This window comes from Streptomyces botrytidirepellens (assembly GCF_003721215.1).
Taxonomy (GTDB): domain Bacteria; phylum Actinomycetota; class Actinomycetes; order Streptomycetales; family Streptomycetaceae; genus Streptomyces; species Streptomyces himastatinicus.
Genome location: NZ_RIBZ01000025.1, coordinates 1 through 44875, shown reverse-complemented (window position 1 = coordinate 44875; position 44875 = coordinate 1). Strand labels below are relative to the sequence as shown.

At 74.1% G+C, this 44875-nt stretch carries 4 protein-coding genes and 2 pseudogenes; all 6 read right to left on the bottom strand.

Annotated elements, in window-relative coordinates:
• Positions 1-49: 49 nt before the first annotated feature.
• Positions 50-607: pseudogene (locus EEJ42_RS54415) on the bottom strand (alpha/beta fold hydrolase); the annotation flags it as partial.
• 315 nt (positions 608-922) lie between these two features.
• Positions 923-7369, bottom strand: a pseudogene (locus tag EEJ42_RS52195) (type I polyketide synthase); the annotation flags it as partial.
• On the bottom strand, positions 7354-11790 hold the full coding sequence (locus EEJ42_RS52190; RefSeq protein WP_246095949.1) for a type I polyketide synthase: 4437 nt from the start codon (positions 11788-11790) through the stop codon (positions 7354-7356). The pseudogene EEJ42_RS52195 and the gene EEJ42_RS52190, both read right to left, overlap by 16 nt.
• A 61-nt stretch (positions 11791-11851) precedes the next feature.
• Positions 11852-29188 carry a type I polyketide synthase gene (locus tag EEJ42_RS01365; protein ID WP_123098209.1) on the bottom strand — a complete coding sequence of 5779 codons (17337 nt, stop codon included), beginning with the start codon at positions 29186-29188 and terminating at the stop codon, positions 11852-11854.
• A 56-nt stretch (positions 29189-29244) separates the two neighbouring features.
• Complete coding sequence (locus tag EEJ42_RS01360) at positions 29245-38868, bottom strand: type I polyketide synthase (RefSeq protein WP_123098208.1); 9624 nt, start codon at positions 38866-38868, stop codon at positions 29245-29247.
• A 56-nt stretch (positions 38869-38924) separates the two neighbouring features.
• Positions 38925-44875: type I polyketide synthase (locus EEJ42_RS01355; protein WP_123098207.1), on the bottom strand; the 5951-nt coding region annotated here is incomplete at its 5' end.

The window sequence follows — 44875 nt, the reverse complement described above, 5'->3', positions numbered from 1 at the left end:
CCGCACCCCTTCAGGGTGCGGGGCCCGGCCCCTTTGTCGTACGCGCCCGTCAGCCGGACAGCCAGTCCCGGACGGCCCGCGCCGTCGTACCGGCGTGCTCCTCCATCATCGTGAAGTGGTTGCCCGGCACGTCGACCGCGGTGTGCGGCAGCTCCCAGTACGACCGCCAGTCGCCGCCGCGGGACCAGTCGAAGAGCCGCTCCCCGGCCCGGACCAGCAGCGTCGGCGTCTTGACCTCGGTGGGCCGCCACTCGCCGAACAGCCGGAAGTACGCGCCCATGGCCAGCAGCCGGGTGTCGTCCACCGGCACATGGCTCGCGCTCCGCTCGTCCACCCCGGCGCTCAGCCCCGGCTGGAGGCCCACGGCCGCGTCCCGGTCGTGCGAGTAGATGTCCAGCAGGACGATCCCCTCCGGGAAGACCCCGTTGCTCTCCAGCCGCGCGGCCACCTCGTGCGCCAGCACGCCGCCCGAGGAGTGCCCCAGGAGTACGAACGGCTCCCCGTCGGTCTGCCGCAGCACCGCGGCGGCCTGTGCCTCGATCACCGCCTCCGGGTGCGCCGGAAGCTGCTCCCCGGCGACGAAACCGGGGTTGCCCATCGCCCAGACGTCCTGCTCGCCGCGGAAGCCGGCGGCGAACCGCGCGTACTGGTGCGGGCCGCCGATCGACAGGATCGAGGAGAAGCACACCACGGCGGGCCGTGTCCCACCGCGCGACAGCCGCACCAGCGCGGGCGCCTTGCGCAGCTCCTCGGCGCTGCCGAACGAGGGCCGGAACCGGGAGACGTCCATCAGCAGCCGCGTGAACTCCTCCTGCCTGCCCAGCTGTCCGGCCTCCCGCATCATCGCGCCGAACACGTCCGACGGCTCGGCGCTCGCCGCGTTGTCGCCCGGGGTGCCGGGCTCCGTACCGTCCACGTCATGCGCCAGCGCCTCCAGCAGCTGCCGGGCGACCTGCGCGGGCGTCGGGTGGTCGAACAGCAGCGTCGGCGGCAGCCGCAGCCCGGTGACGGCGTTGACGCGGTTGCGCAGCTCGACCGCGGTGAGCGAGTCGAAGCCCAGCTCCAGGAAGCCCCGGGTGGCGCCCACGGCGTCCGCGTCCGCGAAGCCGAGGACGGCGGCGGCCTGCGTACGGACCACGTCCAGCAGGACGTTCTCCCGCTCCGCCGCGTCCAGCCCGGCCAGCCGCCGCGCCAGCGACGGACCACCGGCGTCGGCCGGTGCGCCGGAGGCCGTACGCCGCCGGGCCGGGGCCCGGACCAGTCCGCGGAACACGGCGGGCAGCGCCCCCTCGGCGGCCTGCTCGCGCAGCGGCGCGAGGTCCAGGTGGAGCGGTACGAGCACCGTCTCACCGCCGACCGCGCACGCCGTGTCGAACAGCTCGAGACCGTCCCGCGAGGACAGCGGCGCCATCCCGGAGCGGGCCATGCGCTCCACATCCGCGTCCGCCATGTCGCCGGTCATCGCGCTGCGCTGCTCCCACAGGCCCCAGGCGAGCGAGAGCGCGGGCAGCCCGGTGGCGCGGCGGTGCGCGGCGAGGGCGTCCAGGAAGGCGTTGGCGGCGGCGTAGTTGGCCTGCCCCGGCGCGCCGAAGGTGCCGGCGGCGGAGGAGAACAGCACGAACGCCCCGAGGTCGAGATCGCGGGTCAGCTCGTGCAGATGGAGCGCCGCGTCCATCTTCGGCCGGGACACCGTGTCGATCCGGTCCGGGGTGAGCGCGGACAGCAGCCCGTCGTCCAGCACACCGGCGGTGTGCACGACGGCGGTCAGCGGATGCTCCGGATCCACCTCGGCCAGCAGCTGCGACAGCGCCTCGCGGTCGGCCACATCGCACGCCGCGACGCACACCTGCGCGCCCAGCGCGGTCAGTTCGTCGACCAGCTCCGGCATGCCGGCGGCCCGCTGCCCGCGACGGCTGCCCAGCAGCAGATGCCGTACGCCGCGCTCGGTCACCAGATGGCGGGCGAGCTGCCCGCCGAGGACACCGGTGGCCCCGGTGATCAGGACCGTGCCGTCCGGGTCGAACTCCGCCTCCGGCGCCGGGTCCTCGCTCTCCTGGGTGGCACCCTCCTGGGTCGCGACCCTGGCCAGGCGGGGCGCGTGGAGCGCGCCCTCGCGGACGGCGAGCTGCGGCTCGCCCCCGGCCACGGCCGCCACGAGCGCGTCGGCCGTGGTCCCCTCATGGTCCAGGTCGAGCAGCAGGAACCGGTCCGGGTTCTCGGTCTGAGCGGTGCGGATCAGCCCCCATACGGGCGCGTGCAGCAGGTCGGACACCTCGGCGTCCGGGGACGTGGCGACCGCCCGCCGGGTGACGAACGCCAGCCGCGCCCCGGCGAAAGCCTCCTCCGTGAGCCACGCCTGCGCGCTCTCCAGCGCGGCGTGCGTGGCCAGCCGGGCGCCCTCCGCCAGATGGCGGCCACCGCCCCCGGCGGGGCCGGTCAGCGGGAGGAGGACGACATCCGGCCGGGGGCTGCCGGACGCCACCACGGCCGCCAGCTCGGCCAGATCGGGGAAGACGGCGCACTCGGCACCGGTGGCCTCCAGCGCGTCGACCAGCCCGAAGGCGTCCGTGCCGTTGTCCACGGCGCCCTGGCCGACCAGGGCCCAGCGGACGGCCGCCGGGGCCGCCGAGGGGGTCGGCACCGGCGCCCACTCCAGCCGGAACAGCGAGTCGTGGTACGTCACCTGGGCCGCGCGCAGCTGCTCCGGCGCGATGTGCCGCAGCACCAGGGAGTCCACCGACGCGACCGCGCCGCCGTTCTCGTCCGCGACGGTCAGGGCCACCGCGTCCGACCCGGCCGGTGCGATCCGTACGCGCAGCGCCGTGGCGCCCGCCGCGTGGAGGGTGACACCGCTCCAGGAGAACGGCAGCCGTACGCCCGCTTCGGCGCCCAGGAAGTCGCCGAGCGCCACGCCGTGCAGCGCGGAGTCCAGCAGCGCCGGGTGGAGCCCGAACAGCGCGGCGTCGGCGTGCTGCTTGCCCGGCAGGCGGAGTTCGGCGAAGACCTCCTCGCCGCGCCGCCAGGCGGCGGTCAGCCCCTGGAACGCCGGGCCGTAGCCGAAGCCGCCCGCCGCGAACCGCTCGTACAGGTCGTCCACGTCGAGCGCCACGGCATCGGCGGGCGGCCAGACGGACAGGCCCTCTTCGCTGTCCGCGGTGTCACCGGAGGCCAGCACACCGCCCGCGTTACGGATCCAGGGCTCCGAGGCGTCGCCCTGGTCGGTGCCGGGCTCCGGGCGGGAGTAGACCTCCAGCGTCCGGCGCCCTTCCGCGTCGGGAGCGCCGACGGTCAGCCGCAGCTGGACCCCGCCGCGCTCGGGCAGGATCAGCGGCGCCTCAAGGGTCAGCTCCTCCAGCACACCACAGCCGACCTGGTCACCGGCCCGGATCGCCAGCTCCACGAAGGCCGTCCCCGGCAGCAGCACCGTGCCGGACACGGCGTGGTCGGCGAGCCAGGGGTGGGTCTGGAGGGAGAGCCGCCCGGTGAGCAGGAAGCCGTCGGAGTCCGGGAGTTCGACGGCCGCGCCCAGCAGCGGATGCCCGGCGGCGCCGAGCCCGGCGGACGCGACGTCGCCCACCGACAGGGGCACCTCGATCCAGTAGCGCTCGTGCTGGAAGGCGTACGTGGGCAGCTCGACGCGGGTCGCGCCGGTGCCCTCGAACACCGCCTCCCAGTCGACCTGGACGCCACGGGTCCATGCCTCGCCGAGGGACGCCCAGAAGCGGTCCAGACCGCCCTCGTCGCGGCGCAGCGAGCCGATGGCGGCCGCTGCGCGGCCCGCGTCCTCGGCCGTCTCCTGGACGCCCATCGCCAGCACCGGGTGGGCGCTGGACTCGATGAAGGCCCCGAAACCCTCGTCGAGGAGACGGCGGATCGCGTCTTCGAGTTCGACGGTGCGACGGAGGTTGGTGAACCAGTACTCGGCGTCCAGCTCCGGGCCCTCGACCCACTCCCCCGTCACGGTGGAGAGGAACGGCACCTGGGCGGGCTGCGGTTGCACGGGGGCGAGGAGCGTGAGGAGTTCGTCGCGCAGCAGCTCGACCTGGGCGGAGTGCGAGGCGTAGTCCACCGGGACGCGGCGGGCCCGCACCTCGTCCGCCTCGCACGAGGCCAGCAGCTCATCCAGCGCGGTCGGCTCGCCGGAGACCACCACGGCCGACGGGCCGTTAACGGCCGCCACCGAGATGCGCTCCTCGCCCCACGCCGCGATCCGCTCCCGTACCTCCGACACCGGCAGCGCCACCGACACCATGCCGCCCTTGCCCGCCAGCACCCGGCCGATCGCCTGACTGCGCAGTGTCACCACGCGCGCCGCGTCCTGGAGGGTCAGAATGCCGGCCACGCACGCGGCCGCGATCTCGCCCTGCGAGTGGCCGACCACGGCGGAGGGACGCACGCCCAGCGAACGCCACAGCTCGGCGAGGGACACCATCACCGAGAACAGCACCGGCTGGACCACGTCGACGCGCTCCAGCGACGGCGCGCCCTCGGCGCCTCGCAGCACATCGACCAGCGACCAGTCGGTGAACTCGGCGAGCGCGGCGGCACATTCGTGGATGCGGGCGGCGAACACCGGCGAGGCGTCCATCAGCCCCACCGCCATGCCCGCCCACTGCGAGCCCTGCCCCGGGAAGACGAACGCCGTCTTCTCGGCCGTTCCGGTGCCCTGGATCAGCTGCGGCGCCGCCTCGCCCCGGGCCAGCGCCGTCAGGGTGGCGGTGAAGTCGTCGCGGTCCGTGCCCACCAGCACGGCGCGCTGGTCCAGGGGTGCGCGGGTGGTGGCCAGGGAGTAGCCGATGTCGGCGGGGCGCGGCCCGTCGTCGGCGGCGAGGAGTGTCAGCAGCCGCTCGGCCTGGGCGCGCAGCGCCGTCTCGCTCTTCGCCGACACCACCCACGGCACCGGGCTCGGCTGCCGCGTCTGTGCGGGCTTCGCCGGTTCCTCGGTGGGCGCCTGCTCGATGATGGTGTGCGCGTTGGTGCCGCTGATGCCGAACGAGGAGATGGCGGCGCGGCGCGGGCGGCCGGTGTCCGGCCATGCCCGCTGATCGGTCAGCAGCGACACCGCGCCCGCCGTCCAGTCCACGTGCGCGGACGGCTCGTCCACGTGCAGTGTCTTCGGCAGGACACCGTGCTCGATGGCCTTGACCATCTTGATGATGCCCGCCACGCCTGCGGCGGCCTGGGTGTGGCCGAAGTTGGACTTCACCGAGCCCAGCCACAGCGGCTCGTCCTCGGTGTGCTCCTGGCCGTAGGTGGCGAGCAGCGCCTGCGCCTCGATCGGGTCGCCCAGCGTCGTCCCCGTGCCGTGCGCCTCGACGACGTCGACCTCGGCGGCGGACAGCCGGGCCCCGGCCAGGGCCTGGCGGATGACACGCTGCTGCGACGGGCCGTTGGGGGCGGTGAGGCCGTTGGACGCGCCGTCCTGGTTGATGGCCGAGCCGCGGACGACCGCGAGGACCGGGTGGCCGTTCTTACGGGCGTCCGACAGCCGCTCCACGAGCAGCATGCCGACGCCCTCGCCCCAGGCGGTGCCGTCCGCGGCGGCCGCGAACGGCTTGCAGCGGCCGTCGGTCGCGAGGCCGCGCTGCTTGCTGAACGCCACGAAGGTGCCGGGGGTCGCCATGACGGTCACACCGCCCGCGAGCGCGAGCGAGCATTCGCCGTTGCGCAGCGCCTGCACCGCCATGTGCAGGGTGACCAGCGACGATGAGCAGGCCGTGTCGACGGTGACGGCCGGACCCTCCAGGCCGAAGGTGTACGACACCCGGCCGGAGGCGACGCTACCGGAGCTGGCGGTGCCCATGTAGCCCTCGAGGCCGTCGGGCGCGCGGTGCAGCAGCGTGCCGTAGTCGTTGTACATCACGCCGGTGTAGACACCGGTCCGGCTGCCGCGCACGGTCGCCGGGTCGATGCCCGCACGTTCGAACGCCTCCCAGGTGGTCTCCAGCAGCAGCCGCTGCTGCGGGTCCATGGCGAGGGCCTCGCGCGGCGAGATCCCGAAGAACACCGGGTCGAAGTGGTGGGCGTCGTGGAGGAAGCCGCCGTTGCGGGCGTAGCTGGTGCCCTGCTGGTCGGGGTCGTCGTCGTACAGCGCCTCGATGTCCCAGCCGCGGTCGGTGGGCATGTCGGTGATGGCGTCCGTGCCCTCGGTGACCAGCTTCCACAGGTCGTCGGGCGAGGTCACCCCGCCGGGGAACCGGCAGCTCATCGCGACGATCGCGATCGGGTCGTCGTCGTGGGGGGTGGCGGTGGCTACGGAGGTGGTTTCGTCGGCCCCGGTGCTGCCCTGCGCCTCGGACCGCAGATAGGTGGCGAGGGCGGCGGGGGTCGGGTAGTCGAAGATCAGCGTGGCCGGGAGCCGGACGCCGGTCACCGCGGTGAGGCGGTTGCGCAGCTCGACGGCGGTGAGCGAGTCGAAGCCGACCTCGCTGAACGCGCGCTGCGGTTCCACCGCTTCGGGCCCGGCGTAGCCGAGTACGGCCGCCACCTGCGTACGGACCAGCGCGAGGACGATCGCCTCGGCCTCCGCGTCCGCCACCCCGGCCAGCTGCTGGGCGAGCGCGCCGGACTGCGCGGATGCGGCTGCCTGCGCGGCGCGGCGGGCGGGGGCCCTTACCAGGCCGCGGAACAGGGGCGGCAGCATGCCGACGCCTGCCTGGGTGCGGAGGGCCGCCATGTCGAGCGGCATCGGGACCAGGAGTGCGTCGCTTGTGGTGTTCGTCGCGGCGTCGAAGAGTTCGCGGCCCTGGGCTGCGGTGATGGCGGCGATGCCGCCGCGCTGGAGGCGGGCGAGTTCCGCCTCGTCCAGGTCTCCGGCCATGCCGCCGGACTCGGCCCACAGGCCCCAGGCGAGGGAGGTCGCGGGCAGGCCATGGGCTGCGCGGTGCTGGGCGAGGGCGTCCAGGAAGGCGTTCGCCGCCGCGTAGTTGCCTTGTCCGGCACCGCCGAAGACTCCGGCGGCGGAGGAGAAGACGATGAACGCCGCCAGGTTCTGGTGCTGGGTCAGGTCGTGGAGGTTCCAGGCCGCGTCCGCCTTCGGGCGCAGGACGGTGGACAGCCGGTCCGGGGTGAGGGATCCGATCACGCCGTCGTCCAACACGCCTGCCGTGTGGACCACGGCGGTGAGGGGGTTGGTGGTGGGGACGGTCGCCAGGGTTTCGGCCAGGGCGGTGCGGTCTGCCACGTCGCAGGCCGACCAGTGGACGGTGGCGCCCAGCTCGGTGAGGTCGGCGGTGAGATCGGCGGCGCCGGGGGCCTGGTCGCCTCGGCGGCTCACCAGGAGGAGGTGGCGTACGCCGCGCTCCGCCACCAGGTGGCGGGCGAAGAGGGCGCCCAGGGTGCCGGATGCGCCGGTCAGCAGGACCGTGCCCTCCGGGTTCCACTCGGGGGCTTCGTCCTGCGGTGCCGTTGCGGCNGGTTCCACTCGGGGGCTTCGTCCTGCGGTGCCGTTGCGGCGCGGGCCAGGCGCGGGGCCAGGACCTCGCCGTTGCGCACGGCCACCTGCGGCTCGCCGGTTGCGACGGCCGTCGCCAGGGCCTTCAGCGAAGCGTCCCAGCCGTCGACGTCGACAAGCTGGAGGCGGTCCGGGTTCTCCGACTGGGCGGAGCGGATCAGGCCGTGGACGGCGGCGTGGGGCAGGTCGGCGACGGGGTCGTTGGGGGTGGTGCTTGCGGCGCCCGACGTCAGCAGGACGAGGCGGGATGCCGCGAAGCGGTCGTCGGCCAGCCACGTTTGGAGGAGGTGGAGGGCTTGGGTGGTGGCGTCGTGTGCGGCTTGCGGGGGGTTTTCCCCTAGCCCGCCCCTTCCCGAAACGATGGGCTCCGCCCCTCGACCCCGGTCCTCAAGCGCCGGACGGGCTGGAGATGCCCTACCTGGGCCTTCGAGTGCCGCGCCGTCCGTGGAACGGCCCGGACGCCCTTCGGGCGTGTCCTCAAGCGCCGGACGGGCTTGATGTGCCAGGGACACCACTACGTACTCCGGCAGTGGCGTTCCGGAATCGGCCGCTTCGGCCAGTGCCGCCAGGTCCGGGTAGGTGGGGAGGCCCAGAGGGGTGGGGCCCACGGACACCCAAGCGTCCTTGGACACCGGCTCGGCAGGGGGCGGGACCTGGGTCCAGTCCACTCGGAACAGGGCGTCGGACGCGCCGCCCGGGCGGGGGGCCAGCTGGTCCGGAGATACCGTGCGCAGCGCCAAGCGGTCCACCGAGGCCACCGGGGCGCCCGTCACGTCGGCCAGTTGGAGCGACACCGTGCCGTTTCCGGCCGACGACAGGCGGACCCGTACGGTGTCCGCGCCCACCGAGTGGACGCGGACGCCGGTCCAGGAGAAGGGCAGTCCGCCCTGGCCCGGGTTCTCGGTCAGGTCGCTGAGGCCGATGGTGTGCAGCACGGCGTCCAGCAGCGCCGGGTGTACGCCGAAGAGCGCGGCAGCCGGTTCGGTGCCCTCGGGGAGCGCGACCTCGGCGTACACCTCGCCGTCGCCGCGCCAGGCGGCGCGCAGGCCCTGGAAGGCCGGGCCGTAGGCGAAGCCCGCCTCGGCCAGGGTCTCGTAGAGGCCATCGGTCTCGATGCGCTCCGCGCCCGCGGGCGGCCAGGCGGCCAGGTCGAACGGCGCCGTCGGGGCACTCTGCGCGAGCAGGCCCGTGGCGTGGCGTACCCACGGCTCTTCGTCGGTGGCCGCGTCGGGGCGGGAGTGGAGCGCGAGGGTGCGGCGGCCGGTGTCGTCCTGGGCGCCCACGGCGATCTGGAGCCGGACCCCGCCCTGCTCGGGCAGGATCAGCGGGGCTTCCAGGGTGAGTTCTTCGACCAGGTCGCATCCGGCCTGCTCACCGGCACGTACGGCCAGCTCGACGAACGCGGTGCCGGGCAGCAGCACCGTGCCCATCACGGCGTGATCGGCCAGCCACGGGTGGGTGTCCAGCGCGAGCCGCCCGGTGAACAGGAAGCCCTCCGCGTCGGCCAGCGAGACAACCGTGCCGAGCAGCGGGTGGTCGGCGGTGCCGAGGCCGACCGAGGAGACGTCGCCGTAGGCGGTGCCCGCGTCCAGCCAGTAATGCTCGCGCTGGAACGCGTACGTGGGCAGCTCGACGCGCTCGGCGCCCGTGCCCGCGTAGTACGCCTCCCAGTCGGGGGCGGTGCCCCGGGTGTGCAGGGTGGCCAGGGCGGTGGTCAGGGTCTCGGCCTCGGGGCGGCCGGAGCGCAGCGCGGCGACGAAGGCCACGTGGTCGGTCTCGTCACCCGCCAGGCAGTCCTGACCGAGCGCGGACAGGACACCGTCCGGGCCGAGTTCGAGGTACGTGGTGACGCCCTGGGCCTCCAGGGTGCGGATGCCGTCGAGGAAGCGGACCGCCTCGCGGACGTGGCGCACCCAGAAGTCGGCGGTGGCGATCTCCGCGGCGGGCGCGATGCCACCGGTGAGGTGGGAGACCACCGGGATCTTCGGGGTGTCGTACGTCAGGCTCTCGGCGACCTTGCGGAACGCCTCCAGCATCGGATCCATCAGCGGCGAGTGGAAGGCGTGGCTGACCGTGAGCCGCTTGGTCTTGCGGCCCTGTGCCTCGAAGCCCGCCGCGATCTCGACGGCGGCGTCCTCGTCGCCCGCGATGACCACCGAGGTCGGGCCGTTGAGGGCGGCTATGCTGACGCGCTCGGTCAGCAGCGGCGCCACCTCGTCCTCCGACGCCTGGACGGCGATCATCGCGCCGCCGCCCGGAAGCCGCTGCATCAGCCGGCCGCGCGCGGCCACCAGCAGCGCGGCGTCGGCGAGCGACAGCACGCCCGCGACGTGTGCGGCGGCGATCTCGCCGATGGAGTGGCCGGAGACGAAGTCCGGCTTCAGGCCCCACGATTCGACCAGGCGGAACAGGGCCACCTCGATGGCGAACAGCGCGGGCTGGGTGAAGCCGGTGCGGTCCAGCGCGGCGGCGTCGTCCCCGAAGAGGACGTCCTTCAGGGGCCGTTCGAGCCGCGGATCGAGCGCCGCGCACACGGCGTCGAACGCCTCGGCGAAGGCCGGGTACGTCGCGTACAGCTCGCGGCCCATGCCGAGCCGCTGGCTGCCCTGACCGGTGAAGAGGAACGCCAGCTTGCCCCGGGTGTCCGCGCCCTGGACCAGCCCGGCGGCGGGTTCGCCCGCGGCGAGCGCGGCGAGCCGGTCGAGGAAGGTGTCGCGGTCCCCGGCGACCACGGCCGCGCGGTCCTGGAGGGCGGCGCGGGTGGTGGCGAGGGCGTAGCCGACGGACACCGGGTCCAGGTCGGGGCGTTCGGTGACGTACGTGTGCAGCCGGGCGGCCTGGGCGCGCAGCGCGTCCTCGCCCTTGCCGGACAGCAGCCATGGGAGGAGGGGGAGGGTGCGGGGCGGCACCTCGGCCACCGCCACCTCGTCGGTGGCGTCGTCGGTAGCCTCCGGTGCCGGGGGCTGCTCGATGATCAGGTGGGCGTTGGTGCCGCTGATGCCGAACGACGACACGGCGGCGCGGCGCGGGCGGCCGGTCTCCGGCCACGGGCGGCCCTCGGTGAGCAGCGAGACGGCCCCGGCCGACCAGTCGATGTGCGGTGACGGCTCGTCCACGTGCAGCGTCTTCGGCACATAGCCGTGTTCGATGGCCTTGACCATCTTGATGATGCCCGCCACGCCTGCGGCGGCCTGGGTGTGGCCGACGTTGGACTTGATGGAGCCGAGCAGCAGCGGCCGTTCGGCGGGCTTCTCCTTGCCGTACGTGGCGAGGAGCGCCTGCGCCTCGATGGGGTCGCCCAGCGTCGTCCCCGTGCCGTGCGCCTCGACGACGTCGATCTGGTCGGCCGTCAGCCGGGCGCTGGCCAGCGCCTGGCGGATGACGCGCTGCTGGGACGGGCCGTTGGGCGCGGTGAGGCCGTTGCTCGCGCCGTCCTGGTTGGTGGCGGAGCCGCGGACGACGGCCAGCACCCGGTGGCCGTTCTTCCGGGCGTCCGACAGCTTCTCCACGAGCAGCATGCCCGCGCCCTCGGACCATCCGGTGCCGTCGGCGGCCGCCGCGAAGGACTTGCAGCGGCCGTCGAAGGACAGTCCGCGCTGGCGGCTGAACTCGGTGAAGGTGCCGGGCGTCGACATCACGGTGACGCCACCGGCCAGGGCCAGCGAGCATTCGCCGTTGCGCAGCGCCTGCATGGCCAGGTGCAGGGTCACCAGCGACGACGAGCAGGCCGTGTCGACGGTGAGCGCCGGGCCCTCCAGGCCGAAGGTGTACGCCACCCGGCCCGAGGCGATGCTGCTGGAGCCGCCGGTGCCGAGATAGCCCTCGACACCGGGCGGCACGGCGCGCAGCCGCGAGGCGTAGTCGTGGTACATGACGCCCGCGAAGACACCGGTCTTGCTGCCGCGTACGGACGTGGCGTCGATGCCCGCGCGCTCGAACGCCTCCCAGGTGGTCTCCAGCAGCAGTCGCTGCTGCGGGTCCATCGCGAGGGCCTCGCGCGGGCTGATGCCGAAGAACGCCGGGTCGAAGTAGTTGGCGTCGTGGAGGAAACCGCCCTCCCGGACGTAGCTCGTGCCCGCGCCGTCCGGGTCGTCGTCGAAGAGCCGCCCCATGTCCCAGCCGCGGTCCGTGGGGAACTCGGAAATGCCGTCCCCGCCGCCGGACACCAGCCGCCACAGATCCTCGGGCGACTCGACGCCGCCCGGGTAGCGGCAGCTCATCCCGACGATCGCGATGGGCTCCTGGTCCTCCGACTCCACCTCCTGGAGGCGGCGTCGGGTCTCATGCAGGTCGGCGGTGACCCGCTTGAGAAAGTAACGGAGCTTTTCCTCATTCATACGTGCGTTCCCTCTCGAGGAATCCGGAAGGTCGGGTCACTTCGCGTCGGCCGCGGTCACTTCAGGAGATCCCGAATTCCTTGCCGATGAAGTCGAAGAGGTCGTCGTCCGTGGCGGACTCGATCTCGTCGGCGACACCGGCGCCGTCTTCCGGTCCTCGGTCGTCATTCCATTGCGCGAGCAGTGCCTGGAGCCGCGCGGTGATCCTGCCCCGGTCCTCGTCGTCCGGGGCGGCCTCGGCGGCCCCGGCCAGGGACTTTTCGAGCCCGTCGAGTTCGGCGAGCAGCGAGGTGACCCCCGTCGCGTCGTCCGGCAGGATCTCGCCCCGCAGGTATTGGACCAGTGCGTTCGGTGTGGGGTAGTCGAAGACCAGCGTCGCCGGGAGCCGGACTCCGGTGGTCGCGTTCAGACGGTTGCGCAGCTCCACCGCGGTGAGCGAGTCGAAGCCGACCTCGCTGAACGAGCGGGCCGGGTCGACCGTCTCCGGGCCCGGGTAGCCGAGTACGGCCGCCACCTGGGTGCACACCAGCTCCAGCACCACCTCGTCCCGCTCGGGCTCGGACAGCCCGGCGAGGCGGGCCCGCAGCTCGTCGGCCCCACCGGCGCCTGCGGTGGCCGCCGACTCCGCTGCCCGGCGGGCGGGGGCCGCCCGCACCAGGCCGCGGAAGAGTGGCGGCAGCATGCCGACGCCTGCCTGGGCGCGGAGGGCCGCCATGTCGAGGGGCATCGGGACGAGGAGTGCGTCGCCGCTCGTGGTGTTCGCGGCGTCGAACAGCTCCAGGCCGGTGTCGGCCGTGAGCACGCCGATGCCGCCGCGGCGGATGCGGGCGATCTCCGTCTCGTCCAGCTCACCGCCCATGCCTCCGGCCACCGACCACAGGCCCCAGGCGAGGGAGGTGGCGGGCAGACCGTTGGCTGCGCGGTGCTGGGCCAGGGCGTCCAGGAAGGCGTTCGCCGCCGCGTAGTTGCCCTGTCCGGCACCGCCGAAGACTCCGGCGGCGGAGGAAAAGACGATGAATGCCTTCAGGTCCGCGGTCTGGGTGAGGTGGTGGAGGTTCCAGGCTGCGTCCGCCTTCGGACGCAGGACCTTGGCCAGCCGCTCCGGGGTGAGGGATCCGATCACGCCGTCGTCCAGCACGCCTGCCGTGTGGATGACGGCCGTCAGGGGGTGCGTGGTCGGGATCGCTGCCAGGGTTTCGGCCAGGGCGGCGCGGTCTGCCACGTCGCAGGCCGACCAGTGGACGGTGGCGCCCAGCTCGGTCAGCTCCGTTGTCAGCTCGGCCGCGCCGGGGGCCTGGTCGCCGCGACGGCTCACCAGGAGGAGGTGGCGTACGCCGCGCTCCGCCACCAAGTGGCGGGCGAACAGGGCGCCCAGGGTGCCGGACGCGCCGGTCAGCAGGACCGTGCCCTCCGGGTTCCACTCGGGGGCTTCACCCTGCGGTGCCGCTGTGGTGCGGGCCAGGCGCGGGGCCAGGACCTCGCCGTTGCGCACGGCCACCTGCGGCTCGCCGGTTGCGACGGCCGTCGCCAGGGCCTTCAGCGAGGTGTCCTGGGTGTCGGCGTCGACCAGGTGGAGGCGGTCCGGGTTTTCTGCCTGGGCGGAGCGGACCAGGCCGTGGACGGCGGCGTTTGCCAGGTCGGTGACGGGGTCGGCTGGGGTGGTGCTTACGGCGCCGGAGGTGAGGACGACCAGGCGGGAGTCCGCGAAGCGGTCGTCGGCCAACCACTGTTGCAGCAGCCCCAGCACCTGGGTGGTGGCCTGATGCGCCGTGGTGGCGGGCGAGCTTTCCTCTACCCCGCCCCTTCCCGCAGCATCGATATGCGGCTCCGCCGCGTGGTGGGGCTCCGCCCCAAGGCCCCGGTCCTCAAACGCCGGACGGGCTGGAGATGCCGCACCCGGGCGTTCAAAGGCCGCGCCGTCCGTGGAACGGCCCGGACGCCCTTCGGGCGTGTCCTCAATCGCCGGGCGGACTTGATGTGCCGCACCTGGCCCTTCGGGTGCCGCGCCATCCGATGTCAGGGAAACCACGACGTGCTCCGGCAGAGCCGTTCCGGAAGCTACGGCCTCGGCGAGCGCGTTCAGATCCGCGTACGCCGCGACCTCACCGCCAGCCGTTCCGAGACCGGGGACGTCCGAGCCCACTACCGCCCAGCGGTCAAGGGACACCTCGGCGGACGGGGTCGGGAGCGGGGCCCAGGCCAGGCTGAACAGGGCGTCGGACGTGGCGCTCGGGCGGGCGGCGTTCAGTTGGTCCGGGGACACCGTGCGCAGGGCCAGGCCCTCCACGGAGGCCACCGGGGCACCCGTTACGTCCGCGAGCTGGAGCGACACCGTGCCTGTCGTGGCGCCCGCGAGCCGCACCCGCAGCGCGGAGGCGCCGACGGCGTGCAGGCTCACGCCCGTCCACGAGAACGGCAGTCGGCCCTGGCCGCCGCCCTCTTCGGCGGCCGCCAGACCGAGGGCGTGCAGCGCCGCGTCCAGCAGCGCCGGGTGCAGGCCGAAGGTCTTGGCGTCGGCCTCGGTACCCTCGGGCAGCCGGATCTCGGCGAACACCTCGTCGTCGCGCCGCCAGGCCGCCTCGAGGCCCTGGAAGACCGGGCCGTACGCGAAGCCCGAATCGGCCAGGCCCTCGTACAGGCCCTCGACGGCAATCTGCTCGGCGTCGGCGGGGGGCCATGCGGCCAGGTCGAACGCACCCTCCGCAGCGTCGGCCGCAAGGGCGCCCGTCGCGTGGCGCAGCCACGGCTCGTCGGCCGGGGCGTCCTCGGCGCGGGAGTGCATCGTCAGGGCGCGGCGGCCGGTGTCGTCGGGGGCCGCGAGCGAGAGGCGGAGCTGGACGGCGCCCCGCTCGGGCACGATCAGCGGTGCTTCCAGGGTGAGTTCGTCCAGCCGGTCGCACCCCGCGTGTTCCCCGGCGCGCAGCGCCAGCTCCACGAAGGCGGTGCCGGGCAGCAGCACCGTACCCATCACGGCGTGGTCGGCCAGCCACGGCTGGGCCTGGAGCGACAGCCGTCCGGTGAAGGCGAAACCGTCCGCGTCGGGCAGCTCCACGGCGGCGCCGAGCAGCGGGTGGCCCGCCGCGTGCAGGCCGATCGCGGTGGCGTCGCCGCCGGAGGGCCCGGCGTCCAGCCAGAACCGGCGGCGCTGGAACGCGTACGTCGGCAGCTCCACCCGGTGCGCGCCGTACGGGGCGTACAGCGCCTCGAAGTCCACGGCGGCCCCCCGGACATGGGCCCGGCCGAGGGCGGTGAGCAGTGTCTCGGGCTCCGGGCGGCCGCCGCGCAGAGCGGCGGCGAAGGCGTGGCGCCCGTCCGTGACGCAGTCCTGCGCCATGGCGGTGAGCACCCCTTCCGGGCCCAGCTCCACGTACGTGGTGACGCCCTGGGCCTCCAGGGTGCGTACGCCGTCGAGGAAGCGGACCGCCTCGCGGACGTGGCGTACCCAGAAGTCGGGGGTCGTGATGTCGTCGGCGGAGACGACATCACCGGTCAGGTTGGACACGATCGGGATGCGCGGCGCCTCGTACGTCAGCTCCTCCGCGACCTGGCGGAACGCGTCCAGCATCCCGTCCATGTGCGGCGAGTGGAACGCGTGGCTCACGGTGAGCCGCTTGGTCTTGCGGCCCTGCGCCTCGAAGCCCGCAGCGATCTCGACGGCTGCGTCCTCGTCACCGGCGACCACGACCGCGGTCGGGCCGTTGACGGCCGCGAGGCTCACCCGCTTGCTCACGTGCGGTGTCACCTCGTCCTCGGACGCCTGGACGGCGATCATCGCGCCACCGGCGGGCAGTCGCTGCATCAGCGTGCCGCGCGCGGCCACCAAACGGCTCGCGTCCGCGAGGGAGAGCACACCGGCCACGTGCGCGGCGGCCAGTTCGCCGATGGAGTGGCCGGAGAGGACATCGGGCTTCACGCCCCACGCCTCGACCAGGCGGAACAGCGCCACCTCGACCGCGAACAGCGCGGGCTGGGTGTAACCCGTCTGGTCCAGCACCGCGGCGTCGTCGCCGAACAGGACGGTCTTCAACGGCTGTTCGAGGTGCGGGTCCAGCGCATCGCATACGGCGTCCAGCGCCTCCGCGAACACCGGGTACGCGTCGTACAGCTCACGGCCCATGCCGAGCCGCTGGCTGCCCTGACCCGTGAACAGGAACGCCACCTTGCCTCCGTCGGCCACCGCGTCCGCCACGAGCCCGGGCGCGGTGCGGCCCTCGGCAAGGGCGTCCAGACCGGCCAGGAGCGCATCCCGGTCCCGGGCGACGAGCGCCGCCCGGTGATCGAAGGTGGCGCGGCCGGTGGCCAGGGAGTAGCCGAGGTCGGCGAGGGCGACGTCGGGGTGGTCCGCCACATGGCTACGGAGCCGGGCACCCTGGGCGCGCAGCGCCTCCGGGGACTTGGCGGAGAGCACCCACGGCAGCGCCGTTGTGCCGTCCTCGAACCCGGGCTCGCCCGACGGACGCGGGTCCGGCTCCGGGGCCTGCTCGATGATGGCGTGGGCGTTGGTGCCGCTCATGCCGAAGGAGGAGATACCCGCGCGCCGGGGGCGGCCCGTCTCCGGCCACTCCCTCGCCTCCGCGAGCAGCGACACCGCGCCCGCCTCCCAGTCCACGTGCGGCGACGGCTCGTCGATGTGCAGGGACTGCGGAAGCACACCGTGCCGCATCGCCAGCACCATCTTGATGATGCCCGCGACACCCGCGGCCGCCTGCGTGTGGCCGAAGTTGGACTTGATGGAGCCCAGCCACAGCGGCTGCCCCTCCGGTCGCTCCCGGCCGTACGTGGCCAGCAACGCCTGCGCCTCGATCGGGTCGCCCAGCGTGGTCCCCGTACCGTGCGCCTCCACCGCGTCCACCTCGGCGGCGGACAGACCGGCGTTCGCCAGGGCCTGGCGGATGACGCGCTGCTGGGACGGGCCGTTGGGCGCCGTCAGACCATTGGACGCACCGTCCTGGTTGACCGCGGTACCCCGCACCACGGCCAGCACCTGGTGGCCGTTCTTACGGGCATCCGACAGCCGCTCCACGAGCACCATGCCGACGCCCTCGCCCCAGGCCGTGCCGTCGGCCGCCGCCGCGAACGGCTTGCAGCGGCCGTCGGTGGCCAGGCCGCGCTGACGGCTGAACTCGGTGAACACCGCGGGCGTGGTGATGATGGTGACACCACCCGCCAGCGCCAGCGTGCACTCGCCGTTGCGCAGCGCCTGCGCCGCGAGGTGCAGGGCCACCAGCGACGACGAGCACGCCGTGTCGACGGTGACGGCCGGGCCCTCGAAGCCGAAGGTGTACGACACCCGGCCGGAGGCGATGCTGCTGGAGCCGCCGGTGCCGAGATAGCCCTCGACGCCCTCGGGGACGGTGCTCAGCCGCGACACGTAGTCGTTGTGCATCTGGCCGACGAAGACGCCGACCTCCTTGCCGCGCAGCGTGCCCGGGTCGATGCCCGCCCGCTCGAACGACTCCCACGACGTCTCCAGCAGCAGCCGCTGCTGCGGGTCCATCGCCATGGCCTCGCGCGGGTTGATGCCGAAGAACTCCGGGTCGAAGTCGGCGGCGTCGTACGTGAACCCGCCCTCGCGGGCGTACGAGGTGCCGGGCCGGTCCGGGTCCGGGTCGTAGAACGCCTCGATGTCCCAGCCCCGGTCGTCCGGCAGCCGGGAGATGCCGTCGCGGCCCTCGGCCAGCAGCTCCCACAGGTCCTCGGGGGTGCGGACGTCGCCGGGGAAGCGGCAGCTCATGGCGACGATGGCGATCGGGTCGTCCTCGTCGGCGTCCTTTGCCGACGCCCGCGCCTGGGCCTGCGCCGGGACGGCCGCTGCCGCCTCGGAGCCGAGGAGTTCGTCGCGCAGGTACGCGGCGAGCGCGGTCGGCGTCGGGTAGTCGAAGACGAGCGTGGCGGGCAGCCGCAGCCCGGCGGCGGCGCCGAGGCGGTTGCGGAACTCGACCCCGGTCAGCGAGTCGAAGCCGAGGTCCCGGAAGGCCCGGGACGCCTCGACCGCGTCCGGCGAGTCATGGCCGAGCACCACGGCCACCTGGCTGCGCACCAGGTCGAGCAGCATCTGATCGCGCTCGGCCGCGTCCAGCCGGACCAGCCGCTCCACCAGCGACGAGCCGTCGCCCGCGGCGCCCGACTCGGCGGTGCGGCGGGTCGTACCGCCGCGCACCAGGCCGCGCAGCAGCGGCGGCACCATCGACACGGGCGCGCCCGTGAGCGGCGCCAGGTCGAGCTGCATGGGCACCAGGAACGCGTCGCCGACCTCCTGGGCGGCGTCGAACAGCGCCAGGCCCTCGTCCGAGGACAGGCCCAGCACGCCCGAGCGGCTCATGCGGGACTTGTCGGTGGCCTCCAGCTCGCCGGTCATGCCGCTGGCCTCGGCCCACAGACCCCACGCGAGCGAGGTGGCGGGCAGGCCCTGGGCCTGGCGGTGGCGGGCGAGGGCGTCCAGGAAGGAGTTGGCCGCCGCGTAGTTGGCCTGGCCGGGGCCGCCGAACGTACCGGCCGCCGAGGAGAACAGCACGAACGCGGACAGGTCCAGGTCCCGGGTCAGCTCGTGCAGGTTCAGCGCCGCGTCCACCTTGGGCCGCAGCACCTTCTCCAGCCGCTCGGGAGTCAGCGAGCCGATCACCCCGTCGTCCAGCACACCGGCCGTGTGCACCACGGCGGTCAGCGGATGCTCGGCGGGGACGGCGGCCAGGACGGCGGCGAGCTGGTCCCGGTCGGCCGCGTCGCACGCGGCGATGGTGACCTCGGCTCCCAACGCGCGCAGCTCGGCGGCGAGTTCGGCCGCACCCGCGGCCTGCTCCCCGCGCCGGCTGGTCAGCAGCAGGTGCCGGGCGCCGCGCTCGGTCACCGCGTGCCGGGCGACCAGGCCGCCCAGAGTGCCGGTGCCGCCGGTGATCAGCACCGTGCCGTCCGGGTTCCACGCGGCGGGCACGGTGAGGACGACCTTGCCGATGTGGCGGGCCTGGCTGAGGTAGCGGAACGCGTCCGGGGCCTGCCGCAGGTCCCATGCGGTGATCGGCAGCGCATGCAGCGCGCCCTGCTCGAACAGCTCCAGCAGTTCGCCCAGCATCTCCTGGATGCGGTCGAGACCCGCCTCGGTCAGGTCGAACGCCTGGTAGGAGACGCCCGGGTAGGCGTCCGCGACCTCCTCGGGCACCCGGACGTCCGTCTTGCCCATCTCCACGAACCGGCCGCCGCGCGGCAGCAGCCGCAGCGACGCGTCCACGAACTCACGGGCCAGCGAGTCCAGGACGACATCCACGCCACGTCCGCCGCTGACCTCGCGGAACGTGTCCTCGAAGGCCAGGTCGCGGGAGGACGCGATGTGGTCGTCGGCGAGCCCGAGGCCGCGCAGCGTGTCCCACTTGCCCGGGCTGGCGGTGGCGTAGACGTCCACGCCCCAGTGGCGGGCCAGTTGCACGGCCGCCATGCCGACGCCACCGGCGGCGGCGTGGACGAGCAGCGCTTCGCCGCCGCGCAGGTCCGCCAGGTCGCGCAGCGCGTAGTACGCCGTCATGAAGACGATCGGCACGGACGCGGCCTGCGCGTACGACCAGCCCTGGGGCATCGGCACGACCATGCGGCGGTCCACGACCACCAGCGGCCCGAACCCGCCGGGCAGCATGCCCATCACCCGGTCGCCGGGCGCCAGATCGGTGACACCGGGGCCGGTTTCGAGGACGACACCGGCGCCCTCACTGCCCATCAGGCCCGCGTCGCCGGGGTACATGCCCAGCGCGTTCAGCACGTCGCGGAAGTTCACACCGGCGGCCCGGACCGCGACCCGCACCTGCCCGGCCTCCAGCGGCGCGGCGGCCTCCGGGGTCGGCAGCAGCGTCAGGTTCTCCAGCGTGCCCTTGTCCTGGATGTCCAGCCGCCACGCCTGCTCACCGGCGGGCGGCACCATGGGCCCGTCGGCGGCGATGCGCGCCAGCCGGGGCGCGTGGACGGCGCCGCGGCGCAGCACGAACTGCGGCTCGCCGGAGGCCAGCGCGGCGCCCAGCGCCTCGTACGAGGCGTCGGTGCCGTCGAGGTCGACCAGCACCAGCCGGTCGGGGTTCTCCGACTGCGCGGAGCGCACCAGACCCCACACCGGGGTGTGCGCCAGGTCGTGGGTGCCCGCGTCACCGGCGGTGGCCACCGCGCCGCGGGTCACCAGGACCAGCTGCGAGGCCGCGAACCGCTCGTCGGCCAGCCACTCCCGTACGAGGGCCAGCGTCTCCTGGGTGGCGGTGTGCACCGCGCCCGTCACATCGCCGTCGGCGCCACGCGGGTCGAGGTACGCCAGAACGTACTCGGGCGCCGTCCCGGCCTCGCCCAGCGCGGCCAGATCGGCGTGGACCGCCGCACCGGACGTCAGCGCGGCGGGCGCGCCACCGCCGAGGACCGCCCACCGCGCGGTGCCTTCCGCGGCGCCTTCCGTGGCCACGGGCACGGTGGCCCAGTCCAGCCGGTACAGCGACTCGTGGTACGCGGCGGGGCGGGCGCCCGCGAGCTGCCCGGCCGCGACCGGGCGCAGCGCCAACTGCTCCACCGAGGCCACCGGGGCACCGGTCCCGTCGGCCAGCTCCAGCGCCACCGCGTCCGCCCCGGCCGGGGTCAGCCGCACCCGGAGCGCACCGGCGCCCACCGCGTGCAGCGACACCCCGCCCCAGGAGAACGGCAGCCTGCCCTGCTCATCGCCGTCGGGACGGGCGAACGTGCTGTGCAGCGCGGCGTCCAGCAGCGCCGGGTGCAGCCCGAACGCCTTGGCCTCGGCCTCGGCGCCCTCGGGCAGCCGGACCTCGGCGAACACCTCGTCACCGCGCAGCCAGGCCGCCTCGAGGCCCTGGAACACCGGGCCGTACGCGAACCCGCCCTGCGCCAAGTGGTCGTAGAGCCCCTCGACATCGGCGGGCTCGGCGCCCGGCGGCGGCCACGCCGTCAGATCGAACGAGGGCTGCGGGGCGCCCGCCACCAGCACACCGCTGGCGTGCCGGATCCACGGCACCTCGGCGGGCGCGTCCTGGGCCCGCGAGTACAGCTCCAGCGTGCGGTGCCCGGCCGCCTGCGGGGCACCGACCATGATCTGGAGCTGCACCGCTCCGCGCTCGGGCAGGACCAGCGGCGCCTCGATGGTCAGCTCGTCCAGCCGGTCGCAGCCCACCTGGTCACCGGCGCGGATCGCCAGCTCCACGAACGCGGTGCCGGGCAGCAGGACCGTGCCCATCACGGCGTGGTCGGCGAGCCACGGGTGGCTTTCGAGGGAGAGCCTGCCCGTGAGCAGGAAGCCGTCGGAGTCGGCCAGCGGCACCGCCGCACCCAGCAGCGGATGGTCCGCCCGGCCCAGACCCGCCGACTCCACGTCGCCCACGAAGCCCGCCGGGGACGTCAGCCAGAAGCGGCGGTGCTGGAAGGCGTACGTGGGCAGGTCGACGCGGGACGCACCGGTCCCCGCGAAGTACGCCGCCCAGTCCGGCGTCACGCCACGGACGTGCAGCCGGGCGAGGGCGGCGGTGGCGGTGTCGGCCTCGGAGCGGTCCTTGCGGAGGACGGGCGCGAAGGCGGCATCGCTGTCGGTCAGGCAGTCCAGGCCCATGGCGGACAGCACACCGTCGGGGCCCAGTTCGAGGTAGGTCGTGACGCCCTGGGCCTCCAGGGTACGGATGCCGTCGAGGAAGCGGACGGCCTCGCGGACGTGGCGCACCCAGAAGTCGGGGCTGGTGATCTCCTCGGCGGAGACCAGCTGACCGGTGAGGTTGGAGACGATCGGGATGCTCGGAGCCTCGTACGAAAGCCCCTGCGCCACCTCACGGAACGCGTCCAGCATCCCGTCCATGCGGGGCGAGTGGAAGGCATGGCTGACGGTGAGGCGCTTGGTCTTGCGGCCCTGCGCCTCGAAGGTCGCGGCGATCTCCAGCGCGGTGTCCTCGTCACCCGCGATGACCACGGACATCGGGCCGTTGAGGGCGGCGATGCTCACGCGCTCGGTGAGCAGCGGCGCCACCTCGTCCTCGGACGCCTGCACCGCGATCATCGCGCCACCGGCGGGCAGTTCCTGCATCAGACGCCCACGCGCGGCGACCAACTTCGCCGCATCCTCCAGCGAGAGCACACCCGCCACATGGGCAGCGGCCAGCTCGCCGATGGAGTGGCCGGAGAGGAAGTCCGCACGCAGCCCCCACGCCTCGACCAGGCGGAACAGCGCCACCTCGACCGCGAACAGCGCGGGCTGGGTGTAACCGGTCTGGTCCAGCACCGCAGCGTCGTCCCCGAACAGGACCGTCTTCAGGGGCGTTTCGAGGTGCGGGTCCAGTGCGTCGCACACCGCATCCAGCGCTTCGGCGAACACCGGGTACGCGTCGTACAGCTCACGGCCCATGTCGAGCCGCTGGCTGCCCTGACCCGTGAACAGGAACGCCACCTTGCCGTCCGCCACCGAGCCCTCGACCAGCCCCGCGGCGGAATCGCCGCGCGCCAGCGCCTCCAGGCCCGCGACCAGCGCGGCGCGGTCCTCGCCGACGACCACCGCACGGTGGTCCAGCGCGGCACGCGTCGTGGCGAGCGAGTAGCCGAGGTCGGTCAGCGGCAGCTCGGGCCGCTCCTCCAGGTGGGCGAGCAGCCGTACGGCCTGCGCACGCAGCGCGTCGGCGGACTTACCGGACAGCGTCCAGGGCAGCACCCCGGCCGCGCGGGGAGCGGCATCCGACGTGGGCCGGGGCTCCGGCTCGGGGGCCTGCTCGATGATGGCGTGGGCGTTGGTGCCGCTGACGCCGAAGGACGAGATGCCCGCGCGGCGCGGACGGTCCGTCTCCGGCCACTCCCTCGCCTCCGCGAGCAGCGACACCGCGCCCGCCTCCCAGTCCACGTGCGGCGACGGCTCGTCGATGTGCAGGGACTGCGGAAGGATGCCGTGCCGCATCGCCTGCACCATCTTGATGATGCCCGCGACACCGGCGGCCGCCTGCGTGTGGCCGATGTTCGACTTGATGGAGCCGAGGTACAGCGGCTGTTCGGCGGTCTTCTCCTTGCCGTATGTGGCCAGCAGCGCCTGCGCCTCGATCGGGTCGCCCAGCGTGGTCCCCGTACCGTGCGCCTCCACCGCGTCCACCTCGGACGCGGAGAGGCCCGCACCGGCCAGGGCCGCGCGGATGACGCGCTGCTGCGACGGGCCGTTCGGCGCCGTCAGCCCGTTGGACGCACCGTCCTGGTTGACCGCCGTGCCGCGCACCACGGCCAGCACCTGGTGGCCGTTCTTACGGGCGTCCGACAGCCGCTCCACCAGCAGCATGCCGACGCCCTCGGCCCAGCCCGTGCCGTCCGCGCCGGAGGCGAAGGACTTGCAGCGGCCGCTGGCGGACAGGCCGCCCTGGCGGCTGAAGTCGATGAAGGTGTCCGGGGTGGACATGACGGTGACACCGCCCGCGAGCGCCATGGTGCACTCGCCGCTGCGCAGCGCCTGGGCCGCGAGGTGCAGCGCCACCAGCGACGACGAGCAGGCCGTGTCGATGGTGACGGCCGGGCCTTCGAGTCCGAAGGTGTACGCGACGCGGCCCGAGGCGACACTGCCCGCCGTACCGGTGCCGAGGTAGCCCTCGAGGCCCTCGGGGAGCGCGGTCAGCCGGGAGAGGTAGTCGTGGTACATGACGCCGGTGAAGACGCCGGTCTTGCTGCCGCGCACGGCCGCCGGGTCGATGCCCGCGCGCTCGAACGCCTCCCAGGAGGACTCCAGCAGCAACCGCTGGTGGGGGTCCATGGCGAGGGCTTCGCGCGGGTTGATGCCGAAGAAGTCGGGGTCGAAATCGCCCGCGTCGTAGAGGAATCCGCCCTCGATGGTGGCGCTGGTGCCCGCCTGCCCCTGGTCGTCGCCCAGGATGCCGTCCAGCTGCCAGCCGCGGTCGGTGGGGAAGCCGGAGATGGCGTCGGTGGCGCCCATGACGAGCTGCCACAGCTCCTCGGGGCTGCTGACGCCGCCCGGGTAGCGGCAGCTCATGCCGACGATGGCGATCGGCTCGTCGTCGGCGACGGCGGTGGCCGCCGCGGGGGCCGCGGCGCCCTCGTCGGCTTGGTCGCCGAGGATTTCGGTGCGCAGGAAACCGGCGAGCGCGGTGGGCGTGGGGTAGTCGAAGACGAGGGTGGCGGGGAGCCGTACGCCGGTGACGGCGCCGAGGCGGTTGCGCAGCTCGACGGCGGTGAGCGAGTCGAAGCCCAGCTCCTTGAAGGCGCGGCCCGAGCCGACCGCCTCCGGGCCCGCGTAGCCGAGGACGGCGGCGACCTGGCCGCAGACGACCTCCAGCAGCAGCCGGTCGCGTTCGGGGACGGACAGCCCGAGGAGCCGTTCGGCGAGCCCGCCGGGGGCGGCGGCGCCCGACTCGGCGGTGCGGCGGGCCGTTCCGCCGCGCACCAGGCCGCGCAGCAGCGCGGGGACCATGGTGGCATCGGCGTGGCGCAGCGGCGCCAGGTCCAGGTGCATGGGGACGAGCGCGGGGTCGCCGACGGCGAGCGCGGTGTCCAGCAGGGCGAGGCCCTCGTCGGAGGAGAGGGCGGCGACTCCGGCGCGGGTGATGCGCTGGATGTCGGTGTCGTCCAGGTCGCCGGTCATGCCGCTGCGTTCGGCCCACAGGCCCCAGGCGAGGGCGGTCGCGGGGAGCCCACGGGCGCGGCGGTGCTGGGCGAGGGCGTCGAGGAAGGCGTTGGCTGCCGCGTAGTTGGCCTGGCCGGGGCCGCCGAGCGTTCCGGCGGCGGCGGAGAACAGGACGAACGCGGACAGGTCCAGGTCGCGGGTCAGCTCGTGCAGGTTCAGTGCCGCGTCCACCTTGGGCGGCAGGACACGGTCGACGCGCTCGGCGGTGAGCGAGCCGATGACACCGTCGTCCAGCACACCGGCCGTGTGCACCACGGCGGTCAGCGGGTGGGCGGCCGGGATGGCGGCCAGCACCTCGGCCAGCGCGGCGCGGTCGGCCACGTCGCAGGCGGCGAGGGTGACGTCGGCGCCGGACGCGCGCAGTTCGGCGACGAGGTCGGCGGCGCCGTGCGCGTCGGCGCCGCGCCTGCTGAGCAGCAGCAGGTGGCGTACCCCGTGCTCGGCGACCAGGTGGCGGGCGACCAGGCCGCCCAGGGTGCCGGTGGCGCCGGTGACCAGGGCGGTGCCCTCGGGGTCGAGGGCGGGCACGGTGTGCGCGGCGTCGGAGGCGACCTTCGCGAGGCGCGGTACGACGACGGACCCGGCGCGGACCGCGAGCTGCGCTTCGCCGGTGGCGAGGGCGGGGGCGAGCGCGCGGTACGAGGCGTCGCTGCCGTCGATGTCGACGAGGGTGAAGCGGTCCGGGTTCTCGGACTGCGCGGAGCGCAGCAGGCCCCACAGCGGGGCGTGCGCCAGGTCCTCGGTGTCGGCGTCCGCGGCGGTGGCGACGGCGCCGCGGGTGGCGATGACCAGCCGGGAGCCCTCGAAGCGGTCGTCGGCGAGCCAGCGTTGGGCCAGGTCCAGCGCGCGGTGCAGGGCGTCGCGTACGCCGTCCTGGACAGGAAGGTCCGCCTCGGCCGGGAAGAACGGCGCGACGACGGCCTGCGGCACCGGGGCGCCGCCGGTCACGGCCTCGCCCAGCGCGGCCAGGTCGGCGTATCCGGCGGCGGTGGGCAGCGCGGCGGCCAGGGCCGGGGTGTCGTCACCCAGCAGCGCCCACTGCCCGGCCACGACGGTGGTGGCGGAGGGCACCGGGGCGGGGGTCCACTCGACGCGGAACAGCGCGTCGTAGAAGGCGCCGCGCGCGGAAGTCACCTGCTCGGGCGAGACCGGGCGCAGCAGCAGGGCGTCGACCGAGGCGACGGGCGCGCCGCTCTCGTCGGTCACCAGGACGGCCACGGTGTCCTGGCCCGCGGGCGAGAGCCGGACGCGCAGCGCGGAGGCGCCGACGGCGTGCAGCCGGACGCCGCTCCAGGAGAACGGGAGGCGGCCGTGTTCGGTGTCCTCCAGCAGGGAGCCGATGCCGACGGCGTGCAGGGCGGCGTCCAGCAGCGCCGGGTGCAGCCCGAACAGGTCGGCCTCGGCGCGGGCGCTGTCGGGCAGGCGTACCTCGGCGTACACGTGGTCGCCGTGCTGCCAGGCGGCCTTGAGGCCCTGGAACACCGGGCCGTAGGCGAAGCCGCTCTCGGTGAGCCACTCGTACAGGCCGTCGACGGGGACCTCGGTGGCGTCGGCCGGCGGCCAGGTGGTGAGGGTCTCCTCGGGGGTCGTGGCGCCGGTGGCGAGCACACCGGTGGCGTGGCGGGTCCACTCGCCCTCGCCCCAGGTGCCGTCGGCGGCCTCTTCGAGCCGCGAGTGCAGGGTCAGCGAGCGGCGGCCGGTGTCGTCCGGCGCGCCCACGGACACCTGCACCTGCACCCCGCCCTGCGGGGGCAGGACGAGCGGCGCTTCGAGGGTCAGCTCCTCCAGCACGTCGGCGCCGACGTGGTCACCGGCGCGGATGGCCAGCTCCACGAAGGCGGTGCCGGGCAGCAGCACGGTGTCCATGACGGCGTGGTCGGCGAGCCACGGGTGGGTCTGGAGGGAAAGCCTGCCGGTGAACAGGAATCCGGCCGCATCGGCGAGCGAGACGGCGGCACCGAGCAGCGGGTGGTCGGCGGAGCCGAGCCCGGCGGCGGTGACGTCGCCGGTCCAGGGACCGGGGGGCTCGGGCCAGTACAGCTCGCGCTGGAAGGCGTAGGTGGGCAGTTCGACGCGGCGGGCGCCGGAGCCCGCGAAGACGGCGGCCCAGTCGACGGCCACGCCGTGCACATGGGCGCGGGCGAGCGCGTCGGTCAGGGCGGTGGCCTCGGGGCGGTCGCCGCGCAGGACGGGGACGAAGGCGGCGCCGTCGGCGGTGACGCAGTCCTGCGCCATGGCGGTGAGCACACCGTCGGGGCCCAGCTCCACGAAGGTGCCGACGCCGTACTCCTCCAGCCTGCGGATGCCGTCGGTGAAGCGGACGGCCTCGCGGACGTGGCGGACCCAGTGGTCGGGCGAGCAGATCTCGTCGGCGGAGACGGACGCGCCGGTGAGGTTGGAGATGACGGGGATGACCGGCGGCGCGTAGGTGACGCCCTGCGCGACCTCGCGGAACGCCTCCAGCATGCCGTCCATGTGCGGCGAGTGGAAGGCGTGGCTGACGGTGAGCCGCTTGGTCTTGCGCCCCTGGGCCTCGAAGGCCGCGGCGATCTCCCGAGCGGCGTCCTCGTCGCCCGCGATGACCACCGAGGTCGGGCCGTTCAAGGCGGCGATCGAGACACGCTCGGTGAGGAGCGGCGCCACCTCGTCCTCGGACGCCTGGACGGCGATCATCGCGCCGCCGCCCGGGAGTTCCTGCATCAGTCGGCCGCGCGCGGCGACCAGGCGGCAGGCGTCGGCGAGCGACAGCACGCCCGCCACGTGGGCGGCGGCCAGTTCGCCGATGGAGTGGCCGACGAGGAAGTCGGGCTTCACGCCCCACGTTTCCAGCAGCCGGAACAGCGCCACTTCGAGGGCGAACAGGGCGGGCTGGGTGTAGCCGGTGCGGTTGAGCACGTCGCCGTCGTCGCCGAACATGACGTCGCGCAGCGGCAGTTCGAGGTGGCCGTCGAGTTCGGCGCACACCTCGTCCAGCGCCTTCGCGAAGGCCGGGACGGCCGCGTACAGGTCACGGCCCATGCCGGTGCGCTGGCTGCCCTGTCCGGTGAACAGGAACGCGACCTTGCCCTCGCCGACCTCGCCCCGAACGACCCCGCCCGCGGTGCCGTCCTCGGCGAGCGCGGCCAGCCCGCGCAGCAGATCGTTCCGGCCGCCATCGCCCGCGATGACCACGGCCCGGTGGTCCAGTGCGGCGCGGGTGGTGGCCAGGGAGTGGGCGAGGTCGACCAGGCCGAGGCCCGGGGCGTCCCGTACATGGGCGGCGAGCCGTGCGGCCTGGGCGCGCAGCGCCTGCGCGCTCTGCCCGGACACCAGCAGCGGCAGCTGCCCGCCGAGCCCGGACCACTCCCCCTGTGACGAGCCGTCGGTGGCCGTCTCCGCCTGGCGGTCCTCGGCGGGCGCCTGCTCGATGACGGTGTGGGCGTTCGTACCGCTGACGCCGAACGAGGAGATGCCCGCGCGGCGCGGCTGTCCGGTCTCCGGCCACGGTGTGTTCTCGGTGAGCAGGGACACCGCGCCCGCCGACCAGTCGACGTCCCCGGAGGGCGCGTCGACGTGCAGCGTCTTGGGCAGCACCCCGTGCTCGATGGCCTTGACCATCTTGATGATTCCGGCAACACCGGCCGCGGCCTGGGTGTGCCCGAAGTTGGACTTGACGGAGCCGAGCCACAGCGGGCGGCCCTCGGCCCGGTGCTGCCCGTACGTGGCGAGCAGCGCCTGCGCCTCGATCGGGTCGCCCAGCGACGTACCGGTGCCGTGCGCCTCGACGGCGTCGACCTGGGCCGGGGTGAGGCGGCCGTCGGTGAGCGCCTGCCGGATGACGCGCTGCTGGGACGGGCCGTTGGGCGCCGTCAGGCCGTTGCTCGCACCGTCCTGGTTGATGGCGGAGCCGCGGACGATGGCGAGCACCTGGTGGCCGTTCTTGCGGGCGTCCGACAGCCGCTCGACGAGCAGCATGCCGACGCCCTCGCCCCAGCCGGTGCCGTCCGCGCCGTCCGCGAACGCCTTGCAGCGGCCGTCGGGGGCGAGGCCCCGCTGGCGGCTGAAGTTGATGAACGCGCGCGGGCTGTTCATGACCGTGACACCACCGGTCAGCGCCAGCGAGCATTCGCCGTTGCGCAGCGCCTGCACGGCCAGGTGCAGCGCCACCAGCGACGCCGAGCACGCGGTGTCGACGGTGAGCGCCGGGCCCTCCAGGCCGAAGGTGTAGGAGATGCGGCCGGAGATGACGCTCGCCGCGTTGCCGGTCAGCAGATACTGCTCGACGCCCTGCGGCAGCCGGTGCATCAGCTCCGGGTAGTCCTGGCCGTTGGTGCCGATGAAGACACCGGCCTTGCTGCCGCGCAGCGTGGCCGGGTCGATCCCGGCCCGCTCGAACGCCTCCCAGGAGGTTTCCAGCAGCAGCCGCTGCTGCGGGTCCATGCCGAGGGTTTCCCGCGGGCTGATCCCGAAGAATCCGGCGTCGAACTCGCCGGCGCCCTCCAGGAATCCGCCCTTGTCGGTGTAGCTGGTGCCCTGCTGGTCGGGGTCGGCGTCGAAGAGCGCCGACACGTCCCAGCCGCGGTCCGTGGGGAAGTCCGTGATGGCGTCGCCGCCACCGGCCACGAGCTGCCACAGCTCCTCCGGAGACGTGACGCCTCCGGGGAAGCGGCAGCTCATGCCGACGATCGCGATCGGCTCAGGCTCCTGCGACTCGACCTCGCGAAGACGCTGCCGCGTCTGGTGCAGATCGGCAGTTACCCGCTTGAGGTAGTCGAGGATCTTGTCCTGATCCGCCATTGGAGTCTCACCCATGCTTCTCGTCACAAACCTTGCGCCCGCGGACCTTCAGATCCTTAGATTCCGAGTTCTTTCTCGATGAAGTCGAAGACCTCATCCTGCGTCGCCTGTTGCAGCTTCTCCGTCACGGTGTCGGCACCGCCGTCGGCCGTCTCGGCACCGGCCGTACGGGGCTCCGCCCACTTCGCCGCGAGGTCCCGCAGCCGGGCCGCGATGTCGTCCCGCGCCTCGCTCTCCGGGTCGAGGACGGACAGCGCGGACTCCAGTGCGTCCAGCTCCGCGAGTCCGGGCGCGGCCGCCGTACCGCCGTCGCCGACGAGTTCGCCGCACAGGAACTCGGCCAGCGCCGACGGGGTCGGATAGTCGAAGACCAGCGTGGCGGGCAGCTTCTGCCCGGTGGCGACGCCCAGCCGGTTGCGCAGCTCCAGCGCGATCAGCGAGTCGAAGCCCAGCTCCTTGAACGCCCGCCCCGCGCCGACCTCGTCGGTCGTCGGGTGGCCGAGCGCCGCGGCCGCGTTGGTGCGGACGACCTCCAGGACCACCAGGGACTGTTCGGCCCGGGAGATCCCGGCCAGCCGCTGCCGCAGCGCGTCCGCCGGGGAGCCGTCCGCGCCCGCGGACGGGTCGCCGCCCGGGACGCCGGTCTCCCGCAGCCGCCGCACCTCCGGCAGATCGCCGATGAGCGGGCTGGGGCGGACCGCCGTGTAGCCCTGGGCGAAGCGTTCCCACTGGATGTCGGCGACGGCCAGCACCGTGTCGGCGTGGTCCAGCGCCTGCTGGAGCGCCATGATCGCCGCGTGCGGGTCCATCGCCGGGACACCGCCGCGGTCCAGCCGCTCGCCGATGGCACCGCCCGCGGCAAGACCCGTCTCGCCCCAGCGGCCCCAGGCCACGGAGGTGGCGGGCAGGCCGTCGGCGCGGCGCTGCTCGGCGAGGGCGTCGAGGTAGGCGTTGGCCGCCGCGTAGTTGCCCTGCCCGGCGTCGCCGAGGGTGCCCGCGATGCCGGAGAACAGCACGAACGCGGACAGGTCCAGGTCCCGGGTCAGCTCGTGCAGATGGCGCGCCGCGTCGGCCTTCGGGCCGAGGACGGTCGCGAACCGCTGCGGGGTGAGCGCGTCGAGCACACCGTCGTCGAGGACGCCCGCGGCGTGCATGACGGCGGTGAGCGGCTGGTCGGCCGGGATCGTGGCGAGCAGCGCCTCGACGGCCTTACGGTCGGCCACGTCGCACGCGGCGACGGTGACCTGGGTGCCGAGCGCGGTCAGTTCGTCGCGCAGCTCGGTGGCGCCGGGCGCCTCCAGGCCGCGGCGGCTGGTGAGCACCAGGTGCTCGGCGCCGCTGCGGGCCAACCAGCGCGCCACATGGGCGCCCAGCGCCCCCGTACCGCCGGTGACCAGCGTGGTGCCGGACGGGCTCCAGGACCGTACGGCGGGCACCCCGGCCAGCGGGGAGCGGGCGAGCCTGCGGGCGAACACGCCCGCCGCGCGCACCGCGAGCTGGTCTTCGCCGTCGGCCCCGGCGAGCACCCCGGCGAGCCGGGACAGCGCCCGCTCGTCGGCGGCGCCCGGGAGGTCGACCAGGCCGCCCCAGCGCTCCGGGTACTCCAGCGCGGCGGTCCGGCCGAGCCCCCAGACGAGAGCCTGCTCCGGCGATTCCGGCCGGTCCGTGGCGCTCACGGACACCGCGCCGTGGGTGGCGCACCACAGCGGCGCCTCCACCCCGGCGTCGCCCAGCGCCTGGATCAGCGCGACGGTGCCGGTCAGCCCGGCGCCGACGCCGTCCGTGCCGGGCGCGGTGCGCTCGTCGAAGGCGAGCAGCGACAGCACACCGGAGACGGTTCCGGTGTCGGTCAGCTCCTCGCGCACCAAGCGGGTCAGCGACGCGCGGTCGGCCTCCACCGCGGCCGGGGTGATCTGCCGTACGTCCGCGCCGCGTTCGGCGAGCGTACGGACCACGCCGAGCGTCCAGTCGTCGGTGACGGCGGACTCGGGCACGGCCAGCAGCCACGTCCCGGACAGCCGCGGCGCGTGCGCCTCGGTGCGGGAGGTCCACGTCACACGGTAGCGCCAGCCGTCCACGGTGGACTGCTCGCGGGCCTGCTTGCGCCACGACGCGAGGGCGGGCAGGACGGCGCCGAGCGAGGACCGCTCGGTGTCGTCGTCACACGCGAGCGTGTCGGCCAGCGACTCCAGGTCCTCGCGCTCGACGGCCTCCCAGAAGCGGGCGTCGACGGCGTCGGACTGCGACGCCGGGGCGTCCACGACGGCGTCGGCGGCCTGCGGCCAGAGGTGCTGGTGCTGGAAGGCGTACGTGGGCAGCTCGACGCGCGAGGCACCGGTGCCGTCGAACACCGCATCCCAGTCGACGTCGACGCCGCGGGTCCATGCCTCGCCGAGGGACGCCCAGAAGCGGTCCAGACCGCCCTCGTCACGGCGCAGCGAACCGATCGCGGCCGCCTCACGGCCCGCGTCCTCCGCCGTTTCCTGCACGCCCATCGCGAGCACCGGATGGGCGCTGGACTCGATGAACACGCTCATGCCCTCGTCGAGCAGGCGGCGGATGGCGCTCTCCAGCTCGACGGTGCGGCGCAGGTTGGTGAACCAGTACTCGGCGTCCAGCTCGGTACCGTCGACCCACTCCCCCGTCACGGTGGAGAGGAATGGCACCTGAGTGGTCTGCGGCTGTACGGGCGCGAGCAGTTCCAGCAGCTCATCGCGCAGCAACTCCACCTGCGCGGAGTGCGAGGCGTAATCCACCGGGACGCGGCGCGCCCGGACCTCGTCCGCCTCACAGGACGCCAGCAGTTCGTCCAGCGCGGTCGGCTCACCGGAGACCACCACGGCCGACGGGCCGTTGACGGCCGCCACCGAGATGCGCTCCTCGCCCCACGCCGCGATCCGCTCCCGTACCTCGGACACCGGCAGCGCCACGGACACCATGCCGCCCTTGCCCGCCAGCACCCGGCCGATCGCCTGACTGCGCAGCGCCACCACGCGCGCCGCGTCCTTCAGCGACAGAATCCCGGCCACGCACGCGGCCGCGATCTCACCCTGCGAGTGGCCCACCACGGCGGAAGGCCGCACACCCAGCGAACGCCACAGCTCCGCCAGGGACACCATCACCGAGAACAGCACCGGCTGAACGACGTCCACCCGCTCCAGTGACGGCGCGCCCTCCGCTCCGCGCAGCACATCCACCAACGACCAGTCGGTGAATTCAGCGAGCGCGGCGGCACACTCATCAATACGGGCAGAGAACACCGGTGAAGCATCCAACAGCCCCACAGCCATGCCTACCCATTGTGACCCCTGTCCGGGGAACACGAATGCGGCCTTGCCCCCGATTGAGGCCCCCTGCACCAGGTTGGGCAGGACCTGCCCCCTAGCGAGGGCGTCCAAACCGCGAGCGAAGTCATCCCGGTCCGAGCCCACGAGCACCGCGCGCCGGTCGAAGGCGGCGCGGGTAGTGGCCAGCGAGTGGCCGACGTCGGCCGGGCGCAGCGCCGGGGCGGTGTCGAGGTGGGCCAGCAGCTTGGCGGCCTGGGCGCGCAGCGCGGCCTCGCTCTTGCCCGACAGCACCCACGGCAGCACCCCGCCGGTCTCCGGGGTGTCCTGCCGGTCCTCCGGCTCCTCGGTGGGGGCCTGTTCCAGGATGGCGTGGGCGTTGGTGCCGCTGAAGCCGAACGACGACACGGCGGCGCGGCGCGGGTGGCCGGTCTCCGGCCACGGCCGGGCCTCGGTCAGCAGCTCGATGTCGCCCGCCGACCAGTCCACGTGCGGGGTCGGTTCGGCGATGTGCAGCGACTCGGGCACGACGCCGTGGCGCATGGCGAGCACCGTCTTCATCACGCCCGCGACACCGGCCGCCGCCTGGGCGTGGCCGATGTTGGACTTGATGGAGCCCAGCAGCAGCGGCTGCCCCTCGGGCCGGTCCTGGCCGTAGGTGGCGAGCAGCGCCTGCGCCTCGATCGGGTCGCCCAGCGTCGTCCCCGTGCCGTGCGCCTCGACGACGTCGACCTCGCCGGTGGCCAGGCGGGCGTTGGCGAGGGCCTGGCGGATGACGCGCTGCTGGGACGGGCCGTTGGGCGCCGTCAGACCGTTGCTCGCGCCGTCCTGGTTGATGGCGGAGCCGCGGACGACCGCCAGCACCGGGTGACCGTTCTTCCGGGCGTCCGACAGCCGCTCCACCAGCAGCATGCCCACGCCCTCGGCCGGGCTGAAGCCGTCGGCGTCCGACGAGAACACCTTGCTGCGGCCGTCGGAGGACAGTCCGCGCTGGCGGCTGAACTCGATGAACGTGCCGGGCGTCGCCATGACGGTCACACCGCCCGCGAGCGCCAGCGAGCATTCGCCGTTGCGCAGCGCCTGCACGGCGAGGTGCAGCGCCACCAGCGACGCCGAGCACGCGGTGTCGACGGTGACCGCCGGGCCCTCCAGGCCGAAGGTGTACGAGAGCCGGCCGGAGACGACGCTCGCGGCGCTGCCGGTGGCGAGGTGGCCCTCGTAGCCCTCGGTGGTGTTGCGCATGAGGATCGAGTAGTCGGAGCCGTTGGTGCCGACGAAGACGCCGGACTGGCTGCCGTGCAGCGTGGCCGGGTCGATGCCCGCGCGCTCGAACGCCTCCCAGGAGGTTTCCAGCAGCAGCCGCTGCTGCGGGTCCATCGCCATGGCCTCACGCGGCGAGATCCCGAAGAACGCCGGGTCGAACTCGGCGGCCCCGGTGAGGAATCCGCCCTCGCGGGTGTAGCTGGTGCCCTGCGCGTCCGGGTCCGGGTTGTAGAGGGAGTCGATGTCCCAGCCGCGGTCGCCGGGGAACTCCGACAGCGCGTCGCCACCGGAGTCGAGCAGCTGCCACAGCTCCTCGGGGGTGCGGACGCCACCCGGGAAGCGGCAGCTCATGGCGACGATGGCGATGGGCTCGTCATCGGCGGACGCCGCCGCGACGGGCTGCGTGGCCACGGCCGTCTGCTGCCCGCCGGACAGCTCGGTGCGCAGCTGGCGCGCGAGCACCGTGGGGGTCGGGTAGTCGAAGATGAGCGTCGGCGGCAGCTTGAGCCCGCTGGCCGCGCCGAGGCGGTTGCGGAGTTCGACGGCGGTCAGCGAGTCGAAGCCCAGATCCTTGAACGCCCGGCCCGGCTCGACGTCGTCGGCGCCCGTGTAACCCAGTACGGCCGCCACGGCGGTCCGTACCAGATCCAGCACCAGCCGCTCCTGCTCGGCCTCCGACGCCCCGGCGAGCTGCCGCACCAGCGCGGCGCCCTCGGCGCCCTCCGCCTCGGCGTCGCCGCTCATGTCCGCGATGACGTCCCGCGCCTCGGGCAGGTCGTGCAGCAGCGGGCGGGAGCGGCCGGAGGTGAAGGCGAGGACGAAGCGCTTCCACTCCATGTCGACGACCGTCAGCACCGACTCGTCGCGGTCCAGGGCGTGCTGGAGCGCGGCCACGGCCGCGCCGGGCGCCATCTCGATGACGCCGTGGCGGCGCATCCGGTCGCCCACGCCGCCCTCGGCCATGCCGCCCTCGCCCCACGGCCCCCAGGCCAGCGAGGTGGCGGGCAGGCCCTGGGCGCGCCGCCACTCGGCGAACGCGTCGAGGAACGCGTTGCCCGGCGCGTAGTTGCCCTGGCCGGGCGCGCCGAAGGTGGCCGCGAAGGACGAGAACAGCACGAACGCGGACAGGTCCAGGTCCCGGGTCAGCTCGTGCAGATGCCGGGTGGCGTCGACCTTCACCTTCAGCACCCGGTCGATCTGCTCCGGGGTCAGCCCCTCGATCACGCCGTCGTCCAGCACGGCGGCCGTGTGCACGACGGCGGTCAGCGGACGGTCGGCGGGGACAGCGGCCAGCACCTTGGCCAGCGCGTCGCGGTCGGCCACGTCGCACGCGGCGACGGTGACCTGGGCGCCGAGCGCCGTCAGCTCGTCGCGCAGCTCGGTGGCGCCGGGCGCCTCCATGCCGCGGCGGCTGGTGAGCACCAGGTGCTCGGCCCCGTTACGGGCCAGCCAGCGCGCCACATGGGCGCCCAGCGCCCCCGTACCGCCGGTGACCAGCGTGGTGCCGGACGGGCTCCAGGACCGTACGGCGGGGGTACCGCTCAGCGGGGCGCGCACCAGGCGGCGTACGAGGAGCCCGGTGGCGCGGATCGCGAGCTGATCCTCGTCGCCTTCCCCGGCTCCCGCGAGCGCGGTGACCAGCCGGGACAGCGCCCGCTCGTCGGCCACCTCGGGCAGGTCGACCAGACCGCCCCAGCGCTCGCCGTGCTCCAGCGCCGCCACCCGGCCCAGGCCCCAGATCAGCGCCTGCTCGGGCGCGTCCAGCACATCGGCGCGGCCGACGGACACCGCGCCCCGCGTGGCGGACCACAGCGGTGCGCCGGTCTCCGCGTCGCCCAGCGCCTGCACCAGCGCGAACTGCGCCGCCACCCCGGCCGGGACGGAGCCGTGCAGCGGGTGCGGACGGCCCTCCAGCGCCAGCAGCGACAGCACACCGGCGAACGGGATGCCGTCGGTGTCGGTGAGCGCGGTGCGCAGCCGCTCGGTCAGCTGCTCACGGCCGTCGGTGGCGGGGTCGACCACGATCTGCCGTACGTCCGCGCCGCGTTCGGCGAGCGTACGGGCCGCACCGGTCGCCCAGTCGCCCTCGGCGGCGGACTCCGGCACCACCAGCAGCCACGTCCCGGACAGCCGCGCGGACTGCCCGTCGGTGAGGGGCTTCCACGTCACGCGGTAGCGCCAGCCGTCCACGGTGGACTGCTCGCGCGCCTGCTTGCGCCACGACGCGAGGGCGGGCAGCAGCGCGCTGACCTGCTCGTCGCCGTCGACGGCCAGTTCGGCGGCCAGCGCCTGCCAGTCCTCGCGGTCGACGGCGTCCCAGAAGCGGGCCTCGACGGGGTCGGCGGCGGTGGCGGTGGCAGCGGCAGGCGATGTGCCCGCCTCGAGCCAGTAGTGCTGGTGCTGGAAGGCGTACGTGGGCAGCGCGACGCGCGAGGCGCCCGTACCGTCGAACACCGCCTCCCAGTCGACCTGGACGCCACGGGTCCACGCCTCGCCGAGGGACGCCCAGAAGCGCTCCAGACCGCCCTCGTCGCGGCGCAGCGAACCGATCGCGGCCGCGTCCATGCCCGCGTCCTCGGCGGTGTCCTGCACCCCCATCGCCAGCACCGGGTGGGCGCTGGACTCGATGAACGCCCCGAAGCCCTCGTCGAGGAGACGGCGTACGGCGCTCTCCAGCTCGACGGTGCGACGGAGGTTGGTGAACCAGTACTCCGCGTCCAGCTCCGGACCCTCGACCCACTCCCCCGTCACCGTCGAGAGGAACGGCACCTGGGCGGGCTGCGGCTGTACGGGGGCCAGCAGCTTCAGCAGCTCGTCGCGCAGCAACTCCACCTGCGCGGAGTGCGAGGCGTAATCCACCGGCACCCGACGGGCCCGCACCTCGTCCGCCTCGCACGACGCCAGCAGTTCGTCCAGCGCGGTCGGCTCACCGGAAACGACCACGGCCGACGGGCCGTTGACGGCCGCCACCGAGATGCGCTCCTCGCCCCACGCCGCGATCCGCTCCCGTACCTGGGACACGGGCAGGGCCACGGACACCATGCCGCCCTTGCCCGCCAGCACCCGGCCGATCGCCTGACTGCGCAACGCCACCACACGGGCCGCGTCCTGCAAGGTCAGAATCCCGGCCACGCACGCGGCCGCGATCTCACCCTGCGAGTGGCCCACGACGGCAGCCGGTGCGACGCCGAACGAGCGCCACAGCTCGGCCAGGGACACCATCACCGAGAACAGCACCGGCTGGACCACATCGACGCGCTCCAGCGACGGCGCACCCTCGGCGCCCCGCAGCACCTCCACCAGCGACCAGTCGGTGAACTCCGCCAGGGCCGCCGCGCACTCCTCGATGCGGGCGGCGAACACCGGCGAGGCGTCCATCAGCCCCACCGCCATGCCCGCCCACTGCGAGCCCTGCCCCGGGAACACGAACGCCGTGCGGCCGCCGACGGCGGACCCCTGCGCCACGTTCGAGGCCATGCCGCCACCGGCCAGCGCGCCGAGCCCGGCGAGCAGTTCGTCGCGGTCACGGCCCCGCACCACGGCACGGTGGTCCAGCTGTGCCCGGGTCGTGGCGAGCGACAGGCCCACGTCGACCGGGCGCAGCGCGGGGTCGGCCTCCAGCTGGGTCAGCAGCCGCTCCGCCTGCGCGCGCAGTGCCGCGGCGCTCTTGCCGGACACCGCCCACGGCACCACGTCCAGCCGCCGCGACGGGGGTTCCTCGGCGGGCGTCTCCGCGTCCTCCTCGGCGGGGGCCTGCTCCAGGATGGTGTGCGCGTTGGTGCCGCTGAAGCCGAACGAGGACACCGCGGCGCGGCGCGGCCGGTCGGTCTGCGGCCACGGTGTGGTCTCGGTGAGCAGCGACACGGCGCCCGCCGACCAGTCGACGTGCGGGGTGGGCTCGTCGACGTGCAGCGTCTTGGGCAGGACGCCGTGGCGGATGGCCATGACCATCTTGATGATTCCGGCGACACCGGCCGCGGCCTGGGTGTGGCCGATGTTGGACTTGATGGAGCCCAGCAGCAGCGGCTGTCCCTCGGGCCGGTCCTGGCCGTACGTGGCGAGCAGCGCCTGCGCCTCGATCGGGTCGCCCAGCGTCGTCCCCGTGCCGTGCGCCTCGACCACGTCGACGTCGGCCGCGCCGAGGCGGCCGTTGGTGAGCGCTTGGTGGATGACGCGCTGCTGGGACGGGCCGTTGGGCGCCGTCAACCCATTCGACGCGCCGTCCTGGTTGACGGCCGAGCCGCGCACGATGGCGAGCACCGGGTGGCCGTTGCGCCGCGCGTCGGACAGCCGCTCCACGAGCAGCATGCCGACGCCCTCGCCCCAGCCGGTCCCGTCGGCGGCGGCGGCGAACGGCTTGCAGCGGCCATCGGCGGCGAGCCCGCGCTGACGGCTGAACTCGGTGAACGTCGACGGCGTGGCCATCACGGTCACGCCGCCCGCGAGCGCCAGCGAGCATTCGCCGTTGCGCAGCGCCTGCACCGCCATGTGCAGGGTGACCAGCGACGACGAGCACGCCGTGTCGACGGTGACGGCCGGACCCTCCAGACCGAAGGTGTACGACACGCGGCCGGACGCGATGCTGCCCGAGCTTCCGGTGCCGAGGAAGCCTTCGACGCCCTCGGGCACGGAGTCGAGCCGCGAGGTGTAGTCGTGGTACATGACGCCCGCGAAGACACCGGTGCGGCTGCCGCGCAGCCCGGTCGGGTCGAGGCCCGCGCGCTCGAACGCCTCCCACGACGACTCCAGCAGCAGCCGCTGCTGCGGGTCCATCGCCATGGCCTCACGCGGCGAGATGCCGAAGAGCGTGGGGTCGAAGCCGCCCGCGTCGTAGAGGAATCCGCCCTCGCTCACATAGCTGGCCCCGGCCTGGTCGGGGTCGGCGTCGTACAGCGACTCGATGTCCCAGCCGCGGTCGGTGGGGAAGCCGGAGATGGCGTCCTCGCCGCCCGCGACGAGCCGCCACAGCTCCTCGGGGGTGCGGACGCCGCCCGGGTAGCGGCAGCTCATCGCGACGATCGCGATGGGCTCCTGGTGCCGCTCTTCGACCTCGCGCAGCTGACGGCGGGCCTGACGCAGGTCGGCGGTGGCCCGCTTGAGGTAGTCGCGAAGCTTGTCCTCGTTATTCACCATTGCGTCGGCTCCTTGCGAAGGGGGAGGTGGTGCTCATGAGTTCCAGACGCTCCCTTTCAGGAGGAGCCGAGTTCGTCGTCGAGCAGGTCGAAAAGCTCATCGTCGGTTGCGGATTCGAGGTCGTTGTCGTCGGTGTCGCCGTCCGCCGCGTCCTGCGCGTCGTTCCACTTCGCCAGCAGGGCCTGGAGGCGCATGGTGATCCTGGAGCGGGTGACGCTGTCGTCCGCGGCCCCCGCCAGGGCGGCTTCCAGCCGGTCGAGTTCGCCGAACACCGACGGGCCGCCGCCGTCCCCGTGCGGGAGTTCCGCGCGCAGATGGTCGGCGAGGGCGTCGGGCGTCGGGTAGTCGAAGATCAGCGTGGCCGGCAGCCGGAGGCCGGTGGCCGCGCCGAGCCGGTTGCGGAGTTCGACGGCGGTGAGCGAGTCGAAGCCCAGGTCCTTGAAGGCCGCGGCCGGTTCGATGGCCGCCGCGCTGCCGTACCCGAGCACGGTCGCCACCTGGGCGCACACCAGGTTGAGCAGGAAGCGGTCCCGTTCGGCCGCGGACATGCCCGCGAGCCGGTCGGCGAGGCTCGTCGCGTCGTCCGCCCCACGGCCACCGGCCGCGGCGGCGCGCCGCACCGGGGTACGGATCAGCCCACGCAGCAGGGGCGCCACCCCGGCCGTGGACTGGGCGCGCAGTGCGGCGATGTCCAGGGCGGCGGGGATCAGCACCCCGTGTCCGGCGAGCCCGGACACGTCGAACAGCGCCAGGCCCTCGGCGTTGCCGAGCGCGTTCATGCTGCCGCGGTTCATGCGCTGCCGGTCGGCGGTGGCGAGGGTGGACGCCATGCCGTCCTCGTCGTCCCACAGGCCCCAGGCGAGGGAGACGGCGGGCAGGCCCTGGCTGCGCCGGTGCTGGGCGAGGGCGTCCAGGAAGGTGTTGGCCGCCGCGTAGTTGCCCTGCCCCGGGTTGCCGAAGACACCGGCCGCCGAGGAGAACAGCACGAACTCGGCGAGGTGGTCGTTGCCGCGGGTCAGCTCGTGGAGGTTCCACGCCGCGTCGACCTTCGGCCGCAGCACCCGCTCGACGCGCTCGGGGGTGAGGGACTCGATCGTCCCGTCGTCGAGCACACCCGCCGCGTGGATCACGGCGGTGAGCGGGTGTGCGGCGGGGATGTCGGCCAGGACGGCGGCGAGCGCGTCCCGGTCGGCCGCGTCGCACGCCGCCCAGGTGACCTGGGCACCCAAAGCGCTCAGCTCGTCGGCGAGTTCGGCCGCACCCGCCGCCTCGGCGCCACGGCGGCTCGTCAGCAGCAGCCGCCTGGCCCCGCGCTCGGTCACCAGGTGGCGGGCCAGCAGCCCGCCCAAGGTGCCGGACGCGCCGGTGACCAGCACCGTGCCCGCCGGGTCGAGGCCGGGCACGGCCGCCTCGTCCAGGGCCGCCACGCGCGCCAGCCGGGGTGCGTACGCGGCCCCGCCGCGCACGGCGAACTGCGGCTCATCCGTCCGCAGCGCCGCCAGCAGCGCGGAGAGGGAAGCGGCAGCGACGGCGCCGCCGTCCACGTCGGCCAGCACGAACCGGCCCGGGTGCTCGGCCTGCGCCGACCGCACCAGGCCCCAGAGGGCGGCATGGGTGAGGTCGTCCACGCCCTCGGCTGTGGCCTCACCGTCCGTCGTCACGGCCACCGCGCCCCGGGTGAGCAGGACCAGCCGCGAGTCGGCGAACCGCTCGTCGACGAGCCACTCCCGTGCCAGGGCCAGCGCCCGCAGGGTCACGGTGTGCGCCGCGGCCGCGGTGTCCCCGGAGGTGGTGAGGTCGGGCAGGCACGGTACGAGGACCACGTCCGGCGCGATCCCCTCGGCCTCGACCGCCTCGCCGAGCGCGGACAGGCCCGCGTAGGTCTCGGCCTCGATCCCGGCGTCGGCCAGCGCCCCGGTGATCTTCAGGTCGCCGCCGCCGGTGTTCTCCAGGACGGCCCACAGGGCGGTGTCGTCCCCTTCGTCGGACGTGGGCAGCGCGGCCCAGTCGACGCGGAACAGCGACTCGTGGTGACGGGCGTTGCTTGCGGTGAACTGCCCCGGGTCGAGCGGCCGGAGCGCGAGCGAGCCGACCGACACCACCGGGGCACCGGCCTCATCGGTGATCTCCAGCGCCACCGCGCCCTGCCCGGCGCCCTGCCCGGCCGGGGAAACCCGCACCCGCAGGGCCGTCGCGCCGACGGCGTGCAGCCGTACGCCGTCCCACGAGAACGGCAGCCTCGCCTGCCCGGCCTCCTCCGCCGCCCAGAACCCGCCGAGGCCCACCGCGTGCAGCGCGGCGTCCAGCAGCGCCGGATGGCAGGCGTACGCACGGGCCTCGCCCTGCTGCTCCTCGCCCAGCGCCACCTCGGCGAACACCTCGTCGCCGCGCCGCCAGGCGGACTTCAGCCCCTGGAACACCGGGCCGTACGCGAGGCCGAGCGCCGCGAAACCGTCGTACAGGCCGTCGACGTCGATCGGCTCGACGGCCGTGCCGTCGACCTCCGCCGGGGGCCACTGCGCCATGGGGCTCGGCGCGGTGGCGGCCGGGCCGGTGGTGCCGAGCACACCGGCCGCGTGCCGGGTCCACGGCTCGTCGGCCGCGTCCTCCGGGCGCGAGTAGATGTGCAGCGCGCGCCGCCCCTCGGGGCCGTCGGGCTCGTCCACGGAGACGCGGAGCTGCACCGCGCCGCGCTCGGGGAGGACCAGCGGCGCTTCCAGGGTCAGCTCCTCGACCTGGTCGCAACCGACCTGGTCACCGGCCCGGACGGCCAGTTCGACCAGGGCCGTCCCCGGCAGCAGCACCGTGTCCATGACGGCGTGATCGGCCAGCCAGGGGTGCGTACGGAGCGACAGCCGACCCGTGAACAGGAAGCCCTCGGAGTCGGGCAGGTCCACCGCCGCACCCAGCAACGGGTGATCGGCGGAGCCGAGCCCGGCCGACGCCACATCGCCCACGGCCCCGGCCGGGGCCTCCAGCCAGTAGCGCTCGCGCTGGAAGGCGTACGTGGGCAGGTCGACGCGGGACGCACCGGTCCCCGCGAAGTACGCCTCCCAGTCGACCGCCACGCCACAGACGTGCGCACGGGCGACGGCGGTCGTCAGCGCCTCGGCCTCGGGACGGTCCTTGCGGAGGGCGGAGGCGAAGGCGGTGTCACTGTCGCTGGTCACGCAGTCCTGGGCCATGGCGGTGAGCACACCGTCGGGGCCCAGCTCGACATACGTAGTGACGCCCTGGGCTTCGAGAGTGCGGATGCCGTCGAGGAAGCGGACCGCTTCGCGGACGTGGCGCACCCAGAAGTCGGGGCTGGTGATCTCCTCAGCGGAGACGAGGTTCCCGGTGAGGTTGGAGACGATCGGGATGCGCGGAGCCTCGTAGGTCAGCCCCTGCGCGACCTCGCGGAACGCGTCCAGCATCCCGTCCATGCGGGGCGAGTGGAAGGCATGGCTGACGGTGAGGCGCTTGGTCTTACGACCCTGCGCCTCGAAGGTCGCGGCGATCTCCCGAGCGGCTTCCTCATCACCCGCGATCACGACCGACATCGGACCGTTGAGGGCGGCGATGCTGACGCGCTCGGTGAGCAGCGGCGCCACCTCATCCTCCGACGCCTGCACCGCGACCATCGCGCCACCGACGGGCAGCTCCTGCATCAACCGCCCACGAGCGGCCACCAACCGGCAGGCGTCCGCGAGCGAGAACACACCCGCCACATGCGCGGCAGCCAACTCACCGATCGAGTGCCCGGACAGGAAGTCCGCACGCACACCCCAGGCTTCGACCAGCCGGAACAGCGCCACCTCGATGGCGAACAGCCCAGGCTGGGTGAACGCCGTCTGGTCGAGCACCGCAGCGTCGTCGCCGAACAGGACCGTCTTCAGCGGCCGTTCGAGGTGCCTGTCCAGCGCGTCGCACACCGCATCCAGCGCCTCCGCGAACACCGGGTACGCGTCGTACAGCTCACGGCCCATGCCGAGCCGCTGGCTGCCCTGACCCGTGAACAGGAACGCCACCTTGCCGTCCGCCACCGAGCCCGCGACCAGCCCCGCGGCCGACTCGCCCCGTGCCAGGGCGTCGAGTGCGGCACGGTCCTCGCCGATCACCACCGCACGGTGGTCCAGCGCGGCGCGCGTGGTCGCGAGCGAGTACCCGACGTCGCCCGGGGTGAGGTCCGGGTGCGCGTCCAGGTGCGAACGGAGCCGCACCGCCTGGGCACGTAGCGCGTCGGCGGTCTTCGCCGACAGCGCCCACGGCGTCACGCCAGGCGTTCCCGCCGCCTCACGCGGCGCCTCATCCTCAACCGGCGCCTGCTCAATGATCGTGTGGGCGTTCGTCCCGCTGAAGCCGAACGACGACACCGCCGCACGCCGGGGACGGCCCGACTCGGGCCACTCCTGCGCCTCGGCGAGCAGCGACACCGCGCCCGCGGACCAGTCGATGTGTGGCGACGGCTCATCCACGTGCAGCGTCCGCGGCAGCATCCCGTGCCGCATGCCCATCACGATCTTGATGATGCCCGCGACACCGGCGGCGGCCTGCGTGTGGCCCATGTTCGACTTGATCGAGCCGAGCAACAGCGGCCGGTCCTCGGGGCGGTTCTGGCCGTACGTGGCCAGCAGCGCCTGCGCCTCGATCGGGTCACCCAGCGACGTACCCGTGCCATGCGCCTCGACCGCGTCCACCTCGGCGGCGGACAGCCCGGCATTCGCCAGGGCCTGCCGGATGACGCGCTGCTGCGACGGGCCGTTCGGCGCCGTCAGACCATTGGACGCACCGTCCTGGTTGATCGCGCTGCCACGCACCACCGCGAGCACCGGGTGGCCATGACGACGCGCATCCGACAGCCGCTCCACCAGCAGCATGCCCGCACCCTCGGACCAGCCCGTGCCGTCAGCATCCGCAGAGAACGCCTTGCACCGGCCATCCGCCGCAAGCCCCCGCTGACGGGAGAACTCCACAAACGGCGCCGGAGTCGCCATCACCGTCACACCGCCCGCGAGCGCCAGCGAGCATTCGCCGTTGCGCAGCGCCTGGACGGCCAGGTGGAGCGCGACCAGCGACGACGAACACGCGGTATCCACCGTGATCGTCGGACCCTCAAGCCCGAACGTGTACGCCAACCGGCCCGAAATCACACTCGCCGCATTGCCGGTGCCGACGAATCCCTCGACGCCTTCCGGAAGCGCCGGAAGCGAGGACGCGTAGTCGTGGTACATGACGCCCGCGAAGACACCGGTACGGCTGCCGCGCAGCACGCCCGGGTCGATGCCCGCCCGCTCGAACGCCTCCCACGACGTCTCCAACAGCAACCGCTGCTGCGGATCCATGGCGAGCGCCTCACGCGGCGAAATCCCGAAGAACGTCGGGTCGAAGTGACCCGCCCGGTCGACGAAGCCGCCCTCGCGGGAGTACGAGGTGCCGGGGTGGTCCGGGTCCGGGTGGTACAGCCCGTCCAGGTCCCAGCCACGGTCGGTCGGGAACTCGGAGATCGCGTCCCGGCCCTCCATGACCAGCCGCCACAGATCCTCCGGCGTCTCCACCCCACCCGGGTAACGGCAACCAAGCCCCACGATGGCGATCGGCTCATCATCCGCAGCCGACACCACCACCGGACCGTCCACCGCAGCCGCCGTCCCGCCCAGCTCCGTACGCAGGAACTCCGCGAGCACCACCGGCGTCGGGTAGTCGAAGACCAACGTCGCAGGAAGCCGCAGCTCACTCGCCGCACCCAACGCGTTCCGCAGCTCCACCGCCGTCAGCGAATCGAAGCCCAGATCGCGGAAGGACTGATGCGGCTCCACGGTGTCCGTCGAGTCGTGGCCGAGCACGGCCGCGACCTGGTGACGGACCAGGTCGAGCAGGACGTCGAGCTGTTCGGCCTCGCCGAGCCCGGCCAGCCGCTGCGCCAGCGCACCCGATGCGGCCGCGCCCTCCGCCGTACGCCGCCCCGGCACCCGCACCAGCCCACGCATCAACGGCGCCACCACACCCGACGCCGCGGCCTCGGCCC

Bases quoted from the DNA above. Each gene is read 5' to 3' on its own strand.
- EEJ42_RS01365 (WP_123098209.1), bottom strand. From the start codon at position 29,188: ATGGCGGATCAGGACAAGATCCTCGACTACCTCAAGCGGGTAACTGCC.
- EEJ42_RS01360 (WP_123098208.1), bottom strand. From the start codon at position 38,868: ATGGTGAATAACGAGGACAAGCTTCGCGACTACCTCAAGCGGGCCACC.